Below are 57671 nucleotides of genomic sequence, written 5' to 3' on the forward strand. Positions count from 1 at the left end.
CGCCCGGGGCCGTTGGCATTATCCGGACGCCGCTCAACATAAGGCCCTGTCATTACACGCAACAAGATGTTTCGAGATTAGCCCGATGGAGTTCTCGGAAGTAATCTCTTTTCATTTTGAGAACTAAATCCCTTGCATGGGTGCTTCGCTGCCAGGAAAAGACTTTACTTCTGCAGGCTTGAGAGCCAATACCGTGCGGTCCATGCGACTTTTCTTGTTCCTGAATCGCCTACACAGAATGCGAATATTGCGCAGAAATACTTGTGCTGGAGATCAAGCCAGCCTAAAGAAAATCCTAAGAAGCAATTGTGAAAAAATTGCCTGTAATCGAGCAACCCGAGCCTTCGCCTCACGTTCACGGTTTTACTTGCGGATCCTGATCGGTAAACATCTTAGCGCTACAGGCTCTGGAGCGGCCTTTGTGACCGTCATCGTTCATGATTTTACGTCATGAGCGGCGAATCCAGAAATGTCGCCCTTGATGAGCGTGATCGCGCACCGTATGCGCATTCGCCCATTCGTTTGATTAAAGGAGCTTTTTTTGGACCAGCTCGCTCGTTTACGGCATTGCTTACGCGGCAAGCCCATCCGAAACACGTCGCTGTGTGAAATCTGAAGCTTTCAGCGTGCAGTCGGTGCGCAGATTTCAAGGGCTGCCGCTAGCAGTATGGGAAAAAGACAAACGCTGGCCGAATTACATGCAGATACGGAGGGTTTGGCGGTGCGCACCTTGCGCTTGAGGGTTGTGGAGCTTTCCTGCCACAAAATACCCTGGAAGCTCGCCAGAATCCTGATGATTGAAAAGCTCAGCAAATTGCTAGTCCAGTACCGCTGTAAACCACAATTTTGACTTGTTAACTACCGTAGTTAACAAGTCAAAAAACAAGTTAACAGAATGGTACTACACCTGCGTACAAGCCTTGATTTACCTAGCGCCGCCGGGGTTTCAATGCTCTGTATCGCTACTCGAACTCCTGGGGTTGGCGGTTGAGATGTTTACATCTATTATCGCTTGTGATGCACTGTCGATGATGATCGTAATCATCGGTTTCGGTATGTGTTGCCCCTCCTCATCGACCAATAAAACATCAAGGAGAAACGTATCAATCACTACGGATTTTTCCACTTTTAGTACTCCGCAAGATTAGGTTGTGCCGCATCAGAGCACCTAGCGCAGTTTGCCTGATGGGTGATTTGTGCTCTTAAGGATAGACTATGTACTACCAGCAGTGACGCCATCCGAACAACCTCAATGGGAAAATCATTAGCCAACTCAACTAAATAGCTCTTTAGTAGAGCTAGCCATTAGAACTTGAGCACACGAGTACTCACTACCCTCACCCGTTATTGTTATTCACGCCGCGCTTGTGTTTGCGACACGAGCAGTGCGAATAAACAAGGCGCGCACTTTCTCCCAGAAATTCCCCCCCAATACAAAAAAGCTACCGATCAGCATGAGGTCACCCAGCGCTTGAACTTGCCAGAGGTTGGGTCTGAGTCCCGGCCAAATGCTGTCGATGTAGGGTTCAAGAAAGGAGGAAATCAGCGGCACAAAGAACATCACGATTCCAACACTATGACGCAATGGGCCCACTTCGACTTCCGGGCTGGGTGCAAGTGAGGACACATAACCGAACAGGCTGCGCTTTAACTGTTGGAATCCGGACTTGCCCATGATGGCAATGGCGAGAATCAGCAGAATTTTGTTGCTGATGAACAGTACGCCGGTCAGTGCAGCGATCTTTGAACCCGGCACATCGGCTGCCGCTGCGAGTGGCACCAACAGCCAGGAACCCAGCATCAGGCAGATAATGACTATTCCCAACTTAAAGCGCCAACCGGCTGAATGGGGTTCAACAACACCCGGGGTGTTATTCATAATCGTCGTACCTTGCTAACGGATCACAGTAGATTTGATGACGCTTAAAAAAGCGTAGCAGCCGTGTGCCCATTTGGACGGCTATGCTCCAGTGATCTTTGTTGGTCGGGAAATGCGTAATGCATCCAGGTACAACCCTGCTGAATTGGCCTGGCCGGTTCGTGCTGCTTGGCGTATTCGGCCTCAGTGGTTGCGTACGGCTTGGGCCGGATTTCCAGCCGCCCGGCGAAGAATGGGTCAAACACTGGAGCACCCCTGCCCTTGAGCAATCCAGCCAGCGCGGACTGAGCCCGGATTTGCGTCAATGGTGGCAAATCTTCGCCGATCCGGTCCTCAATCATTTGATTGCCGAGTCGGATGCACGCAACTCCAGCCTCAAAATCGCCGGCCTGCGCGTCATGGAAGCCCGTGCCCAACTCGGCATTGCTCAAAGCGGTCTTTACCCGCAACTGCAGCAGGCCAGTGTCGACAGTCTTTACTTCAACCGCAGGCAATCCGGCGGGAGCAACCCGCAAGACAGCCATTTCTGGCAACACAGCGCGGGGTTCGATGTGGGTTGGGAACTGGACTTCTGGGGTCGCTTCAGTCGCGCCATCGAGTCGTCCGATGCCAGCTACTTCGCCGCCCAAGCCAACTATGAAGACGTACTAGTACTGCTGCGCGCACAAGTGGCCGATACCTATTTTTCGCTGCGCACCACCGAAGCGCGTTTGCGTGTTGCCCGGGAAAACGCCAAACAGCAAAAGCGCAACTTCGAGATCACCGAAAAGCTCTTCAACAGCGGCCAAACTGCCGAACTCGACCTGCAACAAGCCAGGACCCAATACCTGGGCACGTTGAGCACCATCCCCAACTTCGAAGATCAGTTGCAGCGCACCCGCAATGCGTTGGCGGTGTTGATTGGTCAGCCGCCCGGCGCACAGCCGCAACTGCTCGGGAACGAGGGATTGATCCCGCTGGTCGACCGAGCCGTGTTGCAAGATGTTCCGGCCAACTTGCTGCTGCGTCGGCCCGACGTGCGCGCCGCCGAGCTCAATGTCGCCGCCCAGTCAGCGCTCATCGGTGTGGCCGAGAGCGATTTCTATCCCTCGCTGACCTTGCTGGGCAGCATTGTCTGGTCAACCGACACCTTCAGTGGCACGCCTCGAAATCTGGATTTAGTCGGCGGCCCCAGTCTGCGCTGGAATCTGTTCGATCACGGCAAGATCAGCAACAACGTGCGCGTGCAGGATGCGCGGTTGCAGCAGCTGATCGAGGCCTATCGGGACAAGGTTCGCCAAGCGGCACGCGAGGCAGACGATGCAGCCTATGGCCTGATCAAATCCCTGGAGCGCGAACGCATCCTGCATGAGGCCGAAGGGGCCGCGAAGCGATCGCTAGTGCTGGCCAGCGCACAATATCGCGAAGGTTATTCGGACTTCCAGCGTGTGCTGGATGCGCAGCGTGCGTTGCTCGAACAACAGGACAATTATCTGGTCGCCCGCAGCAATGCCGTCAGTAATGTCATTGCCTTGTACAAAGCCGTGGGCGGTGGCTGGTACAGCGCCCAGCCGAAAGTTGATCCAACCACCCGCCAGCAGATGGAAAAACGCACCGACTGGGGCGATTTGCTGGAAGAGCCCGCCACTGCACAGCCTGCCATTCCAATGTCTTACAAGGTAAAAGACCAATGAGTGAAACCGCCCCCTCCTCGTCCGAGCCCCCAGTCGCCCAGGCACCAACGCCGGCTGCCGACCCGGCGAAAAAAGGCATCAAGTGGGTGCTGTTACTGATAATCCTGAGCCTGGCCTGGTACCTGTTGGCGGATCGTTTCACCCCCTATACACAACAGGCCCGGGTGAGTGCCTTTGTGATACCGGTCGCCTCGGAAGTGGCAGGCCGCGTGACCCGGGTGAACGTGCGCAACAATCAGGACGTCAAGGCCGGCGAAGTCCTTTTTGAGGTGGACCCTCAGCCGTACCAGATTGCCGTCGACCGTGCGCGCGCCGACCTTGAATCGACCCGCCGACAGATCGGTGCCAGCACCGCCGGCATTGCCTCGGCGCAAGCCAACTTGCGGGCCGCCCAGGCCAACGAGCTCAAGGCGCGGCAGGACAATCAGCGTCTTGAAGGTTTGTATCGCGAAGACCCCGGCACCATTTCCGTACGCCTGCTCGAAGTGTCTCGCGCCAACCGTGAACAGGCTGTGAGTCAGGTTGCCGCTGCCCGCGCCGAAGTGCAGCGCGCGCGCGAGCAGGAAGGTGGCAGCGAGGAGGACAACGCCTTGCTGCGCAGTGCCGCCACGGCGTTGTCCAAAGCCGAACTGGATTTGTCCAACACGCAGATTCGCGCTCGTTCGGCCGGACTGATTACGGATCTGCGTACTGACGTTGGGCAATTCGCTGCAGCCGGTAGCCCGGTCATGACCCTGATCGCCATTCATGATGTGTGGATCAGTGCGGACATGACCGAGAACAACCTCGGTCTGGTGAAGCTCGACACGCCGGTTTCGATTGTTCTGGATGCTCTGCCGGGCGAGGTCTTCGAGGGGCGCGTGCGCAGCGTCGGTTACGGCGTCAGCGTGGGGCAGACTCCCGCGCCTGGCACCTTGCCCAGCGTGCAGAACAGTCGCGACTGGTTGCGTCCGGCCCAGCGTTTCCCGGTCATTATCGAGTTTTCGCCAGACGCGTTGAACACGTTGCGTGACAGTCGGGGGATCCGTGCCGGTGGACAAGCCGAAGTCATGGCCTTCCCCTCCGAGGGCAATCCGCTGAACCCACTCGGCCGCGTGTTTGTGGGGCTCATGAGCTGGCTGAGCTATGCCTATTAAGCGTATGTCTACTCGGCGCACGCCGCGGGATCAACGCGCACTGCGCCTGGCCACCGGCACGGCGTTGTGCCTCAGCGCCAGTTTCGGCCTGGGTTTGCCGATTCCTTTTATGGCGCCGGTGCTTTGCCTGCTGTTGCTGGCCTCGGTCAATCGCCCGCTGCCGTTCAAGGCCGGACTCGTTCTCGCACTGGCCGCCCTGTTGACCACCGGCATCGGCCTGCTATTGATCCCGGTCCTGCGTTATTACCCCATCAGCGGCGTGCTACTGATCAGCGTCGGTCTGTTCCTGGTCTTCCGCTTTGGCTTGCGCGGCGGCAACACGTTAATCATGACCTTCCTGGTGATTGGCCTGACCATGATTTCCTCGGCCGGTATCGCCGAATTCGATCTGGCGGCGATGGTCATCGGCGCACTGGTCAAGGGTTTGTTGCTCGCCGTTGTCGTCGTGGCGTTCAGTCATGGGTTATTCCCGGATCCACCCAATGCCCCTTCCCCGCCAACTGCCCCACCCCTGCCGGCAGAAGAAGTCAGTCGGATTGCGCTGCGTGCAACCCTGATCGTGCTGCCGACCTTCCTGCTGGCACTGATCGACCCGGCCGGTTATCTGCCGATCATCCTGAAGGCCGTCGGCCTGGGTCAGCAAAGCTCCACGACGAGCGCCCGCAACGCCGGTCGCGAGTTGCTCGGCTCAACCTTGCTCGCAGGCCTGTTGGCGATGCTCTTCTGGAGCGCCCTCAGTCTGTTTGTGCATCTGTGGATGTTCTTTCTGTGGATGCTGCTGTTCGGCCTGGTGCTGGCGCGCAAGCTGTATGCCCTGAGCCCGACCCGGTTTACTCCGGGGTTTTGGCTAAATACCCTGATCACGCTGATCATCCTGTTGGGTCAGTCGGTACAGGACAGCGCAGCGGGCAAGGACGTTTACACAGCGTTCGCCATCCGCATGGGCTTGTTCATCCTCGTGACGCTGTATGCCTGCCTGATGGTTCATCTGCTCGATCAACGGCAGGAAAGTGCTCAAGGGTTAACCTGATACCCCTTACCCTGCAGGCAGCTGGTATAGGCGGTAGAACTGGTCGAAGCACTGGTTTTCTCTTGCGCCCGGCGTTCCTGACGCTGACGCGAGCCTCCGACGACCGCGCCTGCCGCGGCGGTTTCCTTGGCGCGATTCTGGCGATAGTCCTGCTTGCGGTCTTCATCGACCTGATCATAAAACTCGTCATGCTGACGTCCACGGACCTGGGCCCCCGCCGCACCGGCGGCAGCGCCCGCGGCGGCCCCCTTCAGTCTTCCACCGGAAGGCGGCGGTGCAGCCGAGGCGCTCTGACTGGCCGCGATGTTGTGGCAATCGGTAATGTCCGTTTGGGTTTGTTGTGAACTCTGCCCTTTCATCGGCACGACCGTTTCGGCCCAGCCCTGGACACTAAAAACCGACAATGCTACGCACAGGCCGATGGGCGACAACCTTTTCATGATGACCTCCGGATGAGCGTGGTTCAGCATAAAAGATTGTAGATCACCCCTTCTCACCCGCCCCCCTTCCCTATTCGTGAATCGCGTGGCCCTATACCTCCATGATCAATCGGTCTTCGACCCATCGCACCGGCACGGGCTCCAACTGTGCGCCCTTGCAGGGACCGTCGATGCAATGCCCGTCTTCGAAACGGAACATCGCGCTGTGATGAGCGCACATCAGGATTTTGCCGCGATACGTGCAGAATTCTTGCGGGCGATAGTCCAGAGGCACCGAGAAATGCGGGCAACGGTTGATGTAGACCCACACCTGTTCGCCTTGCCGCACCGCCACCAGACCGCCGGGATGCAATTGCTGGTGTTCGGGCAGACCCAGGGCGCCGCCATCAGCGATGTCATCCAGTCGGCATAACGTAATGATGGTCATGATCAGCCGCGCAATTCCGGGTTGCCAAGGCTCCAGTACCAGGGGCGAATCTGAATACTGGCGAACAGTCCAGCCTGAACATACGGATCGTCCTGGATGAACGCTTCCACCTCCGGCAGACTGCCCGCCTCGATGACCAGCAACGTGCCATTCATGGCCGTACCCGTCTCATCGAGGGTCGGGCCGCCGAACCGCACGACCACTCGATGCGTTTCAGTCGCTCGCAAGTGCGCCTGATGACTCGGCCGCAAGCGCTGACGCAAGGCCAGGGAATCCGGGTGGTCTGTAGCGAATACCGCAAAAAACTGTCCCATGGTTCACTCGGTTTCCATGACGAATTCGTAACAGGCGCGCTTGAACGGCAAGTCGATACCCAGGTCGGCGGACAGATCATCGTGGGTGATCTGGTCTTCATAGATCACCTGCAATGACTGTTTGACGCCGAACACCGCATCGGACGCCAGGTACGGATCATCGTGATTGAACAGGTGGGTGACCAGTTTGCGATAGCCCGGCACATCGATCATGAAATGCAGGTGCGCAGGCCGCCACGGGTGACGGTTCGCGGCGTTGAGCATGCGCCCGACCGGGCCATCGGTGGGGATCGGATAGCACACCGGGACAATCGTGCGAATCGCGAAATAGCCGTCGGCAGTGGTGCGATAGCGACCGCGCAAGTTGCCGAACGGCTGCTCGGTGTCCTGGCCTGAATACATGCCATTTTCGGCAGTCTGCCAGACGTCGAGCGCTGCGCCGGCCAAGGGATTGCCCTGAGTATCGACCACTCGACCGCGCACCAACGCCGTCTCGCCCGCGGTGAAGGCCATGTTTTCGCCGAATTCACGATCCGGCATACCTTCGATGTAGAACGGTCCGAACACGGTGGTTTCGGTGGCGTTTGCGCTGTGCCGATGGTTGATCGCATCGACCAGCATCGACACACCCAGGGTGTCCGACAGCAGGATGAATTCCTGGCGTACCAGACCATCACATGTGTGGCCGGTCTCGGTCAGAAAGCGGATGCCTTCAAACCACTCCTGCTCGGTCAGTTCGACGTCGCTGACGAACGCGTGCAGGTGGCGAACCAAGCTCTGCATGATCTGTTTGTAACGCGCATTGGGAGCGTCACTGAAACTGTTCACCGCCTGCTCGGAAATCAGGGTTTCTATGGTTTTGTCTTGATCGGTCATTGTTTTTATTCCGACATGAGTTGTCTGCACGGGTAAATCAGGCTGGCGCCAGGCCTTTCATGGCGCGGGTCAACAGCGCTTCGATCGGGCCTTGTTCAAACGGCCGTGGGTTGTAATAGGGACTGGCGCAGGCGATTTGCGCAGCGTCGGCCGGCCCGTTTTCAGGCAGGCCAATGTCAGCCAGCGCCAATGGAATACCCAGCTTCTGGTTCAGCGCGTACAACAAGGCGCCCACCTCCCCCGCTTCGCTACCGCCCAAGGCGCGGGCGGCACGCTGTAACGGTCCTGCGGCCGCTTCACGGTTGTAATGCGCCGCGTGTGGCAAAACGATCGCGTGTGCCTGAGCGTGAGGCAAATTGAACGTCCCGCCCAAGGTGTGGCAGAGCTTGTGGTGTAAGGCCATACCCACCGAACCGAGGCAAATGCCTGCCAGCCACGCGCCATACAATGCCTGGCTGCGCGCTTGCGGGTCGTTGGGATCATTGACCACGCCCGGCAGGGCCAGGGCCAGTGAGCGAATCGACTCTTCAGCCATGAAACCGATGATCGGATTGGCGTCCTGGGCGTACAAGGCTTCAACCGCGTGGGCCATGGCATTCATCCCCGAACAGGCGGAAATCTGCGCCGGCAAGGTCAGGGTCAATTGCGGATCGTAGATCACAGTCTTGGGCAACACCCGGGGATCACGTCCGGTTTTCTTCAGGCGGTTTTCGGTCAGCCCGTAGATCGGGGTCATCTCCGAACCGGCGTACGTCGTCGGAATCGCCACGATCGGCAGTCCCGAATCCATGGCAATAGCCTTGCCCAGACCAATGGTCGAACCACCGCCAATGGCGACGCAGCAATCGACATCCAGACGCGCCGCTTCGACACGCGCCGCTTGCGCCACCCCCAGCGGTACATGCATCACTGCCTTGGGATAGACGCCCGCCGCGCGATCGCCGAGCAACGCCGCGACCTGTTCGCCGAGCCCATGCTGTTCAGGTGTGGTGAGGATCAGCGCACGCCGGGCGCCCAGGCGCTCGATCTCTTCAGCCAGCGCCGAGAGCTTGCCCCAGCCGAACACCACACGGGTTGGCAGGCTTTGGTAAATAAAAGGATTCATGGCAGGCCTCAGCGTTCGTAATACGGAGCGATTTTCGCGTCGACGTTGACCCAGACCGAGCGGGCTTCGGTGTAGTCGTGGATCGCTTCAAAGCCCATTTCACGGCCGTAGCCCGACTGACCAACGCCGCCAAACGGACTGCCAGGGCTCACGCGTTTGTAGCAGTTGACCCAGCACATACCGGCGTGAATGGCGTCGGCCATTTTGTGCGCGCGGCTCAAGTTCTGCGTCCACAGGCCGCTGCCCAGCCCGTACTCGGTGCTGTTGGCGATGGCCAGGGCTTCTTCATCGGTACTGAAACGCACCACGGAGACGAATGGACCGAAGACCTCTTCCTGGCAAACGCGATCTTCTGGCGAAGCCTCGACAATGGTCGGCTCGACATAAAAGCCTTCGGCCAACGCTTGGTCATCCGGGGCCTTGCCGCCACAGAGGATTTTGCCGCCCTGCTCTATCGCGATATCGATATAGGCCAGCACGCGATCGCGGTGCAGCGCCGACGTCAGCGGGCCCATTTCGGTCTCTGGGTCCAGAGGGTCGCCCAGGCGAATGGATTTGGCCAGCACGATGAAACGCTCAAGGAACTGGTCGGCAATGTCTTTATGCAGAATCAAACGCGACCCGGCGATGCAGGCCTGGCCCTGGTTGTGAAAAATCGCCCAGGCGGCGCCGTTGACGGCCGCGTCCAGGTTGGCGTCTTCGAACACGATGTTGGCGCCCTTCCCGCCCAGTTCCAGCTGAATGCGCTTGAGATTGCCTTTCGACGCTTCAACGATCCGGCGACCGGTCGCCGTCGAACCGGTAAAGGCAATCTTGCCCACATCCGGGTGTTCGGCCAGGCGTTGACCGGCGGTATGCCCGTAACCCGGCACGACGTTGACCACGCCCTTCGGGAAGCCGACTTCAGTCATCAGTTCGACAATCCGCAAGGTCGTCAGCGGTGTGATTTCCGAGGGTTTGATAACGATCGAATTACCGGCGGCCAATGCCGGGCCCATTTTCCAACTGGTGAACATCAGCGGAAAGTTCCAGGGCACGATCTGCCCGACCACACCGATCGGCTTGCGCTGCACGTAATTGAGAAACCCGGCTTCGACCGGAATCACCGCACCTTCGATCTTGTCGGCCATGCCGCCGAAATAACGGAAACAGGCCGCCGTACGCGGTACGTCGAGGCCGCGGGAATCACGGATCGGGTGTCCGGTATTCAGGGATTCGAGCTGCGCCAGTTCTTCGCCGCATTCTTCGATCTTGTCCGCCAGTTTGAGCAACAAGCGCCCGCGTTCGGCCGCGCCAAGTGCTGACCAGGCCGGAAACGCACGTTTGGCCGCGGCGACAGCGAGGTCGATGTCAGCGGCTTCTGCGGCGGCGACGCGGGTGATCAACGAGCCGTCATGGGGCGAGACGACGTCAATGGTGCCGCCAGCGACCGCATCCACGAAACGGCCATCGATATAGAGCTGATTTTGCATAATATTTTCCTCGCACCGCGCCGAGGGCGCAGTGTCTGACCATTTGATTTTTGAGTGCAGGGCCCGATGCGTTGCCGGGCCAGACGCAAAGTCTTAGAACTCGATCGGATACGGCTTGAGTTCACCGCTTTCGTAGCGCTGCGGCAGGTTCGGCGTGGCGTTCTCCCACACCAGCAGCATCGAGCGCTTGGTCGAGTAGCCCTGGTGGCGAATGTCCGCCGGCATGGCGCAGATGTCGCCGGCACGCATGGTGATGCGCGCTCGCGGGTTGCCGTCGTCCTTGTCGCCGACGTCCCAGAGGATTTCATCGGACAACTGCAGGAACCACTCGACCCGGTCATTGCCATGAAACACCGGCAGGATGAATTCTTCGGTGGTCGGGCAGAACAAGCTGGCCTTGCACACCGAAGTCACCGACGGGTTCCAGGTCACGTCGGAGCGCGACAGGTACTTGAACAGGCTGAACGCATGCAACTCACCTTCAAAACCTTCTGCCGCGTGTACTTCAGGTTCATCCTGATAAACATCGATGAACTGGCGATTGACCGGCAAATCGTTACGCAGCGGCGAATCATCTGGCATGCCAGGCATACGCTTGGTGGCGATGCGGAAGCGTTCGATGGCCTCGATGTTGTTGCCGTTCTTGCGACCGAACGCCGAACCGGTTTCTTCCGGTGCCGCGAAGGGGTCGAAGGTGGCGTTGGTCCAGTCCCGCAGGATGGCCTTGAAGGTCGCCATGATCAGTGGTGTTTCAAAGTTTTCGGTGTAGTTGACGCCTGCGGCCTTGAGCGTGCCATTGAAGGTGCCGGCGTACAGGTCGACTTTGCCGTAATAATTGCGGGTGCCGATGACGTGGTCGAAGTTGACCCAGCCGTAGAAAAAGCCCCAGGCCACATCGCGCATCATGGCGCGCAGAAAGGCATCGACCGGAATCAGGTGCGAACGGGTCTGACCTTTGGCGGGCCAGGTGATACGGGCAAAATACTCGTCGCGCGACAGTTCGAAAGCGCCGAGTTTGAAGGCGCGATAGCCGGTGACGGCATGGGGCGCGCTGGCCTGGACTTCGTCGTCGGCAAAGGACGTGTTATCGGCAGCGTTTTCAAGCATGGCCATGACGGGGTTCCTCTTGTTGCTTTTGTTAGATGGGAAGGCGGTGATCACTTGAAGCAGATGTCTGCCCATTTCTCGACCGACAACGGCCCTTTAATGGTCTGCTGCAGGATCACGCCGGGACGGCTGGCTTCGAATCGATAAGCGGTGCCGACCGGCAACAGGCACTGGTGACCGCGCTTGAGCAGCACGTAGCCCATCGGTTTGCCCGCAGGCAGTTCACCGGCCAGGCGTGTGCCCTCGCCGTCTTTCAGAGGAGCATCGAGCTTGAGGAAGTCCACGCGTACTTCACCGTCCATGACGATGGCAAATTCGTCGTGCGCCGCTGTGTACCAAGGCGACTGTCCCTCGGCGCGCAGGGTTTCAATGACGTAGCCAAGATTGAGACCGACGACGACTTTTTCATAAGGAAGGGAGTTGTCCGCCACTTCGAAAATATTCGAAAAGGCGTAATGACTGGCCTGGCCGCTGATGATTTCAACCGACCCTTTGCTGTAGTTATCCAGCGAGCCGAAGACCGTTTCGATTGCCGCGCTACTCATGGTTTTCACCGTTTTGTTGTTGTAGTAACAGTGAGCCAACAGTACGTCCCAGCTCCTGCGGGGACAATTAGAGAGCGGGCGACAACAGTGTTTGCGAAACGCAAACACTGTAGGAGCTGCCGCAGGCTGCGATCTTTTGATCTTGCTTTTAAAAATCAAAAGATCGCAGCCTCGTTTCACTCGTCAGCTCCTACAGGGACCGGGTGCCGCTCAGCGTACCCAGCCGCGCTCCAGCAAGGGTTTGTCCCAGCACGGTTCGTCACCGAAGTTTTCCACCAGGAAATCGATCAGCGTGCGCACTTTCAAGGCCCGGCGCTGGGTGGCGGGATACACCGCGGAGAAATTGAAGGATGACAATGCGTAGTCCGTCAGTACCGGAATCAGGCGACCGCTGAGCAGGTCTTCGCTGGCCACCAATGTCGGCAAACAAACAATGCAGACCCCGGTCGAGGCGTAGTCGCGCAGCAAATGAACCGAATTCGACCGTACCTGCCCCGGCAGGCTCAGCTCCACTTGCTCGTGCTCGCCGGTGAAGATCCAGCGGTTACGCGACGGATAGCCTTCGTACAAGGCGATTTTGTGTTGCAGCAGCTCCTGCGGATGCTTGGGCACACCGAACTCGGCGGCATAATCGGGTGACATGCAGAACAACCGGCGAACGCTGAACAACTTGCGTTCGATCAGGGTTTCCGCCATAGGGGGGAACATCTGGAACGCCACATCGAAACCCTCTTCGATCGGGTCCACCACCCGGTCATTGACGATGACGTCGACTTCAATGTCCGGGTACAGCCGCGTGAACTCGGCGAGCATTCTGCCGAAGTGACCGATGGCAAAGCCTGGCAGCATCTGCACCCGCAGTTTGCCGGTGGGTTTGGCGCGCAACTCGCGCATGTGTTCAGTCAGCGAGTTGAAACTCGCGACCATGTCCGCGCACTCCTTGTAGTAGGTCTCGCCCACTTCAGAGAGCCGGACATGCCGCGTACTGCGGTGGAACAACGGCGCATTGATGAACTGTTCCAGTTGTTGAATGCGGTGAGTGATCACCGAACGGGTCACGCCCAATTGCTGAGCCGCCTTGGCGAAGTTGCCGGTTTCGGCAACACGCACAAAGGCTTCGACACTGAGTAAACGATCCATGGGGCAGGTTCTCTGGATGATGCCAGTCAGTTAACCAATACCCAGCCTTTGTAGCAGCTGGCGAAGCCTGCGTTCGGCTGCGAAGCAGTCGTGAATTCAGACGCTGCGGTCTATCAGGTAGATCGCGTGCGCAGGTTTTACGACTGCTTCGCAGTCGAACGCAGGCTTCGCCAGCTGCTACGGACTGCGTGAAGGCTTAACTGACTGGCCATCTGGATGTTTTTGTTCTAATAGGAACAATGAGGTTAGCCTGTCGCCCCCCCGCACTCCACATCCCTGACACCGCACTATTTGTGGTTCTGAACAGACAACCGTCGCTGCATGGGGAAAACCTGCCAGCCCAGGCGTTCACTGATCAGCCCCCACACCCCTTGCGGTGCCTTGAGCATCATCACCACCGCGACCACGCCCAGGATGATCATGTACGTGGCGCCGTACTGCGCCAGACAACCACGCAACACAAAGTAGATCAGCGTGCCGATCAATGGCCCCTCCAAAGTGCCGATACCGCCGATGATGACGATGAAGATCACTACCGCCGTCCAGTCCTGCAGGTTGAACGCCGCGTCCGGAGAAATACGCAGTTTTTGCAGGAAGATCAGCGCCCCGACCACGCCCGTGCAACCGGCGGCCAGCACGTACACCATCAACTTGGTACGGAAGGTGTTGACCCCCAGGCTGCCGGACGCCGGCTCGGAATCGCGAATCGACGCCAGGGCCAGCCCCTGTCGCGAACGCAAGACAAAGAACACCACCGCCACGGCGGCAATGGCGATGGCCAGAGCGGTGAAGTAGATCAACATCTCGCGCTCGTCTCGGTCATTGCCGATCTGCCGCACAATCGCCGCCGGCAGACTTTGCCCGGAACCGCCGCCGAGGCTACTCATCTGCGCCAGGCCCAGGCGAAAGACTTCGGCCACGACCCAGGTGCCAATGGCGAAGTAGGCGCCGCGCAGCCGAAACACAATCAAGGCTGTGGGAATCGCCAACAACGCGACCAGCACGCCCGAGAGCAGGACCGCGAACAATGGCGGAATACCAAACCGGGTGGCCAACATGAACAGCAGATACCCACCCAGGCCGACGAACGCCTGCTGCCCAACCGAGACCATGCCCGCGTAACCCGCCAGCAGGTTCCACATTTGCGCCAGCGCCAGGTAATAGGCGAACTCCACCACTAACCGCAAACTTGAGCGATCCGCCCAGAATGGCGCACTGATCAACACCAACACACAGACACTCAGCAATGACAGCCCAATCATGCTGCTGGTGGTCGTGCGTTGTACGCGATAGCTGAGCGCGGGATTGTTCAAGGCATTCATCAGTCGACACTCCGGGGGAACAGGCCACGCGGGCGCACGACCAGGATCAGCAGAAACACAAGATGACCGGCGAGGATTTGCCAGCCAGGATCGATTTTTGCGCCCAGCGCCTGAGCAACACCGAGAATCACCCCGCCGGCCAGGGTGCCCCACAGGCTGCCCAACCCGCCGATGATCACCGCTTCGAAACCGTACAACAGACGCGCCGGCCCCACTGTGGGGTCGAAACTGGTGCGAATCGCCAGAAACACCCCGGCGATCGACACCACAGCCATCGCCAACGCCATGGCCAGACCGAAGATATGTGCGTTGTTGACGCCCATCAGCCGCGCGGTGTGCTGGTCATCGGAAGTGGCTCGAAACGCCCGGCCCAGTGCGGTTTTGTAAAACAGCAGCTGCAAACCACCGATGATCAGCAACGCACTGCAAAACACGATCAGCGGCATGACGCCCACGCTTAAATTGCCGAAGCCGACACTGGCGACTTCAAGGTCACCCTGAGACAGCTTTTGACTGTCTGCGCTGAAAAACTCCAGTAGCACGTTTTGCACGATGATCGACAACCCAAAGGTCACCAGCAGCGGCGGCAGGATGTCCTGGCCAAGCGTTCGGTTGAGCAACAGCCGTTGCAGCAGGTAGCCGAAACAGAACATCAGCGGCACCACCAGCAACAAGCTCGCCAGCGGGCTGAAACCCAGATGATTGACCACCATCAGCGCCAGGTACGACGCCAGCACGATGAAGTCACCATGGGCGATATTGACCAGGCGCATGATGCCGAACATCAGTGACAACCCCACCGCGAACATCGCGTAGAGGCCACCCAGCAACATGCCCTGAAGCAAAGTATTGAGCCATTCCATAACTAGATCCCGAAATACGCGGCTTTGATTTGTGCTTTGTCCGCGTCCCCAGGGCGGCCGGTCAGGGACACGCGCCCTTCCTGGAAGCAATAGAAACGGTCGCAGACACTCAGCGCCTGATTGATGTCCTGCTCGACGAGAATCACTGTGGTGCCGTCGGCCTTGATCGAGGGCAGCGCGGCGTAGATGTCCTTGATCGTGGTCGGCGCCAGGCCCAGGCTGATCTCGTCGCACAACAGCAAATGCGGGTTGGCCATCAAGCCCCGGCCTATCGCAACCATTTGCTGCTGACCGCCAGACAGCGCGGTGCCGGGGCGCTTGCGCAGTTTTTCCAGCACCGGAAACAGCTGATAGATCCGCGCCAGCGTCCACGGGCCGGGGCGTTTGCTGTAGGCGCCGATCAACAGGTTTTCCTCGACACTCAGCGAGGGAAACAGCTTTCTGCCTTCCGGCACCAAGGCGATGCCACGTTCCAGCACCTGATTGGCCGCCAGATCACCAATTGCCTGGCCCTTGAAGGTGATGGCGCCGGGCTGGTTTTTGATCAGCCCGGCCAGCGAGCGCAGGAACGTCGATTTGCCGGCACCGTTGGAGCCGATGATTGCCACGGTTTCACCCGCCTCGAGGGTCAGGCTGATATCGAACAGCGCTTGAAAGTCGCCGTAGCCGGCACAGAGACTTTCGATGGAGAGCAGGTTTGAAGGGGTCGACATGTTTCAGCTCCCGATGCCCATATAAATGTCCTGGACCCTGGGGTCGGCCATCACGTTGCGCGGTTCACCTTCCGCCAGTTTGGCGCCGAAGTTGATCACCGTCAGACGGCTGACAACCGCCAGCAAGGCATGCACGATGTGCTCGATCCAGATGATGGCTACGCCGGCCTTGTGAATGCCCTGAATTGTTTCCACCAGCGCCAGGCACTCCGGTTCGGTCAGGCCACCGGCGATTTCATCCAGCAACAGCAGCCGCGGTTGGGTCGACAACGCGCGGGCCATTTCCAGACGCTTGCGGTCGAGCAGTGTCAGCGAGCCGGCCAGGACGTTGGCCTTGCGCATCAGCCCCGTCAGTTCCAGGGTCTGCGCGCACCAGTGGCTGGCCTCCTTGTCGCGCAATCGCGCCCCGAAGGTCGCGCCGACCAGCAAGTTCTCGAACACCGTCATTTTCACGAACGGATGCGGGATTTGATGGGAGCGGCCAATGCCTTGCTGACAGCGCTTGAACACTGGCTCGCGGGTGACGTTGCGGCCTTCGAAATGGATCGTGCCGCTGTCGGCTGCCACGCCCCCGGCGATCAGGTTGAACAGCGTGCTTTTACCCGCGCCATTGGGACCGATGATGCCCAGGGCTTCCCCCGGTTGCAGGGTCAGGCTAATCGCGTCCGTGACCTTCACCGAGCCGTAGCTTTTGTGCACATCGTTCATTTGCAGAAGTGGCTGTTGCATGGTGCACCCGTTTCTTTTCGAGTCATCAGTACGTAATGGCCTGCATGTCGCCGCCCAGTGGAATCGCTGGTGCGGTGGCATTGCTGGTCACGATCAGGTCGTATTTGTTGTCTGTGCCCAATCGCCATTGGCCGCTGACCAAAGGTGTCTTGGCGACGTTCTTCACCGGTCCGTTTTTCCAGCTGATCGGCCCGACCACAGTATTGAGATCGGTCTTGAGCAAGGCATCGCGTACCGCATGCGAGTTACCGATTTCTTCAGTGCGCTTGAGAATGTCCACCGCCAGTTCGAACAGGGCATGCACGAAACCTAGCGGTTGAGTCCACTGCTTGCCGGTCGCTTGAGTGAAGCCCTGGGCCAACTGCCCGGCGCTGGCTCCGGTCAATGAAGAGCTGAACGGGTGCGTCGGGCTCCACCAGATTTCGGTCGATAGGTTGTTACCGGCCTTGCCCAGCGCTTCGACCGCCGTGGGAAACAACAGCGCCTTGCCGACCGACACCGCTTTGGGCTTGAAGCCCTGCTGGCGAGCCTGGGTCCAGAAGGTGGTGAGGTCCGGTGGAATGACCACACCGGTGACGATCTCGACGTCGGCCTTCTTGAATGCGGCGATCTGTGCCGAGAAATCGTCGGTCAAGCTTTGAAAGCGGCCGGGGTCGACCACTTGGAATCCCTTCTGCGCCAACACCGGTGGAAACCCGAGTTTCGGATCGCCCCAGGCATTGCCGTCGCCATCGTTGGGGAACAGACTGCCGACCACCTTGTTGGACGGCATCGCGCCCCACATGGCGCTGTAAGTGCCGATCACATCCTCCAGGCCCCAGAAGAAGTGATAAGTCCACTCGAAACCCTGATCCGGTTTGCCACCGCGGGTAAAGAACCACGGCTGCCACGGCGCCACCGTGGAAATACACGGAATCTCGTTGATTTCGCATTGGTCGGAGACCGGGTTGGTGGTTTCCGGCGTCGATGACACCAGCATCAGGTCGACCTGATCAGACAGGATCAGCTCGCTCGCCACTTCCGCTGCGCGATTAGGGTTGGACTGACTGTCCTTGACGATAACTTCCAGGCGATACGCCTTGCCAGCGACGTTAATGGAGTTCTTCAACACCTGCTTGAGCGATTCGATGATGAAGTTGTCGGCGGCCGCAAAGGGCGCCAATGGCCCGGTCTGCGGGCTGACATATCCGAGTTTGATCACCCGCTCGCTACCCAGCGCAAAGTTGAACGGCAAACTCGCCAGCGCCACACCGCCGGCAGCAACGCCTGTGCTGCGCAGGAAATCACGGCGCGAGACGTCGCGGCCAAACAGGTTTTTATCGTTGTTGTCTGTCATGTAGTACTCCAATGCGGCTGCTTGCCGGCAAAGTCAGGACGAACACGGTCGCAGCGAGTGGGCTGAGCCAGCACGCAGGGTCAGGTGCTTTGCGAAAGTGGGCGGTTTAGAAAAAGAAGCTGACGTCGAAGGACGCGACCAGTTGCGAGTCCTTTTGCCCATCGGCGTAGGCATCGCGGCCGGGGCCGGAATGGATGTCGTAGCGCAATTCAGGTCGCAGGCGCACGTTGGGTGTCGGCGTCCAGGCCAGGTTGGTGGTCACGCCGTAGAAACTGCCCCAAGTCGGGTCGGGAATCCCGGTGTGCGGGTCGATGTTGGCCATCATCACGTGTACCGGTGCATCGGTGTAGAACCACTCGGCGCGGCTGTTCCACATCAGGGTTTCGCTGACTCGGTTATACCAGTTGATATCGGTGCCGTACCAGGTCGCATCGTTTTTGTTGGCAAACCCGGCGAAAGCGCCCTGCTCTTGCTTGCCGTAATTCAACTCCAGCGCCACGCGATTATTCGGATCGAGCACTTGCGACAGGGTCAGGTACGAGGCCAGGCGTTTGTAGTCGTCATCCTTGGTGCCGGCCGGCAACGGCGAGCCGCAACGGCAGTCGGCGAAGCTGTCGCCGGCACCGTTGCCGTAGATGTTTTCCCAATCAATCCAGGTGGTGAAATCCGCCGAACGCCAGCGGACGTTGGCAATCACGTCCGGGTCGTGGTTGGGGTCTTGCAGGTTGTTCCAGCCCTGCACTACGCCCAGCTCGAAGCCCAGCATGCTTTCACCGGGTGCCGAGGGCAGTTTGAACGAATACAGCGCGCCGGCATGTTTGGCCGGGCCGTGCATGAAGGAGTAGGTGTGCGAGTAGAAGTCAGTCGGTGCGGGTGACGGCAAGGCGAAGCCGATTTCGTTTTCCAGCGGCGTGTGGAAAATCCCGATCATCAGGTCCGAACCGCCGAGCACCGGGAAGTAAAAATCGACATACGCCTGAGCGACGGTGAATGCTTCGTCTTCGGCCTTGTTATCACGATTGACACTCAGGTCCTCGTCCCAGCCATAGGTCTTGAAGAACCGCGCATCCTTGCCGTACAGCGCCGTGACGTTGAAGCCCCAGTCAGCCTCTTGCGGCATGGGGCCGGGAAACGGTCCGACACGACCGATCACATTGCTCTTGGGTTTCTTTTCCACGGCCAGGGCGAACTGGTTGAGGTTCACGCCTTCGTCGGAAGTGAAGAAGCTCTGTTTGCTGACGTCATCCGTGCCGTTGTTGTTGTAGCTCACACCCACCTGGCCCCAGCCGTAGACCTTGATGCCATGTTCACGCTCAAGGCTATCGCCGAATACCCCGCGAACCAGCGAGCCCATCGGGTCGTCCGCCGCCGAAGCCGCTGATGGAAACAAAACGTTGGCACCCAGAACGGGTGCGAACAGGGTTGCTGCGCAAACCCATGCACGAATACTCATACCTGCCTTCCTTATTTTTATTAGGCGCCAAACCCCCGAAGGGGCGGAAGTCCGAAAGCAAGGTATGACGTTGAAGCGTCTGTCTTGGTGAGCCCTGGCTTGGGCTCCACTCGATCGTTGGCAGATCGTAGTGTTCGGCGTAATGGAGGCTACAAGCCCGTCACGACGCCAACAATTCCATTCTCGGCGACTTCAGTGTTTGCGTATTCAGAACAATCGCGCGCATCGCGGAACTATTTTTCGCGCCTGCACACGCCATGACCTAACCTGAATGGCTAAAGCCGCTGGAGGCATGTCTATGCGTCCTGCATTGAAATTACTCATATTCGTTGTGTTCGCGCTGATGGGGGCGAACATCGGCGAGCTGTTGGCGGATGAACTACCCAACACATCAAACAACGGTGAGGCCAGCGCTACCGCTACCGTGTCAAAAAGCGATCTGGAAACACTGCAATTAAGGCTGGACAACCTTAAACAGCAGGTGTCACTGACCAGTAATTACACTCAGTTGGTGGGCTTCCAGGACAACGTTCAGTTGCTCTTCAGTGATACGGACAAGTTGGCGACGTTATTACTTCCCGAGCAAGCGCAATTGCAAGCACAACTCAGTGTGCTCGGGACGGCATCCGCCACCAGCCTTGCCATGGAAAAGTCCGATCTGGTGAAACAGAGGTCCTATCTCACCGCACAAAAAGACAAGGTGGATGGCGAGCTCAAGATACTGCTGGCCATCAAAGAAGGCGCGACTAACCTCATCACCCAGATTGCCGCCATTCGGCGCACTCAACTGGAAACCGAACTGGCCCAGCGCACCGCCAGCTTCCTCAACCCCCGGTTCTGGTTACCGCTGTTTTCTCCACTGGAGGAGGATAAAAACCGCCTGAGGTTTTTGATCGACCAGTCCAACAGTGTCATCCAGTCCGTCTGGCAACCCGGCCGGCGTGGCGCGACCGTCACGTTGTTATTGCTGGCCCTGGCCTTCTGGACGCTGGGACGAAGACTGGCTGAACGTGGTTTGACATGGATCTGCATCCATCGAGTACCGGAAGGTCGCCTGCGCAGAAGTTCATTGGCGATAGCGACGGTAGTTGCCACGATGTTGAGCGCAGGTTGTGCAATAGAGCTCATCTCCGCGGCGGCTACCCGCCTTCAACCATTGCCTCAGCCACTGCAAGGTTACTTCGACGATGTCGAGAAAGTCGCTTACGCCTGCGCCCTGATTATCGGTCTGAGTCGGGCCCTGCTGTCTAAACGCAATCCCTCATGGCGGTTACCTGGCATCGCCGATGAAGTAGCACTTGCAATAAGCCCTTTTCCAGCGCTGCTGGCCGGTTCAATGTTGATACTCATCTCGCTGGTACAAGTCACCAATGCGACAGGTATGAGTTCGCAGATGGTTCTCTTCAGCCGGGGCGTCGTGTCATTAGTCGTCATCTTGATTATTGGAGCGCTATTGCTACGCGTCAGTAAAACCCGCCGAGCGATGGTGATTGCCGGGGACCACCCTGAGTCAGGTACTACGCTGACGGGGCTGATTTATACCGGCATCAGTATCGCCATGTTGATCTCGATTTTTGGCCTGCTGGTCGGTTACATCTCCCTGGCCCGGTTCATCACTTACGAAATTGTCTGGCTCTATATCGTTCTTGCCAGCTTCTATTTGCTGACGCAGTTGTTCAGGGACCTGTGTGATTACCTGTTTTCGCCCAAGCACTCCAGCGGCAAGGCGATCAAACAGCTGCTGGGTATCGGCGACGTACGGCTCGAACAAATCGAGGTTGTTGTGTCGGGTATTGGCAGAGCGGCCTTACTGTTGATTGCCGCGATCACAACGTTTGTGGGGGGGGTTGGAGCGACCTTCGGACAGCTGACGGACAGGGTTTCAGCGATCCTCGGCGGCGATGGCTTGCGCAAGCTGAACATCATTCCGGGCAATTTGTTGAATGCGGTCCTCGCGCTGATGATCGGTATTTACCTGATTCGATCGCTGCGCAGATGGCTGGATAACGAGTTCCTGCCGAAAACCGATATGGACCCCGGCATGGGGGCGTCGCTGAGCACCCTGTTCAGTAATATCGGGTACGCGCTGGTCATTCTGATGGCGTTGTCTTCGTTGGGCGTCCAATGGACGAACCTGGCCTGGATCGTCAGTGCGTTGTCGGTGGGGATCGGCTTCGGCCTGCAGGAGATCGTCAAGAACTTCGTATCCGGGTTAATCCTGCTCACCGAGCGTCCGGTCAAGGTCGGCGACCTGATCAGCATCAGCGGGGTCGAAGGCGATATCCGGCGAATCAATGTCAGGGCCACCGAGATTCAGCTCAGTGACCGTTCGATCGTAATCGTGCCCAACTCCCAGCTTATTTCCCAGAACCTGCGCAATGTGACCATGGGCGGCAGCGCCCAAGGGGTGGCCACACTCGAACTGGTGTTCCCTCTGGATATCGACCCTGAACAAGTCAAAACCCTGCTGTACACCACCTATTGCGAACATGAAACCATCCTCGACAAACCCTCCCCCGTTGTCCGCTTCAGCAATCTGAGTCCTGAAGGCATCACATTGACCATCACCGGCTATGTCAGCAGCCCAAGGATTGTCAGCACGACCAAGAGCGATCTGCTCTTTGAAATCCTGAAGCGATTGAGTGCGGCCGGCATCGAATTGGCCAAGCCTGTTCCCCCTGCGTAATGCCCATCAATAGCCTGCCTGGCGCCTGAACGTGCTCGTGATCACACAGGATCGCTGTGAATTTGTGCGCCTTCGAATGACGTGTTAATTTTCATTTTGTTGCATAGTGAAATAAAACATGTCATTTATAGCCACGCAAAATCATCAGGACTGATCCACCGTGCCAGATCGGATGGCCTGTACCCCCCCAACGCCCCTCCAAGGAGTCAACAACATGAACAAGACAGAACTTCTAGGTGCTCTGGCACTGTGCGCCGCAAGCTTGCTGGCACACGCCGACGAAGACCGCCTGCGTATCGGTATCGAAGCCGCCTACCCGCCCTTCTCTTACAAGACGCCGGAGGGCAACGTCAGCGGTTTCGATTACGACATCGGCAACGCCCTGTGCGAAGAGATGAAGGTCAAATGCGAGTGGGTCATCCAGGAATTCGACGGCATGATTCCGTCTCTGAAAGTGCGCAAGATCGATGCCGTGCTGTCGTCGATGTCGATCACTGAAGACCGTATGAAGTCGGTCGACTTCAGCAAAAAGTACTACCACACCCCTGGCAAGTTCGCGATGAAGGCCGGCAATGTGATCAACGACCCGCTGGTTGATCTCAAGGGCAAGAAGGTCGGGGTGCAACGCTCATCGACTTACGACCGTTTCGCTACCGAGCAGCTTGAAAAAGCCGGGGTCGAAGTGGTGCGCTACGGCTCACAAAATGAAGCCTTCCTCGATCTGGCGTCGGGTCGACTGGACGCCACGCTCGCCGACATCGTCAACACCGACGAGAGCTTCATCAAAACACCGGCAGGCAAAGGTTTCGCACTGGTGGGACCGGACATCAGCGACCCGAAGTATTTCGGTCGTGGCGCCGGGATCGCGGTGCGTAAAGGCGACAGTGCGAACGTTGCACGCCTGAGTACAGCGATCGACACCATCCGCGCCAATGGCAAGTACCAGCAAGTGATGGCCAAGTACTTCGCGTTCGATATCTACGGCGAATAAGCCTTACCTGAAACCCCGTGGCGCCGGCCTCTTGCGGGCGCTTTGGGCTTTTCTCGCGCGCCTTTTGGCGCTCGTTTGAGGAACTTCATCATGCTTCACGGCTACGGATCGAGCATTCTCGATGGCGCCTGGCTGACCATTAACCTGGCCCTGACTTCCATGAGCATGGCGATTGCTTTGGGTCTGATCGGCGCGGCCTTTCGGTTGTCGCCGCTCAAATGGCTGGCGATGCTGGGCGAAGGGTATACCACCCTGATTCGCGGTATTCCTGACCTGGTGTTGATCCTTCTGATTTTCTACGGCGGCCAGGATCTGGTGAACCGCATCGCCCTGGCGCTCGGTTACACGCGCTATATCGACATCAACCCCTTTATCGCCGGCGTCTGCACCATGGGCTTTATTTTCGGCGCCTATCTCTCGGAAACCTTTCGCGGCGCGTTTATGGCGATCCCTAAAGGTCAGGCCGAGGCCGGCGCGGCGTATGGCATGAGTGGCGGCCAGGTGTTCTGGCGGATTCTGGTGCCGCAGATGATTCGTTTCGCCATTCCGGGGTTCACCAACAACTGGCTCGTGCTGACCAAATCCACCGCGCTGATCTCGGTGATCGGCTTGCAGGACATGATGTTCAAAGCCAAGAACGCAGCGGACGCCACCCATGAACCGTTTACGTTTTTCCTCGCGGTGGCGGCGCTTTATCTGATGCTGACCAGCGTGTCATTGCTGGTACTGCGCTATCTGGAAAAACACTACTCGGTCGGCATCAAAGCCGCCGAATTGTGATTGGGAGCAACCCCATGATTCTCGACTACAACCTGATCTGGGAAAACCTGCCGCTGTATTTCAATGGCGCCTTGTTGACCCTCAAAGTCCTGCTGATTTCCCTGGCCTTCGGCCTGGTGCTGGCGATTCCTTTGGCGCTGATGCGGGTGTCCCGATCACCCCTGATCAACTTCCCGGCCTGGCTCTACACCTATGTGATTCGCGGCACGCCGATGCTGGTGCAATTGTTCCTGATCTATTACGGCCTGGCGCAGTTCGCAGCGGTACGTGAAAGCGCGCTCTGGCCGTACCTGTCCAGCGCAACCTTTTGCGCCTGCCTGGCGTTTGCGATCAATACCAGTGCCTATAGCGCGGAACTGCTGGCCGGCAGTTTGCAGGCCACGGCTCATGGCGAGATCGAAGCCGCCAAAGCCATGGGCATGTCGCGCTTTACCCTGTACCGCCGCATTCTGCTGCCGTCAGCCTTGCGCCGGGCGTTGCCGCAATACAGCAACGAAGTGCTGATGATGCTGCAAACCACCAGCCTGGCATCGATTGTCACGCTGGTGGACATCACCGGGGCCGCGCGTACGGTCAGTGCGCGGTTCTATCTGCCGTTCGAGGCGTTCATCACGGCCGGCCTCATCTACCTGGCCCTGACCTTCATCCTGGTTCGCCTGTTCAAGCTGGCCGAGCGTCGCTGGCTGGCGTACCTGGCACCGCGCAAGCACTAAGGAGCTGTTATGGAGCACATTGAATACCTGTTGCCGTGGAGCGCTTCGGGCACTGAACGGCGCCTGTCGCTGTTTCGCTTTGGCAGCGGACCGCGCAAGGCTTACCTCCAGGCGTCCTTGCACGCTGATGAGCTGCCGGGGATGCGCGTGGCGGTTGAACTCAAACGACGTCTACGGGTGCTGGAAGAACAAGGTCGTCTGAACGGCGTGATCGAGTTAGTGCCGATGGCCAATCCAATTGGCATCGCCCAGATGTTCCAGGCCACCCATCAGGGCCGCTTCGAGTTTTCCAGCGGGAAGAATTTCAATCGGGAGTTCCCGGAGCTGGCTGAAGCCGTGGCGGCGCTGGTCAAAGACCACCTGGGCGACAATGCCGACGTCAACACCGCACTGATTCGCCGGGCCATGGCCGATGTCCTCGCCGACATGCCACCACCGACGTCGGAACTCGATGGCTTGCGCCGCCTGTTGCTGCAACATGCCTGTGACGCCGATGTGGTGCTGGACCTGCACTGCGATTTCGAGTCGATCATGCTGCTTTATGCCATGCCGCAAAATTGGCCGCGATTGCGTTCGTTGGCCGCTCGACTCGGTGCCGGCGCCGCATTGCTGGCCGAGGGTGCGGGCGGCAGCGCCTTCGATGAAGCCTGTGCGATCCCTTGGTTGCGGTTGGCCGAGCGCTTTCCTGAAGCCGATGTTCCGCTGGCCTGTGTAGCCACCACCATCGAGTTGCGCGGCATGGCCGACACCGAACGCGAACAATGTGTCGATAGCGCCGAGGCCATTCTTGGCTATCTCGCCGAGCAAGGCCTGATCAGCGGTGACTGGCCTGCCGCTCCGCCCCATTGCTGTGAAGCGACACCATTCGCCGGCGCGCAGTACGCCTATGCGCCGCATCCGGGGGTGGTGAGTTTTCTGCAACCACTGGGTGCCCGGGTCGGGGTGGGCGATCCGCTGTTCGAAGTGCTGGATCCGCTGACCGATCGCCACAGTATCGTGCGCGCCAGCACCGACGGCATCCTCTATGCCCGAGAACGCCTGCGCTTTGCCCAGCCCGGTTTGTGGCTGGTCAAAGTCGCCGGCACCCGCCTTATTCGCCAGGGTCGCTTGCTCAGCGACTGATTCCAGAGAATAAAAACCATGTACAAACTTGAAGTTCAGGATCTACACAAAAGCTACGGCAGCCACCACGTGCTCAAGGGCGTGTCCCTGGAGGCAAAAGCCGGTGACGTGATCAGCCTCATCGGCTCCAGCGGCTCCGGCAAAAGCACCTTCTTGCGCTGCATCAACCTGCTGGAGCAGCCCAACGCCGGCAACATCGTTCTTAATGGTGAGCCACTCAAACTGGTGACCAACAAGCTCGGCGGGCTCAAGGCTGCCGAACCCAAGCAGCTACAACGCATGCGTTCGCGGCTGTCGATGGTGTTTCAGCACTTCAACCTGTGGTCGCACATGAGCGCCCTTGAAAACGTCATGGAAGCCCCGGTGCATGTGCTGGGCATCAGCAAAAAAGAAGCCCGGGAAAAGGCCGAGCATTACCTGAACAAAGTCGGCGTTTCGCACCGCATGGACGCCTGGCCGGCGCATATGTCGGGCGGCGAGCAGCAGCGTGTGGCGATTGCCCGCGCGCTGGCCATGGAACCGGAAGTGATGCTGTTTGATGAGCCGACCTCGGCACTCGACCCCGAACTGGTCGGCGAAGTGCTGAAAGTCATGCAGGACCTTGCCCTCGAAGGCCGCACCATGGTCGTCGTGACCCACGAAATGGGTTTCGCCCGCGCGGTTTCCAATCAACTGGTGTTCCTGCACAAGGGGCAGGTCGAAGAGCGTGGCGACCCGCGCGAAGTGCTGGTCAACCCGCAGTCCGAACGCCTCCAGCAGTTTCTTGCCGGCAGCTTGAAGTAATCCGGCCAGCCAGTGCTGCGCACCGACGGTTGGCTTCGGATACACTCCAGCCAACCTTATGCCCTCTGGAACTGTTGAGCCGGACATGCCGACCCCATCGAAAAACACCACGGTCTATGCCGCGCCGGTCATGCGCAAACTGGCGGAAATTATTGCCGATTTGCCGCCGTCGCTGCGTAAGGTCGCGGACTTTATCCTGCGTCACCCGCTCCGCGCGGCGACGCTGACCATCGAGGAAATGGCGCACGAGACCTCGACCTCGCCAGCCGCCGTCAACCGCTTGGCCAAGGCCCTGGACCTGGGTGGCTACACGGGCATGAAGGCTGAACTGGTCGCGACGTTGCAGCAAATGGTGTCGCCGGTCGACAAACTGCGCAACGAACTGGCACATCGTCCCGGCGGCGCGTTTGGCCTGCATGAGCAAATCCAGAGCGCCACCAGCAACCTCGCCACGGCGGCAACCAACAACCATGCAGACACCTTTGACGCGTTCGTCACGCGCCTGACCACCGCGCGCAAAATTTACATCCTGGGCTTTGGCAACAGCGTCTACTTCGCCGGCCTCGCCGCCTCGACCCTGATGCCTTTCTGCGCCGACGCCACCGCCATCAGCATGGAGGGCGGCAACGAAAACGCCGCTTACCGTCTGGCCGCGATTACCGATCAGGATGTGTTGCTGGCGATCTCTCTGCCGCGCTATTCCCTCGACACCCTGCAACTCGCCCGTTTCGCCAACGAGCGTGGTGCCTCTGTGCTGGCAATCACCGATTCACCCGCCTCACCGCTCACCAGCATTGCCGAACATGTGTTGTTTGCTCCCGCCGACCATCCGGTATTGACCAGTTCCAACATCGCTGTGCTCGCCTTGATCGAAGGCTTGGTGGCAGGTGTCATGGCGCGCAACAAGGAAGCCGTCAAACTCGCGACTGAACTGACCGAAAGCGTGATGGCTTACCTGCACATGCCGGGCACCAGCAAATCGGCGAAAGCCACAAAGCCGCGCTGACGCGTCCCGGGCTTACCCGCGACCTGGTGCGCCACAGGGCTTGCGGGCAAGCGTCTGACTGGGAAGTTCGTTGAACAAGGCCCGATAGCTGCTGGAAAATCGCCCTAAATGCCAAAACGACCAATGCATCGCCACTTCAGCAACGGTGGTGTCCATCGCTGTGCGGTTGAACAATTCGCGGCGTGCGCTGTTCAGTCGGCGCAAGCGCAGCCAATGGGTCGGGGTCATCCCGGTATAGGCCTTGAATGCATGCTGCAACTGACGCAGTGATACCCCGGCGACCTGCGAAAGCTCAAGCAGATTCAGGGTCTCTTCCGGGGCATCAGCCGCCCACTCACCGATGCGCTTCATCACCGATCGTTCTTCGGCGCGGCGCTGTAAACCTCCGCGATCAAGGCAAACACACGCGTTGTCGAGGATGTACAGGCAGTCTTCGAGCAACTGTTGGGTCAACGCCTCCTTGCTTGGTGGATCGAGCGTTTGCGCCAGCCGGGTCAACGTCCCGCTGAGCCAGCGACTGAATAACGCGTTCTGCCCCGAATTCAGCGGCGCCATGAACAAGCCTTCGAGCCTGGCCACGTTCAAACCGTGACGCTGCACGAACTCCGGACCGAACACCACGGCGATTTCCTGGTAGTTCTCCGGGGTGATCCAGATGTTGCGGCTTTCGCCATTCAACACGTACAGCGCGTTGTCGCTTCGATCGAAACAGAACGCCAGAGCACCTTCGGGCGCGCTGAAATTCTGCTCGACCCGCGTGTTCATCTGTTCCTCGTAAATCTCCACGCCTTGCAAGTCCAGGTAACGCACGCGCCCGGCGAAATGCCCCGGTGACATTTGCTGGTAATGCTGCACCCAACCCGGTGTGGCGCGGATTTGCTCGGCTACATCGGCGGTGCTGAACGCTTGGACTTGCAGGGGATTGCACGTTGTCATGAGTGACCTTACGCACTCGTTTGGTGCGTTTTGGTGCTGCTGAAAGTGGATAGATGGAACGTCAAGGCTCGCCCAAGATAGTCGTCAACGCGCCACAGGGGAAGTGTGTGGTGGATGAAACCAGCCTCCCCGGCGTTAATAAAACCAATAATGAGGTCTATATGAATGTCCCTTTCGATCAGCTGCTCACGTGGCTGAAAGATCACAAGATTACCGAAGTCGAGTGTGTGGTCAGCGACTTGACCGGCATCGCACGCGGCAAAATTGCACCCACCAACAAGTTCCTGCATGAGCGAGGCATGCGCCTGCCGGAAAGTGTGCTTTTGCAAACGGTAACCGGGGACTTTGTCGACGACGATATCTACTACGACCTGCTCGACCCGGCCGACATCGACATGGTGTGCAAGCCCGTCTCTGACGCGGTGTACGTGATCCCATGGGCCATCGAGCCCACCGCTATCGTGATTCACGACACCTTCGACAAGTTCGGAAACCCGATCGAGCTGTCACCGCGCAACGTGCTGAAAAAAGTCCTGCAACTGTACACCGACAAAGGCTGGAGGCCGATTGTCGCGCCGGAAATGGAGTTCTACCTGACCCAGCGCTGCGAAGACCCGGACTTGCCGCTCAAGGCACCGCTGGGTCGTTCGGGCCGTGCGGAAAGTGGTCGTCAGTCGTTTTCCATCGATGCCGCCAACGAATTCGATCCGCTGTTTGAAGACGTGTACGACTGGTGCGAGCTTCAAGGCCTGGACCTCGATACCTTGATCCACGAAGACGGCCCGGCGCAGATGGAAATCAACTTCCGTCACGGCGACGCGCTGGATCTGGCCGACCAGATCACCGTGTTCAAACGCACCCTGCGCGAAGCGGCGCTCAAGCACAACGTTACCGCGACCTTCATGGCCAAACCAATTGGCGATGAACCCGGCAGCGCCATGCATATCCACCAAAGCGTGGTGGACATCGCCACCAGCCAGCCGATCTTTGCCGATGCCGACGGGCAGATGAGCGAACTGTTCCTGCACCACATCGGCGGCCTGCAAAAGTACATCCCCAAAGTGCTGCCGATGTTTGCGCCCAACGTCAACTCGTTCCGCCGCTTCCTGCCGGACACGTCGGCGCCGGTGAACGTCGAATGGGGCGAAGAAAACCGTACTGTGGGTCTGCGTGTGCCGACCTCCACGCCAGACGCGATGCGCGTGGAAAACCGTTTGCCGGGAGCCGATGCCAACCCTTATCTGGCGATCGCAGCAAGCCTGTTGTGCGGGTATCTGGGCATGGTCGAGCGCATCGAGCCGAGCGCTGCGGTCCAGGGTCGTGCGTATGAGCGCCGCAATCTGCGCCTGCCGATCACCATCGAAGACGCCCTGACGCAGATGGAAGAATGCGAAACCGTCGGGCGTTATCTGGGTAGCAAGTTCGTCCGCGGGTATGTCGCGGTCAAGCGCGCCGAACACGAGAACTTCAAGCGCGTGATCAGCTCGTGGGAGCGTGAGTTCCTGCTGCTCAGCGTCTAAAACATCACAACAACAAAAACAACAACTAACGATCGTTCCCACGCTCTGCGTGGGAACGAACATTCGAAGAGGTGTCGATATGCGTCTATTGAAATCCGTGGTTCCGGTCGCACTGGCGTTATTGTTCAGCGCTGTTGCGCAGGCTCAGCCAACGGTAAGCGTCTACAACTGGACCGATTACATCGGCGAGACCACCCTCGCCGACTTCCAGGCGAAAAGCGGGATCAAGGTGATCTACGACGTATTCGATTCCAACGAAACCCTGGAGGGCAAACTGCTCGCCGGTCGCACCGGGTATGACGTGGTAGTGCCGTCCAACCACTTCCTCGCTCGCCAGGTGAAAGCCGGCGCGTTCCTGAAGCTCGATCGTTCGCAGCTGCCCAACTTCAAGAACCTCGACCCCAAACTGCTGGCGCTGCTGGAGAAAAACGACCCGGGCAACGAACACTCGGTCCCGTACCTGTGGGGCACTAACGGCATCGGCTACAACGTCGACAAGGTCAAGCAAGTGCTCGGCATTGACCGTATCGATTCCTGGGCCGTGTTTTTCGAACCGGAGAACCTGAAAAAACTCAGTCAGTGCGGCGTGTCGATGATGGATTCGGCGGATGAAGTGTTCCCGGCCGTTCTCAATTACATGGGCATGGACCCGCGCAGCGAAAACCCTGAAGACTTCAAAAAAGCCGAAGCCAAGCTGTTGACCATCCGCCCTTACATCACCTACTTCCACTCCTCGAAGTACGTTTCAGATTTGGCCAACGGCGACATCTGCGTGGCTTTCGGCTACTCGGGTGACGTGTTCCAGGCCGCGAACCGGGCCAAGGAAGCCAAGAACGGCGTGAACATCGCCTACGCGATTCCCAAGGAAGGCAGCAACTTGTGGTTCGACCTGTTGGCGATTCCCGCAGACGCCAGCAACCAGAAAGAGGCGCATGCTTTCATCAACTACTTGCTGGACCCGCAAGTGATTGCCAAGGTCAGTGCGTCAGTCGGTTACGCCAACCCGAACCCGGCGTCCAAGCAAGACATGGACCCTGAGCTGGTCAACAACCCTGAGGTTTACCCACCCCAGGCAGTCCTCGACAAGCTCTACATTTCCACCACCCCGCCCCAGGCAATCATGCGTTTGATGACCCGTTCCTGGAGCAAAGTGAAGTCCAACCAATGAACCAGTACAGCAACGAACATGCTCGCTCCTATTACGCGGCGTCAGCCAATGGAATGGCGCCCTACCCCACACTGGCCACGGATCTTGAGGCCGATGTCTGTGTGATCGGCGCTGGCTTTACCGGCGTTAATACGGCGATCGAACTGGCGCAGCGCGGGCTCTCGGTGATTCTGCTGGAGGGCCGACGTGTCGGCTGGGGTGCCAGCGGACGCAACGGTGGTCAGTTGATCCGCGGTATCGGCCATGACGTCAGCGGTTTTGCCCGTCATGTTGGTGAAGAAGGCGTGCGCTACCTTGAGCGTGCGGGCGTCGAGTCGGTAGCGCTCGTGGGCAACCGCATTCGCGAACACGGGATTGATTGCGACCTGCGCTGGGGGTTCTGTGAACTGGCCAATACTAAAGCGCAGTTCGCGGCGTTCAAGGCTGAGCAGCAAGGCCTTGCCGAGTCGGGTTACGCCCACGAAACCCGACTCGTCGGGCCGGAGCAGATCCGTCAGCAGGTGGTGAACTCAGGCGTGTACGCCGGTGGTCTCGTCGACATGGGCTCGGGTCACTTGCACCCGCTGAATCTGGTTCTTGGCGAAGCGCTATTGGCGCAATCCTTAGGGGTGCAAATTTTCGAGCAGAGCCCGGTGCTGGAGTTGATCCATGGCAGCACCGTGCAGGTTCGCTGCGCCAGCGGCACCGTGCGCGCCGGCAGTCTGGTGCTGGCGTGCAACGCTCACCTGGAAGAACTCGAGCCGAAACTGAGCGGCAAGGTTCTCCCGGCGGGCAGCTACATCATCGCTACCGAGCCGTTGACGCCCGACGTTGCAACGCAATTGATCCCACAGAACCTGGCGCTCTGTGACCAGAAAGTCGGCCTGGATTACTACCGGCTCTCGGCGGACCGACGCTTGCTGTTCGGCGGCGCCTGCCATTATTCCGGGCGTGATCCGGCGGACATCGAAGCTTACATGCGCCCACAAATGCTCAAGGTCTTCCCGCAGCTCGCCAATGTGCGCATCGACTATCAATGGGGCGGCAAGATTGGCATTAGCGCCAATCGCTTCCCACAGGTCGGGCGCTTGAGTCAGCATCCAAACGTGTTTTACGCCCAGGGTTACTCCGGTCATGGACTGAACGTGACCCACTGGTGCGCAAAGCTGTTGGGTGAAGCGATCCACGTCGGACACAGTCAGGGTTTTGACGTGTTCCGCGCGGTGCCGCACATGACCTTCCCCGGTGGGCCCCTGCTGCGTTCTCCACTGCTGGCGCTTGGCATGTTCTGGTATCGCCTGCGCGAACTGCTCGGCTGATCGTTCAGCCTTTAGATTTGCTCAATCGCTAGGCGCTTCTATATTGAGGGAGTGCTCTGACTTCCCTGCGTCCTGGCGAGTGCGGCCAATGGCTACGACTGACCCACTGATCATCTGCGAGCACTGCGACTGCGTGTATCAAAAAGTCACGCTCGCCAAACATCAGAAAACCCTGTGTACGCGCTGCGGCGGCGTGCTTCAGCGCTATAACGGCCTGACGGTGGAGCAACGTCTGGCGCTGACCTTCACCGCGTTGATGCTGTGGATTTTCGCCAACTTCTACCCCGTCATGAGCATCAGCCTCAAAGGCCTTAAAAACAGCGCAACACTCTGGGATTCGGTGCTGGCCCTGAGTCTGGGGCCGATCACTTTTATCGCCATGGTGGCGGCGATCGCGATGATCGTCGCGCCGATTTTCCAGTTGGTGTTGCTTATCTGGGTGCTGAGCTACGCCCTCGCCTCCCGTCGCTCGCCCGGTTTCAGGTTCTGCATGCGCTGGCTGGAAACCCTCAGGCCCTGGAGCATGCTGGAGGTCTGTCTGCTGGGGGCGATGGTGGCGGTCATCAAACTCGCCGGATTGCTGGATGTGCTGCCCGGCATCGGCCTGTTTGCCCTGGCCATTCTCAGTCTGATGATGATCCGCATCGCAGGGCGCGACATCCGTGATCTATGGGACATCTTATGAACAGGCCCCCAGTGGCGAGTGAACTCAACCTGTGCCTGTGTCATAGCTGCGGCCTGGCCTGTGACATGACCGATGAACTGCACGAATGCACACGGTGCGGGGCGCCGCTGCATCGGCGCAAAACCAACTCATTGGCCCGGACCTGGGCCTACATGTTCACTGCCCTGGCGTTTTACGTCCCGGCCAATCTGCTGCCAGTGATGAACACCAAGATGGTCGGCAACGGCGCCGATAGCACGATCATGAGCGGTGTGCTGGAGTTCTGGCAGCACGGCGCCTGGGACATTGCCCTGATTATTTTCATCGCCAGCATCGCGGTGCCGGGCGTCAAGTTCGTCGCCCTGACGCTGTTACTGGTGACCGTTCAGCGCGACAGCCAATGGGCGAACAAGCAGCGGTCAACGCTGTACCGTTTCGTCGAGCTCATCGGTTATTGGTCGATGCTCGATGTGATTGTGGTCGCCCTGGTGGCCTCACTGGTGAAGTTTCAAGCCCTGGCCGATATCGAACCGCGCCCGGGCATTCTGTTCTTTGGCCTGGTGGTGGTCTTCACCATGCTGTCAGCAATGAGTTTCGACCCACGCCTGATCTGGGATAAAGAAGAGCGGGACAACCCAAACGAGGAGGTCAAGGATGAAGTCGCAAGTCACTGACGGGCCGCAAATACCCGGCCACGCCCCTGTCAAAACCCGTCGTTTCAGCGTTTCGCTGGTATGGATCGTGCCGATCGTCGCGGTGCTGGTGGGGATTTCCCTGGTCGTACACACCATGATGCAGGAAGGTCCGACCATTACCGTCACGTTCAAGACCGGCAGCGGCCTGACGGCCAACAAGACCGAAGTCAAATACCGCAACGTGGTGATCGGGCAAGTCTCGGATGTGGAGCTGAGCAACGATCAGAAAAGCGTCAACGCCACCATCAAACTGTCCAAGCAGGCGGAAAGTTTCACCCGCGAAGACTCGCAATTCTGGGTCGTGCGTCCGCGCATTGGCGCTGGCGGGGTGTCGGGTATCGATACCCTGCTGTCCGGGGATTACATTGGCGCCGACATCGGGCAGGCCAACGCTCGTGCAAAAAACTTTACCGGCCTGGAAAACCCGCCGCCGATCACCTATGGCGAACCGGGTAAGCGCTTCAACCTGCACACCGAAGACCTCGGCTCGCTGGACATCGGCTCTCCGGTTTATTACCGCAAGATTCCAGTAGGTCAAGTGGTGGCTTATGCCCTGGACGCCAACGGTAAAGGGGTCAACATCGAAGTGTTCGTCCACGCGCCCAACGATGCCTACGTCACTGAAAACACCCGATTCTGGAACGCCAGCGGGATCGACGTGAACGTTGGCGCCGATGGCTTTTCGGTAAAAACCGAGTCGCTGTCATCGATCCTGGTGGGCGGCATCGCCTTCCGTGCTCCGGAATACAGCCCTAACGATCAACCGGCCGCCGAGGACAAAGCCTTCGACCTGTTCGAAGACCAGCTAACTGCGCTCGCCCCGCCCAGCGGCAAGGGGCAATTCTTGAGTTTGCGTTTCGATCAAGCCTTGCGCGGGCTCAAGGTCGGTGCACCGGTGGAATTCCTTGGCATCGAGTTCGGCAGAGTGGTGTCGGTCAATCTGGATTTCGACGCAAAAAAACGCAGTTTCCCGGTCAATGTCGGCATCGTGATCTACCCGCAACGACTCGGCCAGGCCCACACCAAAATGCTCGAGGTCTTGAAGCATGACCCCAATGACGAAGCCGCGGGCGTGCGGCTGATGGGCAGTTTCATCGACAATGGTCTGCGGGCTCAGGCCCGCAGTGGCAATCTGTTGACCGGTCAACTCTACATCGCGCTCGACTTCTACCCCAAAGCGGAGAAAGTCGTGTTCGATCCGACCGCCCGTCCAGTTTCTATCCCAACCCTTCCTGGCAGCCTCGAACAATTGCAGGAAAAACTGGAGGGCATGGTCAACAAGATCAACCAACTGCCAATTGAACGCATCGCCGGTAACCTCGACAGCAACCTCGTCGAACTTCGCAAAGGCCTGGCGCAATTCAACGCCAAGACCCTGCCCGGCGTGCAGACCACCCTGGCGGACGTCAGCAAGACGCTGCAATCGGCCAGTTCGACCTTGGCCGAAGGCTCGCCGCAACGCGAACAATTAAGCCAGACCCTCGACGAACTCGGGCGTATGTCGCGCTCCTTGCGTGAACTCTCGGATTACCTGGGACGCCATCCGGAATCGCTGATTCGCGGTCGTCCCGACAATGCTGCGCCGATGGACCTGCAGGGGCCGCCGCGCAAATGACCACAGGAGCATCACTCATGGTTTATCCGCTGAAGATCAGCTTGGTCACTGCATTGTTGCTACTCACGGCGTGCCGCAGTGAGCCTATTCAATTCCACACCCTGACCCCGGCTCAACCGAGCGGTAATTCAAGAACCAGCGCTGCGGATATCCAGATCGAGGGGCTCAGCGTCCCTCCCCAGGTCGACCGCCCGCAAATCGTCATTCGCCAGGGCAACAGCGGCCTGGCGATCCTCGAAACCGAGTGGTGGGGCGCGAGCCTGTCGGATGAGTTGCGCAGTGCCTTGGTCGATCAACTGGTCAACAGCAATCCCCAGCGCAAGGTATCGGTGCGGCTGGACGTGCAACGTTTTGATTCGATTCCCGGGCAGTACGCACTGATTGACGTCAAATGGCGCCTGCGCCATTTCGGCGAAAGCGATAACGCGCTGATCACTTGTCGCAGCACGTTGCAGACACCGTCAGGGCCTTCCATCGATGAACTGGTGACCGCCCAACAGAACAACGTCAAACGCCTGGCCGCGTTGATCAATCAGGCCGCTTCCGGTACATCAAGGGGTTGTCCAGCGGCTCAATAAGAGCCGATCTCCCGCCAGTCAAGTCAACCGTGAAACAACATCCGCTTGGCTGGCGGCTGGTAAGTTCCACTCGCCAATTCTGATGGGTGCAAATACGCTGGACCAACGAAAGGCCCAGGCCCAGTCCTTCGCCACGTTGCTCATCACCGCGCACGAACGGTTGAAACATCGCATGACGTTTTTCTTCCGCAATGCCTATGCCACTGTCTTCGACACTGAAACCGTGCTCGCGCAGCGTCAGCCGAATGAAACCCTGATCGGTGTAGTGCCAGGCATTACGCAACAAATTACCCATCACCGATTGCAGGAATGTCAGGTTATGGCGATCCGTTGAAACGTGTTCGACGACGTAAACAAACTCAATGTCCTTTTCCCTGATCAGCGTCCTCCAGACATCCACCAGCGCGTCGGCGGCGTCCTTTATGGTGGTATTCGCGCCTGAACCGGAATCCTCCCGCGCACGCGCGAGCATCAAAAACGTCTCGACCAATTGGCGCATTTCATGACTGGCACGGGCGATTCGCTGAACCTGCGCCGTGGTGCGGTGGTCCAGCGACGGATTGCTGAGTAGCAGTTCACAGGAGCTCGCCAACACCATCAACGGTGTGCGCAGTTCGTGGCTGACATCGCTGGTAAAGAGTTTTTCCCGTCCCAGTGCGGCGCGCAAACGGCCCAGAGTCTGATCGAAGGAAAGCGCCAGTTCACCCACTTCGTCCGTGGCATAGTCGGGATGTAGCGGTGGTGCCAACTCCAGCAATTGATCGCGATGCCGCACCTGAAGCGCCAGACGAATCACAGGAGCGAGGACGCGCCGGGCCAGCAACCGGCCCATCAAAATAGCCAGCAAGACGCTCAAAAAAACCCCGACCGCCACCACCACGAACAGCACATGTTCACGTTGTTCGTGATTTCGTTGGTCGCGCAACAAAACGTATTTACGATCACCCACCAGGTTCACCATGGCGTAGTACTTCGAACCATCGTAGAGAATCTCCTGAAACCCCGGAGGCAGCGCCTCCAGCACCGAGTTCAGGGCCATGGGGGCCTTGGCTCCCTGGGCAAAAAACAGTTCATCTTTCTCGGGTTGATGGGGCCAGCTATCGGAGTTGTCCATCAACAGCAGGCGGTGCAGCCCTCCTCCCAGCGTCTTGGCTGTGAGCCTTCGTTCCACCACATGGACAGTCGCAACAATGCCAACCGCCAAAATACCCGCGACCAGCGCGCTCATCAGGGCGAATACGATGACAATCCTTTTCGTCAGGCTTTGCTTTAAATCCATTCGTTGCCGGGCTCCATTGTCGGGGTCAATTGCCACAGAACCGGGGCCAAAACTAAAGTCAGCCCAGAGGCAAGGCACATAACAGAAGCGTTTGCAATAATGCGCTAATTATTAGCGACCCATCCCTCGCGCAAAATTTTCACATTTCTTTCACCCCTCAGGCACCTGCCACCTTTTAGTTTGTCGTTAATTGCGCCTTGACAACCCAAATAGCCGATGGACTTCAAATGCTGTTTGGAAGAAGTGCATGGAAAGTTGATATTTATCGAGCACTCACGAGTAAACATACGTGCCTAATTTACTACCACGCAAGTTTCTGCAAAAACCAATGTGGCTATCGCGGCTTTTCGGGCTTACGGGGTTGATCGTGGTCTTGGTCATCCTTGCCGGGGTCACCGGTTTTGTGTTGTGGTCAAGATCGCCGGCCAACCTGTCGACCGCTGGAACCGCAACTAAAGCGGACCTGCTCCAGCGCTGGCAAGCCGGTGAGGTCATTGCTCTGGTGCGCCATGCCGAGCGATGCGATCGATCCTCGAACCCATGCCTGGGCCCGGCTGACGGTATCACCCAAGCCGGTAGCGTTGCGGCCGTGGCGGTGGGCCAGGGCTTCCAGCGCCTGGGTCTGTCGCAGACCGACGTCCTGAGTAGCCCGGTTACCCGTACAGTGCAAACCTCACACTATATGCTCGGCAAAGACGCGATGACTCAGGAGTGGCTGTCGATCTGCGGCAAGACCCTGCGTAACGATGTGGTGGCGCACAAGGTGGCTCATCGCAATTTGGTGTTGGTCACTCACAGCGGTTGTATCCACGAATTTGAAGCGCAGACCGGTTTCCGACACGCGCCGAAAAGTGAATATGGCAGTTCGTTGTTCGTGCGCGTTAGTGCTGATGGACAACTTAAAGTGCTCGGTATCGTCAAAGCCGGTGACTGGCAGTCCCTGTTGAACGAAAAGTAGCTGGGCCAATAATCCTGCCGATGCGTCCGAATGCAGTGTTTGCGAACGAATCGCTTTAACTTAAAAATATCCAAAAAATAGTTGAGCCAACTTCCAACTTCAAAGTTCAGGTCGCGATGGCGTCATGACATTCAAGAATGTTGCGTTCTTGTTGTGTCGTGCCGCGCACCTGTTCATTTACAAACTTTGCCAAGGACTAGTCATGACGCCCGATAACCTGCTTCCCCGTTCCGCTGGCCATTTGTCCAGAACAGACGCCTCGGTCCAGTCAATTGCCGAGCGCTGGATGGTTCCGGGTTTGCTGCTGGTCTTCCTGGTCTTTTATCTCCTGCCGCTCGTGACCCATGGCTTATGGACGCCTGACGAAACCCGTTATGGTCAGATCAGTCAGGAAATGCTGTTGAGCGGTAACTGGACCGCTCCGCATTTCATGGGGATTCGTTATTTCGAGAAGCCGATTGCCGGTTACTGGATGATCGCCATCGGACAGGCTGTATTTGGCGACACCCTGTTTGGGGTGCGTATCGCTTCGGCTCTGAGCACCGGGCTGAGTATCTGGCTAACGTACCTGATTGCCCGTCGCCTCTGGAACGACCCGCGCAAAAGCTTCGCCTGCGCACTGTTGTATATGAGCTTCGGGTTGATCGCCGGTCAGGCCGGATACGCCAACCTCGATCCGCAATTCACGTTGTGGGTCAACCTGAGTCTGGTTGCGCTGTGGTTTGCCATCGATAGCCAGGTTTCACGCGCTCGACTCGGCGCCTGGGCGCTGTTGGGCTTTGCCTGCGGGATGGGCTTCATGACCAAGGGTTTTCTTGCCTGGTTGTTGCCTGTGTTGATCGCCCTGCCCTGGATGCTCTGGCAACGACGCTTGGGTGAGTTGTTACGTTACGGGCCCCTGGCGGTCGTCGTAGCCGTCGTGGTCTGCCTGCCGTGGGTGCTCGCGATCCACCATCAGGAACCGGATTTCTGGCGGTTTTTTTTCTGGAACGAACACATTCGCCGCTTCGCTGCCGATGATGCGCAGCACGCTCGTCCTTGGTGGTTCTACGTGCCGATGCTGATCGTGTCGAGCCTGCCCTGGGCAGCCTTGCTGCCAACGACATTCGTCCAAGCCTGGCAGCAGAAACGCCAGCCGGCGATCTGCTTTCTGTTGCTCTGGCTGCTGTTGCCACTGGGGTTCTTCAGCCTGAGCAGCGGCAAGCTGCCGACCTATATCATGCCGTGCCTGTTACCCCTGGCGTTGCTGATGGGCCATGCTCTGACCAAGTTGCTGAGAAAGGCGCACGGCCGGGCGATTCGTATCAATGGAATGATCAATGTCGTCATGGCTACCACTGCCCTGATCGCCCTGCTTTATCTGCAAGCCACCAAAGAGATCTACGAAAACACTGAAATGTTCAGCCTGTCGCTGTGTTTCATTGTGCTGATTGGCTGGATCATCGCTAACGCGTTGCAAGTCTTGCGTCCATTGATGTTCTGGGCCATGCCGGCCCTGGGCATCTGGCTGCTGATCGCATTGCTGCCGGCGGCAATGCCCGGCCAGATTGTCGATAGCAAGATGCCCGATCAGTTCATTGCCGAGCATCTGGATGCCTTGAGCCAGACGACCTCGCTGCTCAGTAATGATTTGGGTGCGGCATCGGCCTTGTCCTGGCGCCTGAAGCGTCCGCAGGTTGATCTGTACAACACGGTCGGCGAGTTGAAGTACGGACTCGACGATCCCGCGATGGAGTCGAGGAAAGTGACCAAGGACAGTGTGGGCCAATGGATGACCGAGGCTCGCAAAAAAGGCGCGGTCGGCGTGGTCATGCGGGTCAACAGCGTCCAGGAAGTGCAAGAAGTCGAGTTGTTACCTATCGATGGCAAGCGTTATCAGCGCGGCAACCTGGAAATTCTGATTTTTCCGCAGCGCCAACCCTGACAGGCCTATGCTTAAAAAAAAAGAGAGGACCTGACGGGCCTCTCGATTCAATTGGTTGCGATGATCTGTCAGCGCGCGCTCTGACGGTCGATCTTCATCGACAAGGTGTTCAGCGCCTCGGTACATGCGGCCAGGTCCGGTGAACCGGTGCGGACCTGCTTCAATGCCCGGTCCAGTGACTTGTCGATCGAGGTCCAGCCATCGGGATTGATCTGCGCCGACGTCGAGATCGAAACCATTCGTGGCAAGGGGTTGATCCTTCGTGTGGCGTAGCCTGGCGCTCAACATCAAAATCGCCCTCACCTTGTTTCTGGTGCAAGCATGCGTTTTGCTGATCGGATTTGTATGGCTCAGTCACTGGGTGCAAAGCACCCGCCTTGGTGAGTTGCGGTGACCACATCACCGTGCACAGCGCTCCAGGCAACGGCTCACGAGGGAGCGTCTCGGTGCCCGAGCCCACAAGCCAAATGACACGAATTAACGATTAAATTGACGTTTTTTTCTCATTTCAAGCACTACATTCGCCGCGCCTTAAACATGCAAATGATTCCTATTGATCTACACTGTTCGACGATCTACTCTCGTCGACTCTGCCGAATCTGTGCATACGATTAAAAAACAGGAGCTGCCGACGCATGAATGCCCATTTACCCTCTTTCCTGAAAACAGCACTGCTGGCCACCGCTCTGCTGAGCGCCGGTCACGTGTATGCAGCGGATGCCGATGGCATTGTGGTCTACAACGCCCAGCACGAAAGCCTGACCAAATCCTGGATCGAGGGTTTTACCAAGGAAACCGGCATCAAGGTGACCGTGCGCAATGGCGACGACACTGAGATGAGCAATCAGATCGTGCAGGAAGGCGCCGCCTCCCCGGCTGACGTATTCCTGACCGAAAACTCTCCGGCCATGGTGCTCGTCGACAACGCGGGGCTGTTTGCACCGGTTGCGCCGGCCACCCTGGAACAGGTCGGCAATGCTTACCGCCCGGCCCATGGCAAATGGGTGGGGATCGCCGCGCGCTCCACGGTGTTTGTCTATAACCCGAGCAAACTGCCCGAAGCCGAGTTGCCCAAGTCGCTGATGGACCTCGCTGGCCCGAACTGGAAAGGTCGCTGGGGCGCTTCACCGGCCGGTGCAGACTTCCAGGCCATCGCCGCCGCCGTGCTGGCACTCAAGGGTGAAGCCGCCACCCTGGAGTGGCTGAAAGGGATGAAAACCAACTTTACCGCGTACCGGGGCAACAGCGCCGTGCTAAAAGCGGTCAACGCCGGGCAGATCGACAGCGGCGTGATCTACCACTATTACAGCTTCGGCGACCAGGCCAAGACCGGCGAGAACAGCAAGAACACCGCCCTGCACTACTTCAAGCACAAGGATCCGGGCGCGTTTGTCAGCGTCTCCGGTGGCGGCGTGCTGGCGTCCAGCAAACACAAGGAACAAGCCCAGGCGTTCCTCAAATGGATTACCGGCAAAGATGGCCAGGCCATCCTCAAAACCGGCAAATCGTTCGAATACGCAGTGGGCAAGAACGCTGAATCCAACCCAAAACTGGTGCCTTTGCAGCAACTCGACGCGCCGACAGTCGATGCTTCAAAACTCGACAGTAAAAAAGCCGTGGAGTTGATGACTCAGGCAGGACTGCTCTAATTGATACCTGAAACTTTGCCAGCGGGTATCGCTGAGGCGATACCCGCGAATTTGCGACGACGATCCCGCGGCCTCTTCGCGGGGCGTGGTGGCGCGTGGGTGATCGGTTTGTCGGTGCTGGTGTCGCTGCTATCGCTGATGCCGATTGCCTTCGTCATCGGCGTATCGTTTCAGACAGGCTGGGCGACCCTTGTGCCGCTGGTATTCCGGCCGCGGGTCGCTGAATTATTGATCAACACCGTTTTACTGGTGGTGATCACGATTCCGTTGTGCGTCACGTTAGGCCTGTCTCTGGCCTGGCTGACAGAGCGCACCAACCTGCCGGGTCGGCGTTGGTGGTCGTTGTTGGCGACCGCGCCGCTGGCGGTGCCGGCGTTCGTTCACAGCTATGCGTGGGTCAGTCTGGTCCCGCCGATTCACGGGCTGTTTGCCGGGGTTCTGGTCTCGGTCATCGCCTACTTCCCGTTCCTTTACCTGCCGATTGCTGCGACGCTGCGCCGGCTCGATCCGGCCATCGAAGACGTTGCCGAATCGCTCGGCCTCAAACCCTGGGCGATATTTTTCCGCGTGGTGCTGCCGCAACTGCGCCTGGCCATCTGCGGCGGCGCTTTGCTGGTGGGTCTGCACCTGCTGGCCGAATATGGCCTGTACGCGATGATCCGCTTCGACACCTTCACAACGGCCATCTTCGATCAGTTCAAATCCACCTTCAACGGCCCCGCCGCCAACATGCTGGCCAGCGTGCTCGCGCTGTGTTGCCTGGTGATGCTGACAGCAGAATCGGCCGCTCGCGGCACGGCGCGTTACGCCCGGGTCGGGTCGGGAAGCGCTCGTGAACAGCGGGTGGTGCGCTTGAAATCCGGTACAACCTTCCTCGCGCTAACCGTGCAGGTCGTCACCTGCGCGCTGGCGCTGGGCGTGCCACTCGTGACTTTGGGTAACTGGCTGATAGCCGGCGGTACGCAGGTCTGGCAGATGGACGAGCTTCTACCGGCGCTGGAACAGACGCTGCTGTTCGGCCTTGCGGGTGCCGCCCTCACCACCTGCGCCGCCATCCCGATTGCCTGGCTGTCGATTCGCTCTCCGGGACGGTTGCAACGTGTGCTGGAAAGCTGCAACTACATCACCAGTTCGTTGCCGGGAATCGTCGTTGCCTTGGCATTGGTGACCGTCACCATCCATTTCGCCCGGCCGATTTACCAGACAACCATCACGGTGTTGCTGGCGTACCTGCTGATGTTTTTGCCCCGCGCCCTGGTGAGTTTGCGCGCCGGGATCGCCCAGGCGCCGGTGGAGCTGGAAAACATGGCTCGCAGCCTCGGCCGCTCGCCCGCCCGGGCATTGTGGCTGATCACCTTGCGCCTGGCCGCGCCCGGCGCTGCCGCTGGCGCCGCGCTGGTGTTTCTGGCGATCACCAATGAGTTGACCGCCACCCTGCTGCTTGCCCCCAACGGCACACGCACCCTGGCCACCGGATTCTGGGCCATGACCAGCGAAATCGATTACGCCGCGGCTGCGCCCTATGCCTTGCTGATGATTTTGCTGTCGCTTCCCTTGACCGGACTTCTTTATCACCAATCCAAACGAACGGCTGGCCGATGAACGCCCTTGAACTTCATTCCATTTCCAAGTCCTACGGCTCCCATCAAGCACTGGAGAACATCAACCTGTCGGTGCCAACGGGCAGCCGAACGGTCATCGTCGGCCCGTCCGGTTCAGGAAAAACCACATTGTTGCGGATGATCGCCGGCTTCGAATTCCCGGACGCAGGCCGACTATCACTCAATGGCCAAACGCTCGTCGACGACACCCACGAAGTCCCGGCGCATCAGCGTTTGATTGGGTATGTTCCGCAGGACGGCGCCTTGTTCCCGCACATGACCGTGGCCGCGAACATCGGTTTCGGGCTTTCGATCAAGGGCAGTGCAAAACAGGAGCGAATCGCAGAGTTGATGGACAGCGTGGCGCTGAATGCGAACATGGCCAACCGTTGGCCCCATGAGCTCTCCGGCGGCCAGCAACAACGCGTGGCACTGGCGCGGGCATTGGCGCAACAGCCGCGCTTGATGTTGCTGGACGAGCCGTTTTCGGCCCTCGACACCGGACTTAGAGGCGCCATGCGCAAAATGGTCGCACGGCTGCTGACAGAGGCCGGCGTGACCACCATTCTGGTCACCCATGACCAGAGTGAAGCGCTGTCGTTTGCCGATCAGCTGGCGGTGATGCGTGACGGTCGGCTGGTGCAGTCGGGGCATCCGCTGGATCTTTACCGCTACCCCGAGGATGAACAAACCGCGCTGTTTCTGGGGGATGCCGTGGTCATGCCCGCCAGAATCGAAGCCGGCTGGGCCCATTGCGATCTCGGTCGGATACCGGTAAACAACCACAGGAACAACAAATCGGCGCAGATCATGCTGCGTCCCGAACAACTGCAACTCGTCAGCATCCAGCCCAGCCCAACCGAGGCTGCCGGGTGTCGTGCCGTTGTGACCGAGCGGGATTTCAGCGGCAATACCTGCACGTTGACGGTGGAACTGGAGGCTTTGGCTTCCGGGCAACAGCCTGGTCGAACATTAATGGTGCGCAGTTCGGGCCTGTATGCGCCACCCGCCGGCAGTGCGGTTCACGTCTCGACGATCGGCCATGCCCATGTACTGAGCGAATCTTGAACCCCAGCCATCAAAGATCGAACCGGTCCACGGCCCGACGCCGTTCGTTGTCATCGCGCACATCGTAGTTGGCCGTGGTCTGGATGTTGCTGTGATGGGCGAGTTTCTGGGCGATCGACAAGTCGTACTCCTCAATCACTCGGGTAATGAACGAACGTCGAAAATCATGCGGCATGATTTTCACCCCGACCTGCGCGCCCCGCTGTCGGGCGATGTAATAGATCGCATGTTTGGTGATGCGCTCGCGAGTGATGTGGCTGCCGCGGCGGATGCGGTTGAACAAGAACGAATCGTCCGTTTCGCCCTCCTTCAATAGCGAGCGTCGCAGTTCCAGCCAGTCATTGAGTTTGGCGAACGCCCAGGCCGGTGCGTACTTGATCAATTGCTTGTTGCCCTTGGCGGTCACACAAAGGCTGCGCTCGGCAAAATCGACCTGGTTCAGGTCCAGGTTCACCGATTCCGATTTACGCATTCCCGAGCCATACAAAATCCCGATGATCGCCGCATCCCTCAACCCTTGTGGCCGTGGATCGGCGGCGCAGACCGCCATCAATTCCTGGATCAGCGTGCGCCTGAGGTTGCGCCCCTGGGACAATCGCGTACCAGCAATCCCCTTGACCGAGCGCATTTTCAGCAAGTGATCCTGACTGATCAGGCTCATGCGCCACGCTTCGTTCATCACCCCACGCACCGCGTTGACGTACAGCGAAGAGGTATTCGGCGCGTAGCCGTCCGTACGCAAAGTAGCCACAAGCGCGATGACATCTTCCGGTTGCAGGTTGTGCCAGGGAATCTCCTCGACGTTCATGTCTTCGAAGCCCAACCGGTCAGCGGCATCCTGCAACACATAACGCATGGTCAGTTGGCTGGAGGGCGCCAGACGTGCCAGGTACAGGGTCAGCGGATTGGTCTTGCAGGGAATTGAGTCGGTAGCGGGTAAGTCAATCAAACGAAACGGCCTTCAGTGGAAACAGTTCATTAAACAACTAACGATTGAAACATCGTTCATGTAAAGCAGGACACTTCTGCAGGACTTCTTACTAGAGAGCTCGATGAACGGCAGAAGTCTGAACAGTGGCTGTATGACATCGATATAAACGATTCGCCGACCGGTTTTTCATGTTCCTTTCACAAAATCGGGAATAACCTCATTGGATCCGCCCTGTCATCTTTGCGAGGGATCAAGCTGCCGACCATGGCAGAAAATGTCAACCTATGTGAATGGTCAGGTATTTGCTGTAACTAATTGATGCAGCTTTCGTTTTAGCGTCTACGCTTGCACTGGATCCAAATTTTACTTAGCCTCACCGGCTAGTCACTCTTCAGCCCAGAGGTGCCCATGAGTCAGGCTTTTATCCCCTTCTCCCGCCCCAGTATCGGCGATGAAGAAATTGCCGCCGTAGAGCAAGTATTGCGCTCGGGCTGGATCACTACCGGGCCGAAAAACCAGGAACTGGAAGAGCAATTCGCCAACTATGTGGGATGTCGTCATGCCGTGGCACTGTCCTCGGCCACCGGCGGGATGCACATCACGTTACTGGCATTGGGAATTGGTCCGGGCGATGAAGTCATCACTCCGTCGCAGACTTGGGTGTCCACCGCCAACATGATCTGCCTGTTGGGCGCGACACCGGTGTTCGTCGACGTTGATCGCGACACGCTGATGAGTGACCTGGCCAGCATCGAAGCAGCGATCACGCCGCGCACCAAAGCCATCATTCCGGTGCATTACGCCGGTGCTGCGTTCGATCTCGATCCGCTTTATGCGCTGGCCGACAAACACGGCATCCCCGTTATCGAAGACGCCGCTCACGCCGCAGGCACCTTCTACAAAGGTCGTCATGTCGGCGCGAAAGGCACGGCAATCTTCTCGTTCCACGCTATCAAGAACATGACCTGCGCCGAAGGCGCCATGTTTGTCAGTGACGATGAAGCCCTGGCCAGTCGTGTGCGCATGCTCAAGTTCCATGGCCTCGGTGTCGATGCCTATGATCGCCTGACCCACGGCCGCAAACCTCAGGCTCAGGTCATGGAGCCCGGCTTCAAGTACAACTTGGCCGACATCAATGCCGCCATTGCCTTGGTACAGCTGAAGCGACTGGACGAAATCAACGCCAAACGCACCGAGCTGGCCGGCACTTATTTGCAGCGACTGGAAGGTTTGCCGGTGCAGCCCCTGGCGCTTCCAGCCTATGCGCAGCAGCACGCCTGGCACCTGTTCATCCTGCGTATCGACACCGAGCGCTGCGGGATGGACCGTGAAGCGTTCATGAAAGCCCTGCAAGCGCAGAACATCGGCACTGGCATTCACTTCATCGCCACTCACCTCCACACCTACTACCGCCAGCGCTTCCCCAACATCTATCTGCCCAACACTGAATGGAACTCGGCACGGCTGTGCTCGATTCCGTTATTCCCCGACATGACCACCGATGACGTCGATCGTGTGGTCAGTGCCATTGAAAACGTTTTGGACGCAAACCTGTGAAACCTTACCCGATCCATTGCGTGTCGATCGTCATCCCGGTCTACAACGAGCAAGACAGCCTGCCCGAGTTGCTACGGCGCACCGAAGCGGCGTGTCAGCAATTGCACCATGAATACGAGATTGTGTTGGTGGACGACGGCAGCCGCGACAACTCGGCGCAGATCCTCGAAGACGCTGCCAATCGCGTGTGCAGCCCGGTGGTGGCGGTCATTCTCAACCGCAACTACGGCCAGCACGCGGCAATCATGGCCGGTTTCGAGCAGTGCAAAGGTGATGTGATCATCACTCTCGACGCCGACCTGCAAAACCCTCCCGAAGAGATCCCGCGGTTAGTGGCTCAGGCCGAGCTGGGTTATGACGTCGTTGCCACCGTGCGCAACAACCGTCAGGACTCAGCGCTGCGCCGCTGGCCGTCGAAGCTGATCAACCTGGCCGTGCAGCGCTCCACCGGCGTCGCCATGACCGACTATGGCTGCATGCTCCGCGCTTACCGGCGGACCATCGTCGACGCCATGCTCGCCTGCCGTGAACGCAGCACCTTCATCCCGATCCTCGCCAACAGCTTCGCCCGGCACACCACGGAAATCCTCGTGCTCCACGCCGAGCGCGAACACGGGGAATCCAAGTACAGCCCCATGCGCCTGGTCAATCTGATGTTCGACCTGATCACCTGCATGACCACCACGCCCCTGCGTTTGCTGAGCATCGTCGGCTTCGGCATGGCGGCACTTGGCGTGCTGTTTGCCTTTACGTTGATCGTGCTGCGCCTGGTCTTCGGCGCCCATTGGGCCGGCGACGGGACATTCGTGCTGTTCGCCGTGCTGTTCATCTTCACCGGTGGCCAGTTCATCGGTATGGGTCTGTTGGGCGAGTACCTGGGACGCATGTACAGCGATGTGCGCGCCCGTCCCCGGTTCTTTATCGAAAAGGTTCTGCGTAGCCAATCTACTGCCCCGGCTCCCGTTGTCACCGTTGACGGCCTCACTTCCACTTCTTCCGATCAGGTTCTCTCATGAGTGCAAAAGCTGTTGTTTTCGCCTATCACGATATCGGCTGTGCCGGCATCGAAACCCTGCTCAGCTCGGGCTTTGAAATTGCCGCTGTGTTTACCCACGCCGATGATCCAAAGGAAAACGCGTTCTACGGCTCGGTTGCGCAACTGTGCGCACGCAAGGGCATCCCGGTGCACGCCCCGGAAGATGCCAACCACCCGCTGTGGATCGAGCGCATCAGCAAGCTCAACCCGGATTACCTGTTCTCGTTCTACTACCGCAACCTGCTGAGCGAACCTCTGTTGGCCACCGCCAGCAAAGGCGCCTTCAACCTGCACGGTTCGTTGTTGCCGCGTTACCGTGGTCGTGCGCCGGCCAACTGGGTGCTGGTCAACGGCGAAACCGAAACCGGCGTGACCCTGCACCGCATGGTCAAACGGGCCGATGCGGGCGCAATCCTCGCCCAGAAAACGGTGGCGATTGAGCGCAGCGACACGGCGCTGAGCCTGCACGGTAAATTGCGTCTGGCCGCTGCCGACTTGCTGCGTGACACGCTACCGGCGTTGCTTCAAGGCAAAGTCAACGAAACCCCACAGGACGAATCCAAGGCCACGGTGTTTGGCCGTCGCACGCCAGCCGACGGCAAACTGGTCTGGAACAAACCGGCGGAAGAACTGTTCAATCTGGTTCGCGCCGTCACCCAGCCTTACCCGGGCGCCTTCTGCGCCGTGGGCGAGCACAAGCTGATTGTCTGGAACGCAGAAGTCGCCCAAGGCAATGAAGGTCAGGCACCGGGGCGCGTCATCAGTGTCGACCCACTGCGCATCGCCTGCGGCGAAGACTCCCTGATAATCACCGCCGGCCAGCGTAACGACAACGGTTTGTACCTCAGTGGCCCGCAACTGGCCAACGAACTGGGTCTGGTGGACGGTTCCGTGCTGCGTGGCGCCGAGTCCGGTCGCGCCCCGCGTCGCACCCGTGTGCTGATCCTCGGCGTCAACGGCTTCATTGGTAACCACCTGTCCGAGCGTCTGCTGCGCGACGACCGATACGAGGTGTATGGCCTGGACATCGGCTCGGACGCCATCGAGCGCCTGCGCAGTCACCCGAACTTCCACTTCGTCGAAGGCGACATCAGCATCCACTCCGAGTGGATCGAATACCACATCAAGAAGTGCGACGTGGTCCTGCCACTGGTGGCGATCGCCACGCCGATCGAGTACACCCGCAACCCACTGCGGGTGTTCGAGCTGGACTTTGAAGAGAACCTGAAACTGGTTCGCTACTGCGTCAAATACAACAAACGCGTGATCTTCCCGTCGACCTCGGAAGTCTATGGCATGTGCCAGGACCAGAACTTCGACGAAGACACCTCCAACCTCATCGTCGGTCCGATCAACAAGCAGCGCTGGATCTACTCGATCTCCAAACAACTGCTCGACCGGGTGATCTGGGCCTACGGCCAGAAAGGCCTGAACTTCACGCTGTTCCGTCCCTTCAACTGGATGGGCCCACGCCTCGACCGCCTGGACTCGGCGCGTATCGGCAGTTCCCGCGCGATCACCCAACTGATCCTGAACCTGGTGGAAGGCACGCCGATTCGCCTGTTCGATGGTGGTGAGCAAAAACGCTGCTTCACCGACATTGCCGACGGCGTAGAAGCGCTGGCGCGGATCATTGACAACGACAACGACGCCTGCAACGGCCAGATCATCAACATCGGCAACCCGGACAACGAAGCCAGCATCCGCCAGTTGGGCGAAGAGCTGTTGCGTCAGTTCGAAGCGCACCCGTTGCGCGACAACTTCCCGCCGTTCGCCGGGTTCCGCGATGTCGAAAGCAAAGCGTTCTACGGCACCGGCTATCAGGACGTGTCCCATCGTAAGCCGAGCATCGCCAACGCCAAGCGCCTGCTGGACTGGACGCCGACCGTGCAGATGAGTGAAACCATCGGTAATACGCTGGACTTCTTCTTGCGCGAGGCCATGCTCGAAATCGCGGACAAGCGCTGATGCGGGCAGGTCTGCGGATTGATGTCGACACTTACCGAGGCACCCGTGAGGGGGTGCCGCGGCTGCTGGAAATCCTCGATGAAGCGCAGGTCAAGGCGACGTTTTTTTTCAGTGTCGGGCCGGACAACATGGGGCGTCATTTATGGCGCCTGATCCGTCCGCAGTTTCTCTGGAAAATGCTCCGTTCCAACGCGGCCGGCCTGTACGGCTGGGACATCTTGCTGGCTGGCACCGCGTGGCCCGGCAAACCGATCGGCCGTGATCTCGGGCATTTGATGCGTCAAACCGCGGCAGCCGGGCATGAAGTCGGCCTGCACGCCTGGGATCACCATGGCTGGCAGGCCAATGCCGGGCGCTGGAGCGACAAGCAACTGCTCGAGCACCTTCGTCGGGGCGTTGACACCCTCGCCGACATCCTCGGGCAAAACGTCGAATGCTCGGCGTCCGCCGGGTGGCGGGCAGACGAGCGCGTGATCGAGGCCAAGCAGGCGTTCAGCTTTCGCTACAACAGCGATTGCCGGGGCCAGAGCCTGTTCCAGCCGAGATTGTCCAATGGCGGTTTGGGTGCGCCGCAGATTCCGGTGGACCTGCCGACGTTCGATGAGGTGGTCGGCCCCAGCGTGGCGGCCAAGGACTTCAACGCCTTCATTCTTGATCGCTTCAACCCCGAAAAACTCAACGTCTACACGATCCATGCCGAAGTAGAAGGGATTCTGATGGCCCACGATTTTCGTCAACTGCTGGCCGATGCGCGCCAGCGAAACATCCATTTTCAACCCTTGGGCGATCTGCTGCCCGAGGCCCCCGACACCTTGCCGGTTGGCCGGGTACTACGCGGCACCCTCGAAGGACGCGAAGGCTGGTTGGGAGTGCAAGGTGTATGAGCCAGCGTTGGGCATTGCCGTTGTTGCTGGCCATCTTCGCTCTGGCGTATCTGCTGCCGCTGGGCAGCCATGGCTTATGGATTCCCGACGAAACCCGCTACGCCCAGATCAGCCAGGACATGCTCCTGAGCGGCAACTGGGTGTCGCCGCATTTCATGAGCCTGCGCTATTTCGAAAAACCGGTGGCCGGTTACTGGATGATCGCCGCCAGCCAGGCGTTGTTTGGCCAGAACCTGTTCGGCGTGCGGTTTGCCTCCGCCCTGAGTACCGGGCTGAGCGTGTTGCTGTGCTACCTGATCGCACGCCGGCTGTGGAACGAGCCGCGCAAGAGTTTTGCCTGCGCGCTGCTGTACATGAGTCTCACCGTAATCGCCGGCGCGGCGGGCTACGCCAATCTCGATCCGCAATTCACGTTCTGGGTCAATTTGAGTCTGGTCGCTTTGTGGTTTGCGGTGGACAGCGTCGACCGCACCCAACGCCTGATCAGTTGGGCCGGGTTAGGCCTGGCCTGCGGCATGGGGTTCATGACCAAAGGTTTCCTCGCCTGGTTATTGCCCGTGTTGATCGCCCTGCCCTGGATGCTCTGGCAAAAACGCTGGCGTGAGCTGCTGATCTACGGGCCGCTGGCGATTGTCGTGGCCATCGCCGTCAGCTTGCCGTGGGTCTTGGCGGTGCATGGCCAGGAGTCCGATTACTGGCGGTTCTTCTTCTGGCACGAACACATTCGCCGCTTCGCCGGGGACGATGCCCAGCATGACGCCCCGTGGTGGTTCTATTTGCCGTTGCTGGTGGCGTTCAGTCTGCCGTGGGTGGCGTTGTTGCCAGCGGCATTGCGGCAGGCGTGGCAGACACGACGTCAGTCGAATATCGCTTTCCTGTTGTTGTGGCTGTTGATGCCGCTGCTGTTTTTCAGCCTCAGCAAAGGCAAATTGCCGAGCTACATCCTGCCGTGCCTGTTGCCGCTCGCATTGCTGCTGGGCCACGCACTAGCGGACCGCTTGAAGCTTGAGCAAGGTCGGGTACTGGGCATCAATGGTCTGCTGAACCTGCTGCTGGGCCTGACGATCCTGGTGGCCCTGGTCTACCTGCAACTGAAAAAGCCGCTCTACAACCATGAACTGCACAACCTGGTGCTGGTGTTCATCGGTCTGGCCGGCTGGATCATGGCCAACCTGCTGCAAGCCTTCAGACCTTTGCAATGCTGGGCAGCGCCGGCCTTCGGCAGTCTGCTGCTGATCGCCTTGTTGCCAGCCGGACTACCCGAGTCGGTGGTCGCCAACAAGATGCCCGACCAATTCATCCTCGAGCATGCCCAGGAACTCGGCCAGACCGATCACTTGCTGAGCAACGACCTAGGCGCCGCCGGGGCGTTGGCCTGGCGTCTGAAACGCCCGGACGTGGCGTTGTACAACACGATAGGCGAACTGAAATATGGCCTCGCCTATCCTGAGGGCGCACAACAGCAAGTCGATCCGAACCAGGTTCAAGCGTGGATGCGCAACGCCCGCCAGAGCGGTTCGGTCGGCGTGGTGATGCGCATCAAGGGTGACGACGAACTACTCGAAATCGAACGGCTGCCCAAGGATGGCAAGCGTTATGAACAAGGCAACATTGTGATTCTGATCTTTCCTCAGGAGGCGTCATGAGCCTGTTGTTGCTCTTGGCCGCCTGCCTGCTGACCTGCCTGGGCCAGATCGCCCAGAAATACGCTGTTGAAAGCTGGCGCGACAAGGCGTCGGGCTGGACCGAGAAACTGCGTTCGCCGTGGCTGTGGCTGGCGCTCGTCTCTCTGGGATTGGGCTTGCTGGTGTGGCTGCTGGTGTTGCAGCGCCTCGAAGTCGGCATTGCCTACCCGATGCTGAGCCTCAACTTCGTACTGATCACCCTGGTTGCCCGCTTCGTTTTCCACGAAACCATCGACCGTCGCCACTGGCTGGGTGTGGCGCTGGTGATCGGTGGCGTGGTGCTGCTGGGGCAACACACATGAACCTGCGTCGCGGAATTACCTTCGCGCTGGGCAGCGTGCTGCTGGTCAGTGCCGCGCAATTGGGCATGCGCTGGAGCATGAGCCGCCTGCCATCGCCCGAGCACTGGTTGACCACCCGCATCGATCTGTCCGCTGTTGCGGTGGTGCTGATCGCCATTCTCGCTTATGCCCTGTCGATGCTCTGCTGGCTTGCCGCCCTGCGGGACTTGCCGCTGGGCCGGGCTTATTCACTGCTGAGCATCAGCTACGCGCTGGTGTACCTGCTGGCCGCCAGCCTGCCGCTGTTCAACGAAGCATTCAGCCTTTCAAAAACCATCGGGGTGGCCCTGGTCATCCTCGGTGTCATCACCATTAACTCTCGCCCTGCTCGCGCTCCCGAGCTCAGGAATGCCCCATGAAAATCAGTGTATTTGGTAGCGGTTACGTCGGTCTGGTGCAAGCCGCCGTCCTGGCTGAAGTTGGCCACGACGTGGTCTGCATGGACATTGACGAGAAGAAAATCGAGCTGTTGCAACAAGGCCACGTGAGCATTTTCGAACCGGGGCTGGCCAGCCTTGTACGCGAAAGCCTGGATGCCAAACGTCTACAGTTCACCTCCGACGAAAAACTCGCGGTGCAACATGGCCAGGTGTTGTTTATTGCGGTCGGTACACCGTCCCGGGACGATGGTTCGGCGGACCTGAGTTATGTGCTGTCGGTGGGAGAAGCCGTGGCGCGTCATCGTGAACAACCGGTGATTCTGGTCGAGAAATCAACGGTGCCGGTGGGCACGGGTGACACCTTGCGCGCCCATATCGATAAGTGCCTGATCAAGGTCGGCCGCTTGCTGCAGTTCGATATCGTCTCCAACCCGGAATTTTTGAAAGAAGGCTCGGCCGTGGCCGATTGCAGACGCCCGGACCGGATCATCATCGGTTGCGAACGCGATGAAGTGCGCGACGTGATGCGTGACCTTTATGGGCCCTTCAACCGCAATCATGACCGCGTCATGTTCATGGACCTGCGCAGCGCCGAGCTGACCAAGTACGCCGCCAACTGCATGCTGGCGACCAAGATCAGCTTCATCAACCAGATCGCCGAACTGGCCGAACACCTGGGTGCCGACATCGAATCGGTGCGCCTGGGCATCGGTGCCGATTCGCGCATTGGCTACCATTTCATCTACCCCGGTTGCGGTTATGGCGGCTCGTGCTTTCCCAAGGACATGCGTGCGCTGATCCACAGCGCCGAAGAGGCGCATTGCTCCAACGATTTGCTGAAAGCGGTAGAAGCGATCAACGAGCGCCAGAAGCACAAACTGTTCGAGCGCATCAACGCGTTCTACAAGGGCGATTTGCGCGGCAAGACCTTTGCCGTGTGGGGACTCGCGTTCAAACCGAACACCGACGACATGCGCGATGCACCGAGTCGAGTGCTGCTGGAATCGCTGTGGGCCGCCGGGGCTAACGTCCGTGCGTTCGACCCGGAAGCCATGCAGGAAACCCAGCAGCTCTACCCCGATGAGTCCAAGTTGATGCTCATGGGCACACCGGAGTCGGTATTGTCCGGCGCTGACGCGTTGATCATCTGCACTGAATGGCAGCAGTTCAAGGCCCCGGATTTCAACCTGATCCAACAGCGGCTCAACGCACCGGTGATCTTCGACGGACGTAACCTCTACGACGCCGATCGCCTGGCCCGCGCTGGTTTCAAGTACTTCCCGATGGGCCGCGGTGAATCGCGCAATCTGCCGATTCCGCATCAGCAGTGGCCCGCTGCTTCGGTCATCGCTTGATTTCGGTATCACCCGGTATCCGCCGACAGTCTCTAGGCATAGCGCTGTTGGCTCTGCTGCTGTTCAGCGCCGGGGTGTATCAGCAGACATCGATTGGCTTCGATTCGCGTTTTGTCCTGTTCGCTCAGGAAATGCTGCGTCACGGGCCGTCTTTTTTTCCGACCACCTATGGCCAGCCGTATGCGGACTACTCTGCGCTTTCGACGCTGTTCGTCTGGCTGCTGTCGCTGCCGTTCGGGCAGGTCAACAGCCTGACGGCCTGGTTGCCGAGCGCCATTTCCGGGGCGGTGATCGTCACGTTGATGTACCGGTTGGTGGCGCCCTACTCCCAGCGTTGGGCGTTGCTGAGCATCGCCCTGATGCTGCTGACCAACACCTTTGTCACCGAAACCCGTGCCGTGTCCCTGGACTTGATGCTTGCGGCGGTGGCTTTTTCAGTGTTCTACCTGGGCTATGCCCCCGATCATTTCGCAGCAAAGCGTCGGTGGTGGCTGATCTTTGCCTTGCTGCTGCTGGGCTTCGGGATTCGCGGGCCGATCGGGCTGGTGATTCCCACTGGCATGCTGTGCAGCTACTACATGCTCAACCGACAATGGCAGCGGTTGTTCGGTTTTGGCCTGGTGGCCGCCGTACTGCTGGCCGCGTGCGTCGGAGGGCTGCTGTGGCTGGCGCAAACCATCGGCGGCCCGGACTTCATGCACTACGTGGTGCGCATGCAGTTCATGGGGCGTATGGACGGCAGCGAAGGTGTCAGCGGTTCGCTGTATTACTTCACCGGCTCGGTGGGCAACTATGCGCTCGCGTATCCGTTGGCGTTGCTGGTACTGGCCGCCGTCTGGCTGACAACGCCTCGGCAGGCCGGACCTGCGTTACGCCTGTTGCAGTACTGCACGGCGGCAAGCCTGATTGTGATGGTCGGGCTCTCGATCCCCCAGGCCAAAAAAGCCCGTTACCTGCTGCCGATTTTACCCATGGCAGCGATCATTGCGGCGTATCCGTTTCAGGTGGCGCAAGGTCGGGTATCCGAGTGGTTGCGGGGGTTGATGCAAGGGCTGTGGCTAGTGGTTCCTGTCCTGTTGATCGGCGGACTGCTGGTCGCCCAGCGACGGTTTCCCGATGAACTGACAACGCTGACTTCGATACTGATCATTCTCGGCGTGCTGCAAGTCATTGCCCTGGCGGTGCTTGTACGACCGCGCTGGCGAGCGCAAACACTGGCCTTTTGCGCGGTCCTGGCGCTGTGGTCGGTGTATGTGTTGGTTTTCGAGCCTGTCGAACGTCAGCTCTACGACACCCGCACCTTCAGCCGCGCGGCATTTGCGCTGGTGCAAAAAGACCCGGCACCGCTGGTGTTGCACGCCATGGGTAAAGACGCCAAGGCGATCAAGTTCATGGTCAACATCGACGAGGACTTTCAGCCGGTATTCACTGAATCGACCCAAGAACTGGAAAACCTTCAGCGGCCAGCGTGGTTGATGATGGATGAAAACGACTACCGCGCCCTGCAGGGCACGCCGTTGGGTGCATTGCCGCCCGTGTTGAGCGGGCGTTTCGACAAAAACGATTACGTGTTACTGCATTACACTCTGTAACGCGTTACGCCCGCAGATTCGCTCTTGTCCTACCGGACATCCGGAAACGCCCTACATATACCCGAAGACATTTTCAATAAGGTGCCCCTCGACAAGAGGAGCGGCACCTACATGGCTAATCACGGTTATATGACCATCACTGGGAAGACTCAAGGACTGATATCGGCGGGTTGCTCAACTCAAGATTCAATCGGAAATAAATGTCAAACAGCGCATACCAATCAAATTATGGTGCTGTCGTACAGTCACAACATGTCCAATATAGGAAACATTAATAAGCCGACGCACCGCCCGCTCGTCATCACAAAAAATGTCGACAAGTCATCTCCTTTACTCGCGCAAGCGCTATCTAGCAGAGAGGAAATTAGCTGCACGATAAGTTTCTACCGGATTTCTTCGTACGGTCTTCAGGAGAAATTCTTCAGCATTGAAATTGAAGGCGGCATTATTGCCGACCTGACACTTGATATGCCCCATGTGGTTTTACAAAACGACGCCGAACCCCAAGAGCATGTCGCTATTCGTTATCGCGAAATCACGTGGAGACACCACCTCGCAGGAACCAGCGGGTACGCTTCATGGGGAAATAACGAATGGGACAATTAAAGAACCGCTGCGAGTCAAGTAGTTGTGATTATTGGGCAGTTAGTAAGGCGGCGGGCAATTTAACCAATCAAGCCTGCACGTTGGGCGCACGACATATAAATGACGGGACGTTGCGTCTGCAATTCAATCGCGAAGTGTCTTACTACGCGAGAGGGATTGTTAATGATGTGGCGCAGGGACGGAAGAGTGCTGAGCAGGGTCTCAAGGAGATTAAGAACGAACAGAGTAGTTTGCTGAGCCAGTCGTGGGAAGTTGCCAAAAAAGGCGCAGGCGCTGTTGCTGGAGGAATGCAAATATTGACAGGTGCGGGGATTTGCTATGGCTCAGCGGGTACTTTGTGCCTTTTTCTTGGTGGACCGATGATGCTCCATGGTGCGAATAATGTTTATGAAAATGGCCGTAACCTTTTGGAGGACCGCACTGATACGGAGGGGCCGACCCGCAAGGTTTATCAAGCGATAGCTAAGGGGTTTGGCCAATCTGAGAGGGAAGGCAACATTGCCTATGGGTCATTAGATATTGGGTTGTCTATCTATGGGCTGGGGCGGCATGTATTAAAGCCGGATGCTTGGCGATTGTTTAGGTACGTTAGAACTGACTATGTGCGATCGTATAAAAACATGGGTGCAGGCGCATTAAGTTTTGAAATTTATACAGACCTTCAAACTGTAAAGCAGCTGTCTGAAGAGGTGGAAAAGTGATCGCATGGATTTTTCCGATACTGGCTGTCGGCGGAATTAGT

The 57671-nt window shown here is 58.6% G+C and carries 54 protein-coding genes; 33 read left to right on the forward strand and 21 right to left on the reverse strand.

From position 1 onward, the window contains the following. Positions 1–946: 946 nt before the first annotated feature. The gene (locus MO767_RS27040; protein ID WP_282483020.1) at positions 947–1126 is read right to left on the reverse strand and encodes a hypothetical protein; all 180 of its coding nucleotides are present in this window, start codon (positions 1124–1126) and stop codon (positions 947–949) included. Positions 1127–1354: 228 nt separating this feature from the next. Beyond that, positions 1355–1879, reverse strand: a complete 525-nt coding sequence (locus MO767_RS27045; protein ID WP_282483021.1) for a transporter suffix domain-containing protein — start codon at positions 1877–1879, stop codon at positions 1355–1357. Positions 1880–1998: 119 nt separating this feature from the next. On the opposite strand from MO767_RS27045, the gene MO767_RS27050 reads away from it, so the two are divergent. From MO767_RS27050 to MO767_RS27060, 3 genes are read left to right on the forward strand one after another with little or no spacing between them, the layout of a single operon-like run. Further along, complete coding sequence (locus MO767_RS27050; protein ID WP_282483022.1) at positions 1999–3552, forward strand: TolC family protein; 1554 nt, start codon at positions 1999–2001, stop codon at positions 3550–3552. Next, complete coding sequence (locus MO767_RS27055; protein ID WP_282483023.1) at positions 3549–4688, forward strand: HlyD family secretion protein; 1140 nt, start codon at positions 3549–3551, stop codon at positions 4686–4688. Before MO767_RS27050 ends, MO767_RS27055 begins: the two co-directional genes overlap by 4 nt. Next, complete coding sequence (locus MO767_RS27060) at positions 4678–5718, forward strand: DUF2955 domain-containing protein (protein ID WP_282483024.1); 1041 nt, start codon at positions 4678–4680, stop codon at positions 5716–5718. Before MO767_RS27055 ends, MO767_RS27060 begins: the two co-directional genes overlap by 11 nt. Here MO767_RS27060 and MO767_RS27065 read toward each other — a convergent pair. From MO767_RS27065 to MO767_RS27135, 15 genes are all read right to left on the reverse strand, one after another. Further along, positions 5703–6158 carry a YMGG-like glycine zipper-containing protein gene (locus MO767_RS27065; protein WP_282483025.1) on the reverse strand — a complete coding sequence of 152 codons (456 nt, stop codon included), beginning with the start codon at positions 6156–6158 and terminating at the stop codon, positions 5703–5705. The two genes, MO767_RS27060 and MO767_RS27065, sit on opposite strands and share 16 nt — an antisense overlap. Before the next feature lie 91 nt (positions 6159–6249). Further along, positions 6250–6585, reverse strand: a complete 336-nt coding sequence (locus MO767_RS27070; protein ID WP_282483026.1) for a Rieske 2Fe-2S domain-containing protein — start codon at positions 6583–6585, stop codon at positions 6250–6252. A gap of 2 nt (positions 6586–6587) precedes the next feature. Continuing rightward, a complete protein-coding gene (locus MO767_RS27075; protein WP_282483027.1) occupies positions 6588–6899 on the reverse strand; it encodes a YciI family protein in 312 nt (103 codons plus the stop codon). 3 nt (positions 6900–6902) lie between these two features. Further along, the gene (locus tag MO767_RS27080) at positions 6903–7775 is read right to left on the reverse strand and encodes a dioxygenase (RefSeq protein ID WP_282483028.1); all 873 of its coding nucleotides are present in this window, start codon (positions 7773–7775) and stop codon (positions 6903–6905) included. A gap of 37 nt (positions 7776–7812) precedes the next feature. After that, a complete protein-coding gene (locus MO767_RS27085; RefSeq protein ID WP_282483029.1) occupies positions 7813–8880 on the reverse strand; it encodes a maleylacetate reductase in 1068 nt (355 codons plus the stop codon). An 8-nt stretch (positions 8881–8888) separates the two neighbouring features. Next, entirely contained in the window at positions 8889–10352 is a 1464-nt protein-coding gene (locus tag MO767_RS27090; protein WP_282483030.1) for an aldehyde dehydrogenase family protein, read from the reverse strand. A gap of 93 nt (positions 10353–10445) precedes the next feature. After that, a complete protein-coding gene (locus tag MO767_RS27095; RefSeq protein WP_282483031.1) occupies positions 10446–11465 on the reverse strand; it encodes a hydroxyquinol 1,2-dioxygenase in 1020 nt (339 codons plus the stop codon). Between the two features lie 44 nt (positions 11466–11509). Next, positions 11510–12004, reverse strand: a complete 495-nt coding sequence (locus MO767_RS27100) for a hydroxyquinol 1,2-dioxygenase (protein ID WP_282483032.1) — start codon at positions 12002–12004, stop codon at positions 11510–11512. 210 nt (positions 12005–12214) lie between these two features. After that, the gene (locus tag MO767_RS27105; protein WP_282483033.1) at positions 12215–13144 is read right to left on the reverse strand and encodes a LysR family transcriptional regulator; all 930 of its coding nucleotides are present in this window, start codon (positions 13142–13144) and stop codon (positions 12215–12217) included. 287 nt (positions 13145–13431) lie between these two features. Then, entirely contained in the window at positions 13432–14466 is a 1035-nt protein-coding gene (locus tag MO767_RS27110; protein WP_282483034.1) for a branched-chain amino acid ABC transporter permease, read from the reverse strand. Beyond that, entirely contained in the window at positions 14466–15329 is an 864-nt protein-coding gene (locus MO767_RS27115) for a branched-chain amino acid ABC transporter permease (RefSeq protein WP_282483035.1), read from the reverse strand. The genes MO767_RS27110 and MO767_RS27115 overlap by 1 nt, the downstream gene beginning before the upstream one ends. Before the next feature lie 2 nt (positions 15330–15331). Beyond that, positions 15332–16024, reverse strand: coding sequence for an ABC transporter ATP-binding protein (locus MO767_RS27120; RefSeq protein WP_349016937.1), 693 nt, complete (start codon positions 16022–16024; stop codon positions 15332–15334). A gap of 21 nt (positions 16025–16045) precedes the next feature. Then, the gene (locus MO767_RS27125; RefSeq protein WP_282483037.1) at positions 16046–16771 is read right to left on the reverse strand and encodes an ABC transporter ATP-binding protein; all 726 of its coding nucleotides are present in this window, start codon (positions 16769–16771) and stop codon (positions 16046–16048) included. A gap of 25 nt (positions 16772–16796) precedes the next feature. Continuing rightward, on the reverse strand, positions 16797–18107 hold the full coding sequence (locus MO767_RS27130) for an ABC transporter substrate-binding protein (protein WP_282483038.1): 1311 nt from the start codon (positions 18105–18107) through the stop codon (positions 16797–16799). A gap of 106 nt (positions 18108–18213) precedes the next feature. Next, on the reverse strand, positions 18214–19560 hold the full coding sequence (locus tag MO767_RS27135) for an outer membrane beta-barrel protein (RefSeq protein WP_282483039.1): 1347 nt from the start codon (positions 19558–19560) through the stop codon (positions 18214–18216). Positions 19561–19858: 298 nt separating this feature from the next. Here MO767_RS27135 and MO767_RS27140 point away from each other — a divergent pair, with 298 nt between their 5' ends. The 7 genes from MO767_RS27140 to MO767_RS27170 all read left to right on the forward strand — a co-directional run bounded on the left by MO767_RS27140 (position 19859) and on the right by MO767_RS27170 (position 27641). Next, a complete protein-coding gene (locus MO767_RS27140) occupies positions 19859–22246 on the forward strand; it encodes a DUF3772 domain-containing protein (protein WP_282483040.1) in 2388 nt (795 codons plus the stop codon). A 214-nt stretch (positions 22247–22460) separates the two neighbouring features. Continuing rightward, positions 22461–23237: an ABC transporter substrate-binding protein gene (locus tag MO767_RS27145; RefSeq protein ID WP_282483041.1), complete on the forward strand. Its 777-nt coding sequence runs from the start codon at positions 22461–22463 to the stop codon at positions 23235–23237. Between the two features lie 90 nt (positions 23238–23327). Then, positions 23328–24017 carry an ABC transporter permease gene (locus MO767_RS27150; RefSeq protein WP_123364053.1) on the forward strand — a complete coding sequence of 230 codons (690 nt, stop codon included), beginning with the start codon at positions 23328–23330 and terminating at the stop codon, positions 24015–24017. Between the two features lie 14 nt (positions 24018–24031). Further along, complete coding sequence (locus MO767_RS27155) at positions 24032–24730, forward strand: ABC transporter permease (protein ID WP_282483042.1); 699 nt, start codon at positions 24032–24034, stop codon at positions 24728–24730. Between the two features lie 9 nt (positions 24731–24739). Further along, positions 24740–25852, forward strand: a complete 1113-nt coding sequence (locus tag MO767_RS27160; protein WP_282483043.1) for a succinylglutamate desuccinylase/aspartoacylase family protein — start codon at positions 24740–24742, stop codon at positions 25850–25852. A gap of 18 nt (positions 25853–25870) precedes the next feature. Then, positions 25871–26635, forward strand: a complete 765-nt coding sequence (locus MO767_RS27165) for an ABC transporter ATP-binding protein (RefSeq protein WP_282483044.1) — start codon at positions 25871–25873, stop codon at positions 26633–26635. Between the two features lie 85 nt (positions 26636–26720). Continuing rightward, entirely contained in the window at positions 26721–27641 is a 921-nt protein-coding gene (locus MO767_RS27170; RefSeq protein ID WP_282483045.1) for a MurR/RpiR family transcriptional regulator, read from the forward strand. A 12-nt stretch (positions 27642–27653) separates the two neighbouring features. Here MO767_RS27170 and MO767_RS27175 read toward each other — a convergent pair whose 3' ends face one another. After that, the gene (locus tag MO767_RS27175; protein ID WP_282483046.1) at positions 27654–28577 is read right to left on the reverse strand and encodes a helix-turn-helix domain-containing protein; all 924 of its coding nucleotides are present in this window, start codon (positions 28575–28577) and stop codon (positions 27654–27656) included. 161 nt (positions 28578–28738) lie between these two features. Between MO767_RS27175 and MO767_RS27180 the strand changes: the two genes are divergently transcribed. The 7 genes from MO767_RS27180 (at position 28739) to MO767_RS27210 (ending at position 36115) form a co-directional block, all read left to right on the forward strand. Beyond that, positions 28739–30097: a glutamine synthetase family protein gene (locus tag MO767_RS27180; RefSeq protein ID WP_282483047.1), complete on the forward strand. Its 1359-nt coding sequence runs from the start codon at positions 28739–28741 to the stop codon at positions 30095–30097. A gap of 79 nt (positions 30098–30176) precedes the next feature. Further along, positions 30177–31265, forward strand: coding sequence for a polyamine ABC transporter substrate-binding protein (locus MO767_RS27185; RefSeq protein ID WP_282483048.1), 1089 nt, complete (start codon positions 30177–30179; stop codon positions 31263–31265). Next, positions 31262–32563, forward strand: a complete 1302-nt coding sequence (locus MO767_RS27190) for an FAD-binding oxidoreductase (RefSeq protein ID WP_282483049.1) — start codon at positions 31262–31264, stop codon at positions 32561–32563. Before MO767_RS27185 ends, MO767_RS27190 begins: the two co-directional genes overlap by 4 nt. Positions 32564–32651: 88 nt before the next feature. Beyond that, the gene (locus tag MO767_RS27195; protein ID WP_282483050.1) at positions 32652–33248 is read left to right on the forward strand and encodes a paraquat-inducible protein A; all 597 of its coding nucleotides are present in this window, start codon (positions 32652–32654) and stop codon (positions 33246–33248) included. Further along, positions 33245–33901: a paraquat-inducible protein A gene (locus MO767_RS27200; protein WP_282483051.1), complete on the forward strand. Its 657-nt coding sequence runs from the start codon at positions 33245–33247 to the stop codon at positions 33899–33901. Before MO767_RS27195 ends, MO767_RS27200 begins: the two co-directional genes overlap by 4 nt. Further along, positions 33882–35537: an MlaD family protein gene (locus MO767_RS27205; protein ID WP_282483052.1), complete on the forward strand. Its 1656-nt coding sequence runs from the start codon at positions 33882–33884 to the stop codon at positions 35535–35537. The genes MO767_RS27200 and MO767_RS27205 overlap by 20 nt, the downstream gene beginning before the upstream one ends. Positions 35538–35554: 17 nt before the next feature. Continuing rightward, positions 35555–36115 carry a PqiC family protein gene (locus MO767_RS27210; protein WP_282483053.1) on the forward strand — a complete coding sequence of 187 codons (561 nt, stop codon included), beginning with the start codon at positions 35555–35557 and terminating at the stop codon, positions 36113–36115. Here the strand turns inward: MO767_RS27210 and MO767_RS27215 are convergent. Next, positions 36066–37394: a HAMP domain-containing sensor histidine kinase gene (locus tag MO767_RS27215; RefSeq protein ID WP_282483054.1), complete on the reverse strand. Its 1329-nt coding sequence runs from the start codon at positions 37392–37394 to the stop codon at positions 36066–36068. The two genes, MO767_RS27210 and MO767_RS27215, sit on opposite strands and share 50 nt — an antisense overlap. 367 nt (positions 37395–37761) lie before the next feature. On the opposite strand from MO767_RS27215, the gene MO767_RS27220 reads away from it, so the two are divergent. Both MO767_RS27220 and arnT (MO767_RS27225) read left to right on the forward strand, forming a co-directional pair. After that, positions 37762–38352, forward strand: a complete 591-nt coding sequence (locus tag MO767_RS27220; RefSeq protein ID WP_282483055.1) for a histidine phosphatase family protein — start codon at positions 37762–37764, stop codon at positions 38350–38352. A 202-nt stretch (positions 38353–38554) separates the two neighbouring features. Then, the gene (arnT, locus tag MO767_RS27225; RefSeq protein ID WP_282483056.1) at positions 38555–40276 is read left to right on the forward strand and encodes a lipid IV(A) 4-amino-4-deoxy-L-arabinosyltransferase; all 1722 of its coding nucleotides are present in this window, start codon (positions 38555–38557) and stop codon (positions 40274–40276) included. 68 nt (positions 40277–40344) lie between these two features. On the opposite strand, the gene MO767_RS27230 is transcribed toward arnT (MO767_RS27225), so the two are convergent. After that, positions 40345–40524: a hypothetical protein gene (locus MO767_RS27230; protein ID WP_282483057.1), complete on the reverse strand. Its 180-nt coding sequence runs from the start codon at positions 40522–40524 to the stop codon at positions 40345–40347. A gap of 387 nt (positions 40525–40911) precedes the next feature. Between MO767_RS27230 and MO767_RS27235 the strand changes: the two genes are divergently transcribed. Genes MO767_RS27235 through MO767_RS27245 form a run of 3 tightly spaced genes read left to right on the forward strand, consistent with a single transcriptional unit; the run spans position 40912 to position 44594 of the window. Beyond that, a complete protein-coding gene (locus MO767_RS27235; protein WP_282483058.1) occupies positions 40912–41925 on the forward strand; it encodes an iron ABC transporter substrate-binding protein in 1014 nt (337 codons plus the stop codon). A 3-nt stretch (positions 41926–41928) separates the two neighbouring features. Continuing rightward, on the forward strand, positions 41929–43527 hold the full coding sequence (locus tag MO767_RS27240) for an iron ABC transporter permease (protein WP_282483079.1): 1599 nt from the start codon (positions 41929–41931) through the stop codon (positions 43525–43527). Further along, the gene (locus MO767_RS27245; protein ID WP_282483059.1) at positions 43524–44594 is read left to right on the forward strand and encodes an ABC transporter ATP-binding protein; all 1071 of its coding nucleotides are present in this window, start codon (positions 43524–43526) and stop codon (positions 44592–44594) included. Before MO767_RS27240 ends, MO767_RS27245 begins: the two co-directional genes overlap by 4 nt. A 10-nt stretch (positions 44595–44604) precedes the next feature. Here MO767_RS27245 and MO767_RS27250 read toward each other — a convergent pair whose 3' ends face one another. Further along, a complete protein-coding gene (locus tag MO767_RS27250) occupies positions 44605–45450 on the reverse strand; it encodes a tyrosine-type recombinase/integrase (RefSeq protein ID WP_282483080.1) in 846 nt (281 codons plus the stop codon). Between the two features lie 483 nt (positions 45451–45933). On the opposite strand from MO767_RS27250, the gene arnB reads away from it, so the two are divergent. The 11 genes from arnB to MO767_RS27305 all read left to right on the forward strand — a co-directional run bounded on the left by arnB (position 45934) and on the right by MO767_RS27305 (position 57630). Next, positions 45934–47082 carry a UDP-4-amino-4-deoxy-L-arabinose aminotransferase gene (gene arnB, locus MO767_RS27255; RefSeq protein ID WP_282483060.1) on the forward strand — a complete coding sequence of 383 codons (1149 nt, stop codon included), beginning with the start codon at positions 45934–45936 and terminating at the stop codon, positions 47080–47082. Further along, positions 47079–48098, forward strand: a complete 1020-nt coding sequence (gene arnC, locus MO767_RS27260) for an undecaprenyl-phosphate 4-deoxy-4-formamido-L-arabinose transferase (protein ID WP_282483061.1) — start codon at positions 47079–47081, stop codon at positions 48096–48098. Before arnB ends, arnC begins: the two co-directional genes overlap by 4 nt. Beyond that, on the forward strand, positions 48095–50086 hold the full coding sequence (gene arnA, locus MO767_RS27265; RefSeq protein ID WP_282483062.1) for a bifunctional UDP-4-amino-4-deoxy-L-arabinose formyltransferase/UDP-glucuronic acid oxidase ArnA: 1992 nt from the start codon (positions 48095–48097) through the stop codon (positions 50084–50086). Before arnC ends, arnA begins: the two co-directional genes overlap by 4 nt. After that, positions 50086–50970 carry a 4-deoxy-4-formamido-L-arabinose-phosphoundecaprenol deformylase gene (arnD, locus tag MO767_RS27270; RefSeq protein WP_282483063.1) on the forward strand — a complete coding sequence of 295 codons (885 nt, stop codon included), beginning with the start codon at positions 50086–50088 and terminating at the stop codon, positions 50968–50970. The genes arnA and arnD overlap by 1 nt, the downstream gene beginning before the upstream one ends. Next, complete coding sequence (gene arnT / locus MO767_RS27275) at positions 50967–52616, forward strand: lipid IV(A) 4-amino-4-deoxy-L-arabinosyltransferase (RefSeq protein WP_282483064.1); 1650 nt, start codon at positions 50967–50969, stop codon at positions 52614–52616. Before arnD ends, arnT (MO767_RS27275) begins: the two co-directional genes overlap by 4 nt. Next, a complete protein-coding gene (gene arnE, locus MO767_RS27280) occupies positions 52613–52957 on the forward strand; it encodes a 4-amino-4-deoxy-L-arabinose-phosphoundecaprenol flippase subunit ArnE (protein WP_149627962.1) in 345 nt (114 codons plus the stop codon). The genes arnT (MO767_RS27275) and arnE overlap by 4 nt, the downstream gene beginning before the upstream one ends. Beyond that, positions 52954–53355 carry a 4-amino-4-deoxy-L-arabinose-phosphoundecaprenol flippase subunit ArnF gene (gene arnF / locus MO767_RS27285; protein ID WP_282483065.1) on the forward strand — a complete coding sequence of 134 codons (402 nt, stop codon included), beginning with the start codon at positions 52954–52956 and terminating at the stop codon, positions 53353–53355. The genes arnE and arnF overlap by 4 nt, the downstream gene beginning before the upstream one ends. Continuing rightward, positions 53352–54731, forward strand: coding sequence for a UDP-glucose/GDP-mannose dehydrogenase family protein (locus tag MO767_RS27290; protein WP_282483066.1), 1380 nt, complete (start codon positions 53352–53354; stop codon positions 54729–54731). The genes arnF and MO767_RS27290 overlap by 4 nt, the downstream gene beginning before the upstream one ends. Then, complete coding sequence (locus MO767_RS27295) at positions 54728–56323, forward strand: phospholipid carrier-dependent glycosyltransferase (protein WP_282483067.1); 1596 nt, start codon at positions 54728–54730, stop codon at positions 56321–56323. The genes MO767_RS27290 and MO767_RS27295 overlap by 4 nt, the downstream gene beginning before the upstream one ends. A gap of 111 nt (positions 56324–56434) precedes the next feature. After that, positions 56435–56929, forward strand: a complete 495-nt coding sequence (locus MO767_RS27300) for an Hcp family type VI secretion system effector (RefSeq protein WP_282483068.1) — start codon at positions 56435–56437, stop codon at positions 56927–56929. Next, positions 56917–57630, forward strand: a complete 714-nt coding sequence (locus MO767_RS27305) for a DUF4225 domain-containing protein (RefSeq protein ID WP_282483069.1) — start codon at positions 56917–56919, stop codon at positions 57628–57630. The genes MO767_RS27300 and MO767_RS27305 overlap by 13 nt, the downstream gene beginning before the upstream one ends. Positions 57631–57671: the final 41 nt, after the last annotated feature.

It is taken from the genome of Pseudomonas sp. UYIF39, from assembly GCF_029963765.1.
Lineage (GTDB): Bacteria > Pseudomonadota > Gammaproteobacteria > Pseudomonadales > Pseudomonadaceae > Aquipseudomonas.

What these genes read in the sequence shown, in the direction of transcription:
- MO767_RS27045 (WP_282483021.1), bottom strand. Translation starts at nt 1,879, where the DNA reads ATGAATAACACCCCGGGTGTTGTTGAACCCCATTCAGCCGGTTGGCGC.
- MO767_RS27050 (WP_282483022.1), top strand. Translation starts at nt 1,999, where the DNA reads ATGCATCCAGGTACAACCCTGCTGAATTGGCCTGGCCGGTTCGTGCTG.
- MO767_RS27055 (WP_282483023.1), top strand. Translation starts at nt 3,549, where the DNA reads ATGAGTGAAACCGCCCCCTCCTCGTCCGAGCCCCCAGTCGCCCAGGCA.
- MO767_RS27060 (WP_282483024.1), top strand. Translation starts at nt 4,678, where the DNA reads ATGCCTATTAAGCGTATGTCTACTCGGCGCACGCCGCGGGATCAACGC.
- MO767_RS27065 (WP_282483025.1), bottom strand. Translation starts at nt 6,158, where the DNA reads ATGAAAAGGTTGTCGCCCATCGGCCTGTGCGTAGCATTGTCGGTTTTT.
- MO767_RS27070 (WP_282483026.1), bottom strand. Translation starts at nt 6,585, where the DNA reads ATGACCATCATTACGTTATGCCGACTGGATGACATCGCTGATGGCGGC.
- MO767_RS27075 (WP_282483027.1), bottom strand. Translation starts at nt 6,899, where the DNA reads ATGGGACAGTTTTTTGCGGTATTCGCTACAGACCACCCGGATTCCCTG.
- MO767_RS27080 (WP_282483028.1), bottom strand. Translation starts at nt 7,775, where the DNA reads ATGACCGATCAAGACAAAACCATAGAAACCCTGATTTCCGAGCAGGCG.
- MO767_RS27085 (WP_282483029.1), bottom strand. Translation starts at nt 8,880, where the DNA reads ATGAATCCTTTTATTTACCAAAGCCTGCCAACCCGTGTGGTGTTCGGC.
- MO767_RS27090 (WP_282483030.1), bottom strand. Translation starts at nt 10,352, where the DNA reads ATGCAAAATCAGCTCTATATCGATGGCCGTTTCGTGGATGCGGTCGCT.
- MO767_RS27095 (WP_282483031.1), bottom strand. Translation starts at nt 11,465, where the DNA reads ATGGCCATGCTTGAAAACGCTGCCGATAACACGTCCTTTGCCGACGAC.
- MO767_RS27100 (WP_282483032.1), bottom strand. Translation starts at nt 12,004, where the DNA reads ATGAGTAGCGCGGCAATCGAAACGGTCTTCGGCTCGCTGGATAACTAC.
- MO767_RS27105 (WP_282483033.1), bottom strand. Translation starts at nt 13,144, where the DNA reads ATGGATCGTTTACTCAGTGTCGAAGCCTTTGTGCGTGTTGCCGAAACC.
- MO767_RS27110 (WP_282483034.1), bottom strand. Translation starts at nt 14,466, where the DNA reads ATGAATGCCTTGAACAATCCCGCGCTCAGCTATCGCGTACAACGCACG.
- MO767_RS27115 (WP_282483035.1), bottom strand. Translation starts at nt 15,329, where the DNA reads ATGGAATGGCTCAATACTTTGCTTCAGGGCATGTTGCTGGGTGGCCTC.
- MO767_RS27125 (WP_282483037.1), bottom strand. Translation starts at nt 16,771, where the DNA reads ATGCAACAGCCACTTCTGCAAATGAACGATGTGCACAAAAGCTACGGC.
- MO767_RS27130 (WP_282483038.1), bottom strand. Translation starts at nt 18,107, where the DNA reads ATGACAGACAACAACGATAAAAACCTGTTTGGCCGCGACGTCTCGCGC.
- MO767_RS27135 (WP_282483039.1), bottom strand. Translation starts at nt 19,560, where the DNA reads ATGAGTATTCGTGCATGGGTTTGCGCAGCAACCCTGTTCGCACCCGTT.
- MO767_RS27140 (WP_282483040.1), top strand. Translation starts at nt 19,859, where the DNA reads ATGCGTCCTGCATTGAAATTACTCATATTCGTTGTGTTCGCGCTGATG.
- MO767_RS27145 (WP_282483041.1), top strand. Translation starts at nt 22,461, where the DNA reads ATGAACAAGACAGAACTTCTAGGTGCTCTGGCACTGTGCGCCGCAAGC.
- MO767_RS27150 (WP_123364053.1), top strand. Translation starts at nt 23,328, where the DNA reads ATGCTTCACGGCTACGGATCGAGCATTCTCGATGGCGCCTGGCTGACC.
- MO767_RS27155 (WP_282483042.1), top strand. Translation starts at nt 24,032, where the DNA reads ATGATTCTCGACTACAACCTGATCTGGGAAAACCTGCCGCTGTATTTC.
- MO767_RS27160 (WP_282483043.1), top strand. Translation starts at nt 24,740, where the DNA reads ATGGAGCACATTGAATACCTGTTGCCGTGGAGCGCTTCGGGCACTGAA.
- MO767_RS27165 (WP_282483044.1), top strand. Translation starts at nt 25,871, where the DNA reads ATGTACAAACTTGAAGTTCAGGATCTACACAAAAGCTACGGCAGCCAC.
- MO767_RS27170 (WP_282483045.1), top strand. Translation starts at nt 26,721, where the DNA reads ATGCCGACCCCATCGAAAAACACCACGGTCTATGCCGCGCCGGTCATG.
- MO767_RS27175 (WP_282483046.1), bottom strand. Translation starts at nt 28,577, where the DNA reads ATGACAACGTGCAATCCCCTGCAAGTCCAAGCGTTCAGCACCGCCGAT.
- MO767_RS27180 (WP_282483047.1), top strand. Translation starts at nt 28,739, where the DNA reads ATGAATGTCCCTTTCGATCAGCTGCTCACGTGGCTGAAAGATCACAAG.
- MO767_RS27185 (WP_282483048.1), top strand. Translation starts at nt 30,177, where the DNA reads ATGCGTCTATTGAAATCCGTGGTTCCGGTCGCACTGGCGTTATTGTTC.
- MO767_RS27190 (WP_282483049.1), top strand. Translation starts at nt 31,262, where the DNA reads ATGAACCAGTACAGCAACGAACATGCTCGCTCCTATTACGCGGCGTCA.
- MO767_RS27195 (WP_282483050.1), top strand. Translation starts at nt 32,652, where the DNA reads ATGGCTACGACTGACCCACTGATCATCTGCGAGCACTGCGACTGCGTG.
- MO767_RS27200 (WP_282483051.1), top strand. Translation starts at nt 33,245, where the DNA reads ATGAACAGGCCCCCAGTGGCGAGTGAACTCAACCTGTGCCTGTGTCAT.
- MO767_RS27205 (WP_282483052.1), top strand. Translation starts at nt 33,882, where the DNA reads ATGAAGTCGCAAGTCACTGACGGGCCGCAAATACCCGGCCACGCCCCT.
- MO767_RS27210 (WP_282483053.1), top strand. Translation starts at nt 35,555, where the DNA reads ATGGTTTATCCGCTGAAGATCAGCTTGGTCACTGCATTGTTGCTACTC.
- MO767_RS27215 (WP_282483054.1), bottom strand. Translation starts at nt 37,394, where the DNA reads ATGGATTTAAAGCAAAGCCTGACGAAAAGGATTGTCATCGTATTCGCC.
- arnT (WP_282483056.1), top strand. Translation starts at nt 38,555, where the DNA reads ATGACGCCCGATAACCTGCTTCCCCGTTCCGCTGGCCATTTGTCCAGA.
- MO767_RS27235 (WP_282483058.1), top strand. Translation starts at nt 40,912, where the DNA reads ATGAATGCCCATTTACCCTCTTTCCTGAAAACAGCACTGCTGGCCACC.
- MO767_RS27245 (WP_282483059.1), top strand. Translation starts at nt 43,524, where the DNA reads ATGAACGCCCTTGAACTTCATTCCATTTCCAAGTCCTACGGCTCCCAT.
- MO767_RS27250 (WP_282483080.1), bottom strand. Translation starts at nt 45,450, where the DNA reads ATGCGTTATGTGTTGCAGGATGCCGCTGACCGGTTGGGCTTCGAAGAC.
- arnB (WP_282483060.1), top strand. Translation starts at nt 45,934, where the DNA reads ATGAGTCAGGCTTTTATCCCCTTCTCCCGCCCCAGTATCGGCGATGAA.
- arnA (WP_282483062.1), top strand. Translation starts at nt 48,095, where the DNA reads ATGAGTGCAAAAGCTGTTGTTTTCGCCTATCACGATATCGGCTGTGCC.
- arnD (WP_282483063.1), top strand. Translation starts at nt 50,086, where the DNA reads ATGCGGGCAGGTCTGCGGATTGATGTCGACACTTACCGAGGCACCCGT.
- arnT (WP_282483064.1), top strand. Translation starts at nt 50,967, where the DNA reads ATGAGCCAGCGTTGGGCATTGCCGTTGTTGCTGGCCATCTTCGCTCTG.
- arnE (WP_149627962.1), top strand. Translation starts at nt 52,613, where the DNA reads ATGAGCCTGTTGTTGCTCTTGGCCGCCTGCCTGCTGACCTGCCTGGGC.
- arnF (WP_282483065.1), top strand. Translation starts at nt 52,954, where the DNA reads ATGAACCTGCGTCGCGGAATTACCTTCGCGCTGGGCAGCGTGCTGCTG.
- MO767_RS27290 (WP_282483066.1), top strand. Translation starts at nt 53,352, where the DNA reads ATGAAAATCAGTGTATTTGGTAGCGGTTACGTCGGTCTGGTGCAAGCC.
- MO767_RS27300 (WP_282483068.1), top strand. Translation starts at nt 56,435, where the DNA reads ATGGCTAATCACGGTTATATGACCATCACTGGGAAGACTCAAGGACTG.
- MO767_RS27305 (WP_282483069.1), top strand. Translation starts at nt 56,917, where the DNA reads ATGGGACAATTAAAGAACCGCTGCGAGTCAAGTAGTTGTGATTATTGG.